Origin of the sequence: Corynebacterium marinum DSM 44953 (assembly GCF_000835165.1) — a bacterium.
GTDB classification, from domain to species: Bacteria; Actinomycetota; Actinomycetes; order Mycobacteriales; family Mycobacteriaceae; genus Corynebacterium; species Corynebacterium marinum.
The window spans coordinates 2,563,070-2,607,268 of sequence record NZ_CP007790.1; the positions used below are offsets into that span (position 1 = coordinate 2,563,070).

At 68.0% G+C, this 44,199-nt stretch carries 42 protein-coding genes, 3 pseudogenes and 1 riboswitch (1 of these 46 running past the window's edge); of the genes and pseudogenes, 23 read left to right on the forward strand and 22 right to left on the reverse strand.

The features are described 5' to 3' along the window. From B840_RS12070 to B840_RS12100, 7 genes and pseudogenes are all read right to left on the reverse strand, one after another. On the reverse strand, positions 1–122 hold the 5' portion of the coding sequence (locus tag B840_RS12070; RefSeq protein WP_042622342.1) for a cupin domain-containing protein. It extends 223 nt beyond the left edge of the window; 122 of the gene's 345 nt are visible here — the first part of the coding sequence; it begins with the start codon at positions 120–122; its stop codon lies beyond the left edge, outside the window. A gap of 81 nt (positions 123–203) precedes the next feature. After that, positions 204–788 (reverse strand): annotated as a pseudogene (locus B840_RS14085) (VanZ family protein). A gap of 177 nt (positions 789–965) precedes the next feature. Continuing rightward, complete coding sequence (locus tag B840_RS12980) at positions 966–1,619, reverse strand: esterase/lipase family protein (protein ID WP_052491198.1); 654 nt, start codon at positions 1,617–1,619, stop codon at positions 966–968. Between the two features lie 45 nt (positions 1,620–1,664). After that, the gene (locus tag B840_RS12085; RefSeq protein WP_244878195.1) at positions 1,665–3,164 is read right to left on the reverse strand and encodes a thiamine pyrophosphate-binding protein; all 1,500 of its coding nucleotides are present in this window, start codon (positions 3,162–3,164) and stop codon (positions 1,665–1,667) included. Positions 3,165–3,180: 16 nt separating this feature from the next. Next, a complete protein-coding gene (leuS, locus tag B840_RS12090; protein WP_042622344.1) occupies positions 3,181–6,027 on the reverse strand; it encodes a leucine--tRNA ligase in 2,847 nt (948 codons plus the stop codon). Between the two features lie 73 nt (positions 6,028–6,100). After that, positions 6,101–6,727, reverse strand: a complete 627-nt coding sequence (locus B840_RS12095; RefSeq protein ID WP_042622345.1) for a DUF998 domain-containing protein — start codon at positions 6,725–6,727, stop codon at positions 6,101–6,103. Between the two features lie 124 nt (positions 6,728–6,851). Next, positions 6,852–7,043, reverse strand: coding sequence for a DUF4177 domain-containing protein (locus B840_RS12100; protein ID WP_042622346.1), 192 nt, complete (start codon positions 7,041–7,043; stop codon positions 6,852–6,854). 23 nt (positions 7,044–7,066) lie between these two features. Here B840_RS12100 and B840_RS12105 point away from each other — a divergent pair, with 23 nt between their 5' ends. Continuing rightward, a complete protein-coding gene (locus B840_RS12105; protein WP_042622347.1) occupies positions 7,067–7,546 on the forward strand; it encodes a YbaN family protein in 480 nt (159 codons plus the stop codon). Here B840_RS12105 and B840_RS14080 read toward each other — a convergent pair. After that, positions 7,530–7,742: pseudogene (locus B840_RS14080) on the reverse strand (Rieske (2Fe-2S) protein); the annotation flags it as partial. The gene B840_RS12105 and the pseudogene B840_RS14080 sit on opposite strands and share 17 nt — an antisense overlap. Positions 7,743–7,768: 26 nt before the next feature. Here B840_RS14080 and B840_RS12115 point away from each other — a divergent pair. Continuing rightward, a complete protein-coding gene (locus B840_RS12115; RefSeq protein ID WP_042622349.1) occupies positions 7,769–9,052 on the forward strand; it encodes an MFS transporter in 1,284 nt (427 codons plus the stop codon). Between the two features lie 35 nt (positions 9,053–9,087). Then, positions 9,088–9,207, forward strand: a riboswitch (SAM riboswitch). Between the two features lie 17 nt (positions 9,208–9,224). Then, on the forward strand, positions 9,225–9,578 hold the full coding sequence (locus tag B840_RS12120; protein WP_042622350.1) for a hypothetical protein: 354 nt from the start codon (positions 9,225–9,227) through the stop codon (positions 9,576–9,578). Here the strand turns inward: B840_RS12120 and B840_RS12125 are convergent. Continuing rightward, positions 9,575–10,786: a dicarboxylate/amino acid:cation symporter gene (locus B840_RS12125; RefSeq protein WP_042622351.1), complete on the reverse strand. Its 1,212-nt coding sequence runs from the start codon at positions 10,784–10,786 to the stop codon at positions 9,575–9,577. The genes B840_RS12120 and B840_RS12125 overlap by 4 nt on opposite strands. A 43-nt stretch (positions 10,787–10,829) precedes the next feature. On the opposite strand from B840_RS12125, the gene B840_RS12130 reads away from it, so the two are divergent. The 11 genes from B840_RS12130 to B840_RS12180 all read left to right on the forward strand — a co-directional run bounded on the left by B840_RS12130 (position 10,830) and on the right by B840_RS12180 (position 22,921). Further along, positions 10,830–11,276 carry an SdpI family protein gene (locus B840_RS12130; protein ID WP_042622352.1) on the forward strand — a complete coding sequence of 149 codons (447 nt, stop codon included), beginning with the start codon at positions 10,830–10,832 and terminating at the stop codon, positions 11,274–11,276. A 249-nt stretch (positions 11,277–11,525) separates the two neighbouring features. Then, positions 11,526–13,079 (forward strand): anthranilate synthase component 1, encoded by a 1,554-nt coding sequence (locus tag B840_RS12135; protein WP_042622353.1) that lies wholly within the window; start codon positions 11,526–11,528, stop codon positions 13,077–13,079. Continuing rightward, positions 13,076–13,720: an anthranilate synthase component II gene (locus tag B840_RS12140; protein WP_042622354.1), complete on the forward strand. Its 645-nt coding sequence runs from the start codon at positions 13,076–13,078 to the stop codon at positions 13,718–13,720. Before B840_RS12135 ends, B840_RS12140 begins: the two co-directional genes overlap by 4 nt. Then, positions 13,717–14,745 (forward strand): anthranilate phosphoribosyltransferase, encoded by a 1,029-nt coding sequence (gene trpD / locus B840_RS12145; protein ID WP_042622355.1) that lies wholly within the window; start codon positions 13,717–13,719, stop codon positions 14,743–14,745. Before B840_RS12140 ends, trpD begins: the two co-directional genes overlap by 4 nt. Beyond that, a complete protein-coding gene (trpCF, locus tag B840_RS12150; protein ID WP_042622356.1) occupies positions 14,735–16,156 on the forward strand; it encodes a bifunctional indole-3-glycerol-phosphate synthase TrpC/phosphoribosylanthranilate isomerase TrpF in 1,422 nt (473 codons plus the stop codon). The genes trpD and trpCF overlap by 11 nt, the downstream gene beginning before the upstream one ends. Positions 16,157–16,167: 11 nt before the next feature. Then, positions 16,168–17,436 (forward strand): tryptophan synthase subunit beta, encoded by a 1,269-nt coding sequence (gene trpB, locus B840_RS12155; RefSeq protein ID WP_042622357.1) that lies wholly within the window; start codon positions 16,168–16,170, stop codon positions 17,434–17,436. Further along, complete coding sequence (gene trpA / locus B840_RS12160; protein WP_042622358.1) at positions 17,433–18,275, forward strand: tryptophan synthase subunit alpha; 843 nt, start codon at positions 17,433–17,435, stop codon at positions 18,273–18,275. The genes trpB and trpA overlap by 4 nt, the downstream gene beginning before the upstream one ends. Before the next feature lie 118 nt (positions 18,276–18,393). After that, the gene (locus B840_RS12165; protein ID WP_042622359.1) at positions 18,394–19,671 is read left to right on the forward strand and encodes an HNH endonuclease signature motif containing protein; all 1,278 of its coding nucleotides are present in this window, start codon (positions 18,394–18,396) and stop codon (positions 19,669–19,671) included. Positions 19,672–19,734: 63 nt separating this feature from the next. Then, complete coding sequence (locus B840_RS12170) at positions 19,735–20,625, forward strand: ABC transporter ATP-binding protein (RefSeq protein WP_042622360.1); 891 nt, start codon at positions 19,735–19,737, stop codon at positions 20,623–20,625. A gap of 164 nt (positions 20,626–20,789) precedes the next feature. Next, complete coding sequence (locus B840_RS12175; RefSeq protein ID WP_156971920.1) at positions 20,790–22,196, forward strand: hypothetical protein; 1,407 nt, start codon at positions 20,790–20,792, stop codon at positions 22,194–22,196. A gap of 377 nt (positions 22,197–22,573) precedes the next feature. After that, complete coding sequence (locus B840_RS12180; RefSeq protein ID WP_425304732.1) at positions 22,574–22,921, forward strand: Rieske (2Fe-2S) protein; 348 nt, start codon at positions 22,574–22,576, stop codon at positions 22,919–22,921. Here B840_RS12180 and B840_RS12185 read toward each other — a convergent pair. Beyond that, a complete protein-coding gene (locus tag B840_RS12185) occupies positions 22,911–24,002 on the reverse strand; it encodes an NADH:flavin oxidoreductase/NADH oxidase (RefSeq protein ID WP_042622363.1) in 1,092 nt (363 codons plus the stop codon). The genes B840_RS12180 and B840_RS12185 overlap by 11 nt on opposite strands. A 36-nt stretch (positions 24,003–24,038) precedes the next feature. On the opposite strand from B840_RS12185, the gene B840_RS12190 reads away from it, so the two are divergent. Continuing rightward, positions 24,039–25,022: a bile acid:sodium symporter family protein gene (locus tag B840_RS12190; protein ID WP_042622364.1), complete on the forward strand. Its 984-nt coding sequence runs from the start codon at positions 24,039–24,041 to the stop codon at positions 25,020–25,022. Positions 25,023–25,049: 27 nt separating this feature from the next. Next, positions 25,050–25,370 (forward strand): hypothetical protein, encoded by a 321-nt coding sequence (locus tag B840_RS12195; protein ID WP_042622365.1) that lies wholly within the window; start codon positions 25,050–25,052, stop codon positions 25,368–25,370. On the opposite strand, the gene B840_RS12200 is transcribed toward B840_RS12195, so the two are convergent. The 4 genes from B840_RS12200 to B840_RS12215 are packed head-to-tail and all read right to left on the reverse strand — an operon-like array spanning position 25,367 to position 28,511. Then, positions 25,367–25,708: a branched-chain amino acid transporter permease gene (locus B840_RS12200; RefSeq protein WP_042622366.1), complete on the reverse strand. Its 342-nt coding sequence runs from the start codon at positions 25,706–25,708 to the stop codon at positions 25,367–25,369. The genes B840_RS12195 and B840_RS12200 overlap by 4 nt on opposite strands. Continuing rightward, positions 25,708–26,394 carry an AzlC family ABC transporter permease gene (locus B840_RS12205; protein WP_042622367.1) on the reverse strand — a complete coding sequence of 229 codons (687 nt, stop codon included), beginning with the start codon at positions 26,392–26,394 and terminating at the stop codon, positions 25,708–25,710. The genes B840_RS12200 and B840_RS12205 overlap by 1 nt, the downstream gene beginning before the upstream one ends. Beyond that, positions 26,391–26,996: a YqgE/AlgH family protein gene (locus B840_RS12210; RefSeq protein WP_042622774.1), complete on the reverse strand. Its 606-nt coding sequence runs from the start codon at positions 26,994–26,996 to the stop codon at positions 26,391–26,393. Before B840_RS12210 ends, B840_RS12205 begins: the two co-directional genes overlap by 4 nt. Before the next feature lie 21 nt (positions 26,997–27,017). Continuing rightward, complete coding sequence (locus B840_RS12215; protein WP_156971921.1) at positions 27,018–28,511, reverse strand: CCA tRNA nucleotidyltransferase; 1,494 nt, start codon at positions 28,509–28,511, stop codon at positions 27,018–27,020. Positions 28,512–28,685: 174 nt separating this feature from the next. Between B840_RS12215 and B840_RS12220 the strand changes: the two are divergent. The 7 genes and pseudogenes from B840_RS12220 to B840_RS12250 form a co-directional block, all read left to right on the forward strand. After that, positions 28,686–29,273: pseudogene (locus B840_RS12220) on the forward strand (NUDIX hydrolase); the annotation flags it as partial. Further along, positions 29,270–31,735: a hypothetical protein gene (locus tag B840_RS12225; RefSeq protein WP_052491199.1), complete on the forward strand. Its 2,466-nt coding sequence runs from the start codon at positions 29,270–29,272 to the stop codon at positions 31,733–31,735. The pseudogene B840_RS12220 and the gene B840_RS12225, both read left to right, overlap by 4 nt. 22 nt (positions 31,736–31,757) lie before the next feature. Then, positions 31,758–34,892 (forward strand): murein biosynthesis integral membrane protein MurJ, encoded by a 3,135-nt coding sequence (locus B840_RS12230; protein WP_042622370.1) that lies wholly within the window; start codon positions 31,758–31,760, stop codon positions 34,890–34,892. A gap of 87 nt (positions 34,893–34,979) precedes the next feature. Next, positions 34,980–35,543 carry an RNA polymerase sigma factor gene (locus B840_RS12235; RefSeq protein ID WP_052491200.1) on the forward strand — a complete coding sequence of 188 codons (564 nt, stop codon included), beginning with the start codon at positions 34,980–34,982 and terminating at the stop codon, positions 35,541–35,543. 71 nt (positions 35,544–35,614) lie between these two features. After that, positions 35,615–36,562, forward strand: a complete 948-nt coding sequence (gene trxB / locus B840_RS12240; protein WP_042622372.1) for a thioredoxin-disulfide reductase — start codon at positions 35,615–35,617, stop codon at positions 36,560–36,562. Between the two features lie 21 nt (positions 36,563–36,583). After that, complete coding sequence (gene trxA, locus B840_RS12245) at positions 36,584–36,907, forward strand: thioredoxin (RefSeq protein WP_042622373.1); 324 nt, start codon at positions 36,584–36,586, stop codon at positions 36,905–36,907. Between the two features lie 89 nt (positions 36,908–36,996). Further along, complete coding sequence (locus B840_RS12250; RefSeq protein ID WP_042622374.1) at positions 36,997–38,166, forward strand: N-acetylmuramoyl-L-alanine amidase; 1,170 nt, start codon at positions 36,997–36,999, stop codon at positions 38,164–38,166. Positions 38,167–38,173: 7 nt separating this feature from the next. Here B840_RS12250 and B840_RS12255 read toward each other — a convergent pair whose 3' ends face one another. The 8 genes from B840_RS12255 to rpmH all read right to left on the reverse strand — a co-directional run bounded on the left by B840_RS12255 (position 38,174) and on the right by rpmH (position 43,325). Further along, on the reverse strand, positions 38,174–38,836 hold the full coding sequence (locus B840_RS12255) for a hypothetical protein (RefSeq protein ID WP_042622375.1): 663 nt from the start codon (positions 38,834–38,836) through the stop codon (positions 38,174–38,176). A gap of 12 nt (positions 38,837–38,848) precedes the next feature. Continuing rightward, positions 38,849–39,895: a ParB/RepB/Spo0J family partition protein gene (locus B840_RS12260; protein WP_042622376.1), complete on the reverse strand. Its 1,047-nt coding sequence runs from the start codon at positions 39,893–39,895 to the stop codon at positions 38,849–38,851. A gap of 5 nt (positions 39,896–39,900) precedes the next feature. Continuing rightward, positions 39,901–40,785: a ParA family protein gene (locus tag B840_RS12265; protein ID WP_084603038.1), complete on the reverse strand. Its 885-nt coding sequence runs from the start codon at positions 40,783–40,785 to the stop codon at positions 39,901–39,903. A 57-nt stretch (positions 40,786–40,842) separates the two neighbouring features. Beyond that, on the reverse strand, positions 40,843–41,496 hold the full coding sequence (gene rsmG / locus B840_RS12270; protein WP_042622378.1) for a 16S rRNA (guanine(527)-N(7))-methyltransferase RsmG: 654 nt from the start codon (positions 41,494–41,496) through the stop codon (positions 40,843–40,845). A gap of 75 nt (positions 41,497–41,571) precedes the next feature. Continuing rightward, the gene (gene yidC / locus B840_RS12275; RefSeq protein ID WP_042622379.1) at positions 41,572–42,534 is read right to left on the reverse strand and encodes a membrane protein insertase YidC; all 963 of its coding nucleotides are present in this window, start codon (positions 42,532–42,534) and stop codon (positions 41,572–41,574) included. A gap of 6 nt (positions 42,535–42,540) precedes the next feature. Next, positions 42,541–42,807, reverse strand: coding sequence for a membrane protein insertion efficiency factor YidD (gene yidD / locus B840_RS13285; RefSeq protein ID WP_229676560.1), 267 nt, complete (start codon positions 42,805–42,807; stop codon positions 42,541–42,543). Then, complete coding sequence (gene rnpA, locus B840_RS12280) at positions 42,800–43,168, reverse strand: ribonuclease P protein component (protein ID WP_042622380.1); 369 nt, start codon at positions 43,166–43,168, stop codon at positions 42,800–42,802. The genes yidD and rnpA overlap by 8 nt, the downstream gene beginning before the upstream one ends. A gap of 13 nt (positions 43,169–43,181) precedes the next feature. Further along, the gene (gene rpmH, locus B840_RS13290; RefSeq protein WP_084603042.1) at positions 43,182–43,325 is read right to left on the reverse strand and encodes a 50S ribosomal protein L34; all 144 of its coding nucleotides are present in this window, start codon (positions 43,323–43,325) and stop codon (positions 43,182–43,184) included. Between the last annotated feature and the right edge of the window lie 874 nt (positions 43,326–44,199).

Consider the following 44,199-nt stretch of genomic DNA (forward strand, 5'->3'; position numbering starts at 1 on the left):
CGCAGGGCGATGACGGTCTGCCGAAGCGGACCGTCGTTGACCAGTATCTTCGCCGCGCGGCCGTTCTCGGCGTCGCGCGCCTTCTCGAGCAACTGGCGTGCCTTGTCATCGACGACGGACATGTGGTTCTCCCTCTGTGGACAGTCGAGTCCAGGGTACCCGGAAAGGCGGTGACCCGGGTCATAGTCACCGGGGCCGTCGTGTCAGTTCCCCATGCTCCCCGCGGAGGCCGCGCCTGCGGCCATCATCACCAGGACCACGATGCTGCCCGCGCAGAAGACTCCCAGGGCGTAACGCCGCAGTTCGGGCCGCAACCGAACCGCGGCCCACCCGCCGAGCGTCGCACCGAGGGTGTTGAGGAGGAGATCATCCACGTCCGTGTACCCGCGGGCGAACACGAACTGGGCCACCTCGATCCCCAGGCTCAGTACGGCTCCCGCGCAGGTCGCCCAGAGCACGCCGCGGCGGCGTCAGGCCGGGCGGGAGGGGTCCGGCCGGGTGAAGGTGCGCCAGAGCAGCACCGCCAGGAAGCCGACGGGCACGAACAGCGCCAGGTTCCCCAGGGTGTTGACCACCGGCCCGTACCAGACCGGCGCGTCCACGAAGCCGTTGAAGGGGACCAGGTCCACGCTGCGCCGGTTGTGCGCCTGCGCGTTCCACAGTCCGCCGACGGAGAAACTGCTCTTGAGCAGGGTCAGGGAAGCCACGGTCGCGGCCACCAGTCCCGCGGCCGCCAGGTAGACCACCCGGGGCCACAGGGAGCGCGGGATATCAGTCCTCGTTTTCATCGGAGCCAGGGTACCTGCGCGTGATCAGAGCTCCCTGTCAGTCTCGGGGAAGGACTGTCCACTTCGGCCCCCCGCAAGATGCGGCTTCCTCCTCCCCGGGACACCTCGGAGGGCACGAAAAAACGCATGACCGATGCTGGCGCACACCCACCATGGCGGACGCCAATTCAAATCCGTTCAGGCCCCGCAGTCCTCCCCGGTCGCGACCACATCCCCCGGCCCGCGGGTCAACCCCCAGTGGATGAGGTGCGCGGCCCCGGGGTCACCGGGCAGGTCGTAGTGGCTGAACGTCCGCCCGCAGGTTGCCTCGACGTCGACGTTCGCCACGTCCGCTCCGCCGACGGCCTCGAGCATGGAGGTGCTGCTGGGGGTCGCGACGGCGTCCGAGGGCGTGTACAGGGTGGTGTAGACGACCCCGGGCGTGGTGTCCGGAACCCCGGAGAGCCAGGCGATGAACTCGGAGTCCTGGCGCTGCTCGAGGGTGGAGGCGCCGAGCATCCGCTGCGAGGAACCGGGGTCGGCGTCGAGCGCGGAGGCGGTCGCGTGCGTCAGGCCCGAGAGGGTGGTCCCGTCGGAGCCGTGGTGGAGGGTCCAGACGCAGAATCCGCGCTCACGCAGGAAACCGGCGGTGCCGGCGAAGCCCGTCGAGTCGCTGCCGGTGCCGTGCAGGTAGACCACCGGGTTCGGGTGGGCGGGGGAGGGGACGCAGGAGGCGTCGTTGAAGACCGGGTCGATCACTGACCCGGAGGACGCCGCGCCCGCGCCCGGCGCACCGGCCACGACGAGGACGACGGCGGCCAGGGTACTGAGGGCGCCGCGGAATCTGCTCACACGTCGAATGTAGAACGTCGCGCGACGCTCCACAGGTGATCGGCGTCACTTTCCGGACAGGAACGGGGCGACCACCCCGCGGGAGACCCGGCAGTCGAGCACCCAGGTGCCCGTTCCCCCCGCCGTCAGCCACTCGGACGCCTCGTCGAGGTCCCGCCACGTGCGGACCACGGTGCCGCGGGCGCCGAACACGCCCAACAGGGAAGCGAAGTCCACCTCGGGGATGAGCATCGGCGTCTGCGTCACGCCCCGGGCCCCGTACTGGTGGACCTCGGCGCCGTACGCGGCGTCGTTGACCACCACGATCACGCACCGCCCGCCGGTGGCGTGGACGCGGCGGATGACGGACTCGGCGTCGGCGAGGGCCATGAGCCCGCCGCCGTCGCCGGTGACCAGCACGGTCAGTCTCTCGCCGGCGGCTTCGACGACGCCGACCGCCGAGCCGAAACCCAGGCCGATCGATTCGAATGCGGTGCCCACGAGCACCAGGTGGTCCGGCCCCGGCACGTCGAGGTACATGCACGGCCACGCGATGAAGTGGCCGCCGTCGGTGACCACCACGCGCTCCTGCGGCAGCACCTCGTTGAGCCGGCCGAACAGGCCCCGCGGGTCCAACCGCCCGTCAGGGGCGAGCTCCTCGCCGGGTGCGTGGCCGGTGCGCAGCGGCGCACTCCGCTCCGCGACGCCCCGGCACGCCAACACCGGGAGCACGTCGGACGCATCGCCGCGCAGGAAGGCGTCCACCCGCGGGGAGGTGGGGGAGTGGCGGTCGATCTGGACGACGCACGCGTCCGGCCCGAAGGCCCGGCCGTGGTCGGCGGTGAAGGGGTTGAGCGAGGCCCCGACGACGAGCACCACGTCCGCGGCACGGATCTCCGCGGCGGCCTCCGGGAACGCGAAACCGCCGCAGATCCCCAGGTCGCGCACTCCCCGGGCGCCGCGGAAGAAGCCCTTGGCGGGGGCGGTGGTGGCCACGTCCGCCCCCAGGGCCTCCGCGAGGGAGACGACCTCCGCCCGCGCGCCCACGGCACCGCGGCCGGCGAGGACGAGGGGACGGCGGGCGTCGGAAAGCAGGCGGGAGACCTCGGCCGGGTCGGCGGGCGGCTCCTCCGGGCCGGAAGGCAGGAACAGCACCACCGGCGCCGACTCCCGCAGGGCGGTCTCCAGGGCGCGGCGGGTCTCCCCGGCCGCGTCCGGGCCCGCGGTGAACACCTGCACGCCGCTGGCCCCGGCCAGGGCCGCCTGGTCGACCGCGTCGTCCGCCCCCGCGACGAGGAGGAGGGGGGAGCGGTTGAGGGCGGCGTCGATGAGCGGGGTGAGCGCGTTGCTGAAACCCGGGCCGTAGGTGGTCGTCGCGACGGCCAGGCGACGCGTCGTCCGGTGGTGGGCGTCCGCGGCGGCGACGGCGGCGGCCTCGTGGCGGACCGGGATGATCTCCACGCCGCGCTCGGCGAGCGCGTGGATGAACCAGGCGTTGCCGTTGCCCATGAGGCCGAAGACGGTGCGGGTGTGCTCGGCGACAACGGCCGCTACACGTTCCGGCACCGTCTTTCCCATGGCTCTACTTCACCACGAGGTTGACCATACGTCCCGGCACGACGATCTGCTTGATCAGGTTCTTGCCCTCGAGGTGGGCGGCCACGTTCGGCTCCTCCAGCGCGCGGGCGATGATCGTGTCCTGGTCCGCGTCGGCAGGCACGTTGACGCGGGCGCGGACCTTGCCGTTGATCTGGACGGGCAGCTCGATCTCGTCGTCGACCAGCCACTTTTCGTCGACGGTGGGGAAGTCGACGAATGTCACGGTGCCGGTGTGGCCGAGCCGCTTCCACAGCTCCTCCGCGATGTGCGGGGCGACGGGGGCGGTCATGACGATCAGGGGCTCGACGGCGGCCGCCGGCACGGCTCCCGGGTACGTCTTGGTCAGGTAGTTGACGTACTCGATGAGCTTGGCCACGACGGTGTTCACGCGCAGGTTGGCGTAGTCTTCGCGCACGCCCTCGACGGTGCGGTGCAGCTGCTTGTTGTCCTCGTCGGTGAGCGGGAGATCCCCGGTGAGCACGTCGCCGGTCTCCTCGTCGACGACCAGGCGCCACAGGCGCTGCAGGAAACGCTGCGCTCCCACGACGTCCTTCGTCGCCCAGGGGCGGGAGGTGTCGAGCGGCCCCATGGACATCTCGTAGACGCGCAGGGTGTCCGCGCCGTAGTTGTCGCAGATGTCGTCGGGGGCGACGGCGTTCTTCAGGGACTTGCCCATCTTGCCGTACTCCTGGTTGACCTCCTCGCCCTGCCAGAAGAACTTCCCGTCCTTCTCCTCGACCTCCTCGGCCGGGACGTAGACGCCGCGGGCGTCGGTGTAGGCGTAGGCCTGGATGTAGCCCTGGTTGTACAGGCGGCGGTAGGGCTCGACGGAGGAGACGTGGCCCAGGTCGAAGAGGACCTTGTGCCAGAAACGTGCGTAGAGCAGGTGCAGCACGGCGTGCTCGACGCCGCCGACATATAGGTCGACGCCGCCGCAGTCGCCGTCGAACCGGGGGCCGGTCCAGTAGCGTTCGTTCTCCAGGTCGACGAACTTCTCGGAGTTGTTCGGGTCGACGTAGCGCAGCTGGTACCAGGAGGAACCCGCCCACTGCGGCATGACGTTGGTGTCGCGGAAGTAGGTCTTCGGGCCGTCGCCCAGGTCGAGTTCGACCTCAACCCATTCCTTCGCCTTGGCGAGCGGGGGCTGCGGTTCGGAGTCCGCGTCCTCCGGGTCGAAGGACACCGGCTGGTAGTCGGCCACCTCGGGCAGCTCGACCGGCAGCATGGAATCCGGCAGGGCGTGGGCCAGGCCCTGCTCGTCGTAGACGACCGGGAAGGGCTCGCCCCAGTAGCGCTGCCGGGCGAACAGCCAGTCGCGCAGCTTGTACTGGATCTTCTCCGTGCCGCGGCCCTCCGCGACGAGCCAGGCGATGGTGCGCTCGATGGCTTCTGCCTTGTTCAGGCCGTTGATGTCCAGACCCTGCGTGTTTGCGGAGTTGACCAGGGTGCCGTCGCCGGTCCAGGCCGCCTCGCCGATGTCGCCGCCGGAGACGACCTCGATGATGGGCAGGCCGAAGACGGTGGCGAATTCGTAGTCGCGCTCATCGTGGGCGGGGACGGCCATGATGGCGCCGGTGCCGTAGCCCGTGAGGACGTAGTCGGCGATGAAGACCGGGATCTGCGCCCCGTTGACCGGGTTCGTGGCGTGCACGCCCAGGAACACGCCGGTCTTCTCCTTGTTCTCCTGGCGCTCGATGTCGGACTTCGCGGCGATCGAGGCGCGGTAGGCCTCGACGGCCTCCGCCGGGGTGGCGGCGCCGTAGGTCCACTGCTTGTCGACGCCCTCGTAGCTCCCCGTGCCGGCCGCCACCAGCTCGTCGACGAGCTCGTGCTCGGGCGCGAGCACCATGTAGGAGGCGCCGAACAGGGTGTCCGGGCGGGTGGTGAACACGCGGATCGTGCGGCCCAGCGCGCTGAAGTCCACCTCGGCGCCGCGGGAACGCCCGATCCAGTTGCGCTGCATGGACTTGACCTTCTCGGGCCAGTCGAGCAGCTCCAGGTCGTCGATGAGGCGGTCCGAGTAGGCGGTGATGCGCATCATCCACTGGGACAGGTTCTTGCGGAAGACCGGGAAGTTGCCGCGCTCCGAACGGCCGTCGGAGGTGACCTCCTCGTTCGCCAGCACGGTACCCAGACCGGGGCACCAGTTGACCATGGAGTTCGACCGGTAGACCAGGCGGAACTCGTCGACGGCCTGCTGCTTCCCGATGTCCGAGAGCTCCCGGTAGTCCGAACCGTCCTTCGTGGTGCGGGTCCCGGCCTCCAACTGTGCGATCAGCTCGTCGATCGGGCGGGCCTTCTGCTGCTCCCCGTCGAACCAGGAGTTGTAGATCTGCAGGAAGATCCACTGGGTCCAGCGGTAGAACTCCGGATCTGTCGTGGCGACGGAGCGGCGGCGGTCATGCCCCAGGCCCAGGGCGTCCAGCTGGCGGCGCATGTTCTCGATGTTCGCCATCGTCGTCGTGCGCGGGTGCGTGCCCGTCTGGATGGCGTACTGCTCGGCCGGCAGGCCGAAGGAGTCGTAGCCCAGGGTGTGCAGGACGTTCCTGCCCAGCATGCGGTTGTAGCGGGCGTAGACGTCCGTGGCGATGTAGCCCAGCGGGTGGCCGACGTGCAGGCCGGCGCCCGAGGGGTAGGGGAACATGTCCTGGACGAAGAGCTTGTCCTCCGGCAGGGGCTGGTCGGTGGCGAGGTCGCCCACCGGGTTCGGGGCGTTGAACGTGCCGTTGTCCACCCAGTACTTCTGCCAACTACGTTCGATCTCGTTGGCCAGCTGCGGGGTGTAACGGAACGCGGGGGTCGATGCGGTGCCGTCGTTCGGAGTGCTCATGGTCGACCAGTCTAATCGGTGGCGGGGAACCGGCCCGGGATGGGGCGCGGGCCGGGGTTCCGTCGCGCCCCCCTCAGGCGTGCGTCAACTTCCGGCGCCGGCCGAGGACCGCCGCGAACACGGCCCACAGGTACGCCGGCCAGAGGATCACCCGCTCCAGCACGCCGGAGTATTCGAGGGCCTGGAAGTCGAAGATCAGCCACAGGCCGGCCACCAGGCCCACCACACCGATGGCCTGGCCGGCGCGGGAAACCACGCCGCGGAACTGCATCGCGCTACTGAAGACGGCCATGGGTACGGCGAAAAGCTGCGGCAGCGAGACGAATGTGTGCTGCTCCATGCTGATGTCCGCGGGGATGAGCGCGCTCGCCAGGGTGCTCGCCCCGGCCGCCACCCACAACAGACCGGCGAAGCGGTCGAAGCCGGCGGTGCGGGCCCGGACGGTCGCCAGCCCGATCATCGCGAGTCCGCTGACGGCCGTGCTGGCGTTGACCCACTGATGGGCGGGGGAGCACACCTGGATGGCGCGGTAGTAGTGGTTGATCGTGGTGCAGGTGGTCACCCCGAGGTCGCTGACGGTGTTGCTGATCCAGTTGTAGGGGGGCGAGAAGTACCGTGCGGCCGCGATCTCCACCGCGATGCCCAGCACGAGGAGGAGGGCGAAACCGGTGAGCGCGAAGCGCCGTGGATCGCCTCTCATCCCAGTCTCCCCTCATCAGTTTTGCCCGCGAATCATTTCATCCACAATAACGTAGCTACCCATTAGGAACACGTTAATTATGGTCCGGTTTTTGTCCGCCGCGGTCGAGCTGTTGCAGAAGGGCTCAGTCCTTCTCGAAGACGATCACCAGGCCGTCCACCCCGCCCGGACCGACCCTGCCCTTCACCTCCACCGAGGTCATGGACTTGTAACGCCAGCCCTTCCGGGCATGCTCGTTGAGGATGTTCTCCAGCTTCTGGCCGGAGAGCTTGCCGCCGATGAGTCCTTCACGGACCTCCACCACTTTGTATTCCATGACCTGATCCTAGGATGGAGCGCATGATCAGGCTGCTGTTTATCGTTGTCGGCGTCATCAGCCTGGCCCTCGGTGTGCTGGGCATCTTCCTGCCGGTGCTGCCGACCACCCCTTTTCTCCTGCTCTCCGCGTTCCTCTTCGCCCGCAGTTCGCAACGCCTGCACGGCTACCTGGTGAACCACAAGGTGCTGGGGGAGTACATCTCGAACTACTACAACAACACGATGACGCGCTCCCACAAGCTGCGCACCGTCGGCATGCTGTGGTTGAGCATCGCGGTGTCGACGGGCCTGCTGGCGTGGTCGGACCGGATGGTCCCGGCGATCATCCTGCCGTTGATCGCGGCGGCGGTGACGGTGCACATCCTCACCCTCCGGCCGAAACCCACACCCCGCCCTCCCGCACTTCGACCCGGCGGATCTTCGCCGGAGTCCGGGCGGGATAGCGCACCGCATCCCCGCTCCGAAGACACCACAGACCGTGATGGAGAGGGCACTCGATGACCGCGTCGGGATGGACCACGCCACGGCCGAAGGAGGCGCCGACGTGCGGGCAGGAGTCCTCGACGGCGTGAAACTCTCCGTTCAGGTCCCGCACCAGTGCCAGCGGAGCACCCAGGCCGGTGTCCTCCCGCGGAAACACCCGGATGGTGCCGGGGGAGAGTTCATCAACTGCGGCGATAAGAACCAGATGCGTCATAGAACCAGAGGGTAACCTCCCGTTACATGGACAGACCGAGAACTGCCGCGGAGAACCGCCGCGTCGTGGCCGCCACCACCATCGGAACCGCCATCGAGTGGTACGACTTCTTCCTCTACGCCGCCGTGGCCGGCCTGGTGTTCAACCAGGTGATGTTCGGCCAGTTGGACGCAGGCCCGGCGACGATCGTCTCCTTCCTCAGCGTCGGCCTGTCCTTCCTCTTCCGTCCGTTGGGCGCCGTGCTGGCGGGGCACTTCTCGGACCGGTCGGGACGCCGCATCGTCCTCATGGTGACGCTGATCGCCATGGGCGGGGCGACCACCGCCATCGGGCTGTTGCCCACCTACGACTCGATCGGGCTCGCCGCGCCCCTGCTGCTCGTCTTCTTCCGGATCATCCAGGGCATCTCCGCGGGAGGGGAGTGGGGCTCGGCGGTGCTGCTGGCGGTGGAGCACGCGCCCGTCGACAAGCGGGGCCTGTTCGGTGCCGGCCCGCAGTCCGGCGCACCCGCCGGGCTGCTGCTGAGTTCGGGGATGCTGGCCCTCATGAACGTCATGGCGCCGGGGGACGCGTTCATCGAGTGGGGTTGGCGTGTGCCCTTCCTGCTGTCCATCGTGCTGATGTTCGTGGGCTGGTGGATCCGCCGCGGGGTCGATGAGTCGCCCGTGTTCGAGAACATGCGGGGCGTGAGCCGCAGCCCGCTGAGGTCGCTGCTGCGGGACCACTGGCGGAAGGTGCTTGTCGCGGCGCTGGTGTTCGCGGGCAACGGCACGGTGGGTTACATGGTCGCCGGCGGATACATCCAGAGCTACGGCTCCACGCAGCTGGGGATGGAGCGCGGGGTCGTACTGTGGGCCGTGACGGGCGCGGCGGTGGCCTGGCTCTTCTCCACCGTCCTCGCCGGCGCACTGTCGGACCGGATCGGCCGGCGCGCGACCTACCTCGGCGGCTTCGTGTTCCAGTTCGGCGCGGCGGCGGCGCTGTTCCCTCTGGTCAATACGGGGGAAGTCGCGTGGCTATGGGCGGCGATGCTCCTGCTGGGCACTGCGCTGGGGCTCACCTACGGTCAGCAGGCGGCGATGTACGCGGAGCTCTTCCCGGCACCTGTCCGCGGCTCCGGCACCTCGCTGACCTACGCCCTCGGCGCCATCCTCGGCGGCGCTTTCGCACCGACCATCGCCGCGGCGCTGGTGCAGTCCACCGGCTCGACGTACAGCGTCACCGTCTACCTCTGCGTCGCGACGGCCGTCGGATTCCTCGCCGCCGCCTCCCTCCAAGACCGCACCGGCGTCCCCCTCGACACCGACTAGACAGCTTGGTCTAAGTTTTGTTATCCTGGCTCCACGATCAAGAAGCTCAGCCACACGGCCCCCCGGCCGGCTGACTGGCAACCGCCACTCGTAGGACGGTGCCCCCGAGGGAAGATCGGCCCCCGCGCGAACACGCGCCGAGGGAAGATACGAGCACGAGGAGACGACTCCCATGACACACGAATGCACCGGTTACAGCCCCGGCCATGCCGTCCACTGGATCCAGGCCGGACTCACACTGAAAATCCCCGGCGAGATCAAGAAGGTCTGCGTGCTGGGCCACGACGGACACTGGCTCACCTTCGAGATGGACGGCGAGGTGCACCGGGTGTGGAACCACGACCCCGGGCAGATCGGACGCTTCCACGACGCCGCCGTCGATCTGCAGACGACTCCCAACACGAGGTGCGCACCGTTGTTCTTCACGTCGGTGAAACTCCTCCGGATCCCGGTGGGAAATAACGTTATGGACCTCTACCCCAGCTGGGACGGCCCCACGGACTGCTCCCGCCGCGAAGAACGCTAGACCGGCTCGGTCTTCTCCACCTCGCGCACATGCGTGATCCGGCCCTTGGCGAAGCGGTCGACGATCAGTGCGATGGCGCCGTCGCCGGTGACGTTGGCGGCGGTGCCGAAGGAGTCGATGGCGATGTAGGCGGCGATCATCAGGGCCACCTGCTCGTCGGTGAATCCGAGCATGGAGGACAGCAGGCCAACGGCCGCCATGATCGCGCCGCCCGGCACACCCGGGGCGGCGATCATGGTGACGCCGAGCATGAGGATGAAGCCGACGGCCAGGGCGGGGGAGACCTCGAGGTCGGACATGTGGACGATGGCGAAGGCGAACAGGACGATCTTCATCATCGAGCCCGCCAGGTGGATCGTCGCGCAGAGCGGGACGACGAAGCCGGCGACGTCCTGGTCGACCCTGTTCTTCAGCGTGGCCTGGTAGGTGACCGGGATGGTCGCGGCCGAGGACGAGGTGCCCAGCGCCGTGGCGTACGCGGGCAGCATGTTCTTGAATGCGACGAAGGGGTTGACCTTCGCGACGGCACCCGCGACGCCGAACTGGAACGCCAGGAAGACGAACGTCATCGCGATGGCCAGAACGATCACCTTGCCGAAGGTCACCAGGGTGTCGGTGAGGTTGCCGTTCATGCCCGTGGTCAGGAACATGCCGAAGATGAACAGGGGCAGCAGCGGGATGACGAAGGCGCTGATGACCTTCATGATCACGCGTTCCAGGTCCCGCGACGCCGACAGGAGGGTGTCCGACTTCACGGCGGTCATGGCCAGGCCGACGCAGAAGGCGAGCAGCAGCGCGGTCATCACCTCGAAGGGCGGGGGCATCTCGATCTGGAAGTACGGGGCGATGGCGCCTTCCCCGATGTCGGAGACGTCCGTGTCCACTGCCTGGCCGCCGAGCAGCCACGGGTAGGCGCCGGCCGCTACCGCGTAGGCGAGCAGGCCCGACAGGACCGTGGAGGCGTACGCGACGCCGGTGGTGGCACCCAACCACTTCCCGGCGCCCCGGCCCAGGCCCGCGATGGCCGGCGTGATCAGGGCGAAGATGAGGACGGGAACGAAAAAGCCGAGGAAGTTGCCGAACAGGCTGTTGAAGGTCGCGAACACCCGCGCCAGCCACTCCGGGAAGAAGAAGCTGGCGATGATGCCGAGGATGACGGCGACCAGCACCCGGAACAACAGAAATTGCGAGAGCCGCTTGAGGTTCATACCCCGGAATTTACCCCAGCACCCACGGACTACACTGCTCCACATGACCGTCATCGGTGTGATCCTGCTTGTCCTCGCCGCGGCACTCCTCGTGTTCGGCGCACTTTCCTGGGCCAAGAAGCTCCCGGGCAACCCGGTTTTCGGCCTTCGGGTGCCGGAGGTCCGTAAATCGAAGGAGGCGTGGGACACCTCGCACGCCGTCGCCGGCCCGATCTGGACCTTCGGCGGGGTGGCGCTGCTCTTCGGCGGACTGCTCGCGCTCATCGCCACCGGTTGGATGTGGCTCCTGCCGGTGGCAGCGGTATTCGTCGCCGTCGCCGCGGTCGGTGCCGGCGCCAACGCCGGCGCCCGGGTGGCCTCGCTTCTCGACACCGAGGAGCACGCCGAAGGCGGCTGCGGCGAGAACTGCAACTGCGGAGCCCCCGCTCCCGCTCCCGAGGTCGACGTCGACGCCCTGCGCCGCGCCGCCTCGCAGGCCGACCAGGAGTAGACGGGGGAATACCCCCTCCCGAGAAGTTGCGCCCCGGCGTGCCGGGGATTAACGTTTGTGACGTGAACAACTCGACTTCCATTCGAAGCACCCAGTGGTGGTGGCGCGCTTAATCGGCGAGCCACACGTGTTTCACTTCAGTTCCAGGCCCGCCGGCTTCCCAGGAAGCGCTGCGGGCCTTGTATCTTTTTCGGGTACACACCTGGCCGGCAGCGGGAAACCACAACCCCAGGAAAGTAGAATTACCCGATGAACAGCAGTTCACCTCCCGTGGTGCTCACCCGCGAGGTCCGCTACCACGCGGACGCCTCCGGCCTCTTCGCCCACCTCGGCGGCACCACCACCCAGGACTCCGTGCTCCTGGAATCAGCCGACATCACCACCAGGTCGGGCATCTCCTCCGTCGCAGTCCTCACCTCCTCGGTCCGGTTGACCTGCACCGGCCACTCGGTGACGGCGGTGCCGCTGACGGCGTCGGGGGAGGCGGTCGTCGAGAAGCTCAACGAGCGGCTGGCCGACTACGGGCACGGTACCTTCAGGTTCCCGCGCACCGACGCCGTCGACGAGCGCGAGCGCCTCACCGCCGTCAGCCCCGTCGAACCGCTGCGCGCCCTGACCCGCGATGCGGGCTACCAGGATCCGACGCACACCCTGCCGATGCTGGCCGGCGGCATCGCCTTCGACTTCCTGGAGACCTTCGAGGACCTTCCCGCGGTGGGGGAGGGGAGCAACACCTACCCGGACTACCAGTTCGTGCTCGCCGAGATCGTGCTCACCATCAACCACGGCTCGCAGACCGCGCACCTGACCGGGGTCTCCCTCGCGGAGGACGACCTGGCGGCGCGGCTCGACGAGCTCGCGTCGCTCATCGACACCGCCGAGCACTCCTACGAGCCGGAGCACCACCCCGAGGACGTCCTCACCGTCACCGCCGACATCCCCGACGAGCAGTTCCGCGGGCAGGTGGAGGCGCTGAAAGAAAACATCTACAACGGCGACATCTACCAGGTGGTCCCGGCGCGCACCTTCACCGCGCCCTGCCCCGACGCCTTCGCCGCGTACCGCCAGCTGCGCGAAACCAACCCCAGCCCCTACATGTTCTACCAGCGGGGCGTCGGCGCCAACGGGCGCCCCTACGAGCTCTTCGGCGCCTCGCCCGAGTCCAACCTCAAGTTCGACTCCGCCTCCCGCGAGGTCCAGCTCTACCCGATCGCCGGCACCCGCCCCCGCGGCCTCAACCCGGACGGCTCCGTCAACGACGAGCTGGACATCCGCATGGAGCTCGAACTGCGCACCGACGCCAAGGAGATCGCCGAGCACACCATGCTCGTCGACCTCGCCCGCAACGATCTCGCCCGCGTCGCAGTGCCCGCCACCCGCCGGGTCGCGGACCTGCTGCAGGTAGACCGGTATTCCCGCGTCATGCATCTCGTCTCCCGCGTCACCGCCACGCTCGACCCCTCGCTCGACGCGCTGGACGCCTACCGCGCCTGCATGAACATGGGCACCCTGTCCGGGGCGCCGAAGATCCGGGCGATGGAGCTGCTGCGCGGCGTCGAGAAGAAGCGCCGCGGATCCTACGGCGGCGCCATCGGCTACCTCCGCGGCAACGGCGACATGGACAACTGCATCGTCATCCGCTCCGCCTTCGTCCAGGACGGGGTCGCCTCCGTCCAGGCGGGGGCGGGCGTGGTCCGCGACTCCAACCCGCAGGCCGAGGCCGACGAGACCCTGCACAAGGCCTACGCCGTGCTCAACGCCATCGCGCTCGCCGCGGATTCCACCCTGGAGGTCATCCGATGACGCACATTGTCCTCATCGACAACCACGACAGCTTCGTCTACAACCTCGTCGACGCGTTCGCCGAGGCCGGCTACCGCTGCACTGTCTTCCGCAACACGGTCAGCGTGGACGACGTGCTCGCCGCGCAGCCCGACCTCATCTGCCTCTCGCCCGGCCCCGGTTACCCCGCGGACGCCGGCAACATGATGGCCATCCTCGACAGGGTGCTCGGCCGGATCCCGGTCCTGGGGATCTGCCTCGGATTCCAGGCGCTGCTCGAGCACCACGGCGGCACCGTCGAACCCTGCGGCCCCGTCCACGGCGTCTCCGTGCCGATGACGCTCACCGACGCCGGCGTCGGCCATCCCGTCTTCGCCGGACTGGCGATCGACGCCGACCTGCCCGGTGCCGTCGGCCATCTCGTGCCCGTCGCCCGCTACCACTCTCTCGGCTGCCTCCAGGCTCCGGCGGGGCTGCGCTCGCTCGCGACGACGGAAACCCGGATCGGCTATGTCGTCATGGCGGCCGAGACCGAGGACGGCATGGCGGTCGGGCTGCAGTTCCACCCCGAGAGCGTGCTCAGCCCTACGGGCCCGATCATCCTGACGCGCTGCGTCGAACAATTACTCGCTGTCTCCCAGAAGGAAGGTTCCCGCCGATGACCCACCCCGACAAGCTGCAGGTGCTGATCAGGTACCTCGACAAGAAGGCGCCCACCCTGGAGGAGGCCGTCGAGGTCTTCACCCCGATGACCATCGGCGAGTACGACGACGTCCACATCGCCGCGCTGCTGGCGACCATCCGCACCCGCGGGGAAACCTTCGCCGACATCGCCGGGGCCGCCAAGGCCTTCCTCAACGCCGGCCGCCCCTTCCCCGTCCCCGGCAAGGGGGTGCTGGACACCGCCGGCACGGGCGGCGACGGCGCCAACACCATCAACATCACCACCGGCGCCTCCCTGGTCGCAGCAGCCGGGGGACTGAAGGTGATCAAGCACGGCAACCGCTCCGTGTCCTCCAAGTCCGGTTCCGCCGACGTACTCGAGGCCCTCAACATTCCGCTGGACCTCGACCCGGACCGCGCGGTCCGCCAGTTTGAGGCGTCCAACTTCACCTTCCTCTTCGCCCCCGCCTACAACCCGGCCATCGCCCACGCGCAGCCGGTGCGCAAGGCGCTGAAGATCCCCACCATCTTCAATGTCCTCGGCCCGCTGCTCTCCCCGGTGCGCCCCGAATTCCAGATCATGGGCGTGGCCAACCCGGCGCAGGGGCAGATGATCGCCGAGGTCTTCCGCGAGCTCGGCCGCTCCCGCGCCCTGGTCGTCCACGGCTCCGGGACCGACGAGATCGCCGTCCACGGCACCACCACCGTGTGGGAGCTGAAGGCGAACGGCGAGATCGTCTCCTATGAGGTGACGCCGGAGGAACTGGGCGTCGAGAAGCACGAGCTCGCCGACCTCGTCGGCGGCGACGGCGAGGAGAACGCCCGCCACATGCGCGCGCTCTTCGACGGCACCGGCCCGGCCGCGCACCGCGACGCCGTGGCCGTCAACGCCGGCGCGATGTTCTACCTCAACTCACGCGTCGATTCGCTCCGCGAGGGCACCGAGCTCGCGCAGAAGCTCATCGCGGACGGCACGGTCCGCAACTGGCTCGCCAAGCACGAAGGGACCGATTATGGCGTCTGACAACCTCCCCACCGTCCTCGAGGGCATCGTCGAGGGCCGCCGCGGCCACCTCGAGGAGATCCGGGCTCGCATCGCCCACGTGGACCCCGCCACGCTGACCAGGTCGACGCGCTCGCTGCACGACAACCTGCGTGCCGACGGCCGCGGCGGCAACCGCTTCATCATGGAGTGCAAGTCCTCGTCCCCCTCGCTCGGCATGATCCGCGAGCACTACGAGCCGGGCGCGATCGCCCGCGTCTACTCCCGTTACGCCAGCGGCATCTCCGTACTCTGCGAGCCGGACCGTTTCGGCGGCGATTACGACCATCTGGCCACCGTCGCATCCTCCACCCACCTGCCGGTGCTGTGCAAAGACTTCATCATCGACGAGGTCCAGATCCACGCCGCCCGCTACTTCGGCGCGGACGCGATCCTGCTCATGCTCTCCGTCCTGTCTGACGAGGAGTACGCCGCGCTCGCCGACGTCGCCGCCCGCTACGACCTCGACATCCTCACCGAGGTCATCGACGAGGAGGAGGTGGAGCGTGCCGTGCGGCTCGGCGCGAACATCTTCGGCATCAACCACCGCAACCTCCACGACCTCTCCATCGACCTTGACCGCTCCGCCAGGCTGGCGGCCCTGCTACCTGACGACGCCGTCGTGGTCTCCGAATCCGGCATCCGCGACGCGGAAACCGTCCGGCGCCTGGGCGGCCACTCCAACGGTTTCCTCGTCGGCTCCCAGCTGACCTCCCAGCCGGACGTCGACCTGGCCGCACGCGAGCTCGTGTACGGCCCCAACAAGGTGTGCGGCCTGACCTCACCGACGGCCGCCCAGGCCGCCGCAGCAGCGGGCGCGGTCTACGGCGGGCTCATCTTCGACGAGTCCTCCCCGCGCAATGTTTCACGTGAAACAGCCGAGCAGATCATCGCCGCGGAGCGGGGCCTGAAGTACGTCGCGGTCTCCCGCCGGGCCTCCGGTTTCGCCGAACTACTTCTCGACGGCGTCGTAGCGGTGCAGATCCACGCCCCTTACCAGGGATCCGTCGAAGCGGAACGCAACCTCATCGCCGCCGTCCGGGCCGAGGTGGGCTGCGAAGTCTGGCGGGCGGTCTCCATGACCTCCGTCGACGGAGAGGTCGCCATGGCGATCGCCGGCGACGTCGACAAGCTCGTCCTCGATTCCGGCGAAGGCGGCACCGGCACCACCTTCGACTGGGCCAACGTCCCCGCCGAAGCGAAGCAGCGAAGCCTGCTCGCCGGCGGACTCTCACCCGACAACATCGCCGACGCACTCACGGTCGGATGCCTCGGTCTCGACCTCAACTCCGGCGTGGAGTACCCCGCCGGGGCGGGGGAGTGGGCCGGACGCAAGGACGCCGGCGCCATCCGCCGCGCATTCGCCACCATCCGCAGCTTCAGCTACCAATAGGATCGACAGACATGACAACAAGCACCTCACAAAGCGACGGCGGGGCGACCATCCTGCCCGCCTACTTCGGTGAATTCGGCGGACAGTTCGTCCCCGAGTCACTCATCCCGGCACTCGACCAGCTCGAGCAGGCCTTCGTCGACGCGCAGAACGACCCCTCCTTCCGCGAGGAGCTGGCCACCTACCTCCGCGACTACCTCGGCCGCCCCACCCCCCTGACCGAGTGCTCCAACCTGCCGCTGGCCGGACAGGGCAAGGGTCACGCGCGGATCTTCCTCAAGCGCGAGGATCTCGTCCACGGCGGCGCCCACAAGACCAACCAGGTCATCGGCCAAGCGCTGCTGGCCAAGCGTATGGGCAAAACCCGCATCATCGCCGAGACGGGCGCCGGCCAGCACGGCACCGCCACGGCGCTGGCCTGCTCGCTGCTCGGCCTCGAATGCGTCGTGTACATGGGCGCCAAGGACGTCGAACGCCAGCAGCCCAACGTTTTCCGCATGAAGCTCATGGGCGCGAAGGTCATCCCCGTCGACGCCGGTTCCGGCACCCTCAAAGACGCCGTCAACGAAGCGCTGCGCGACTGGACCGCCACCTTCCACGAGTCCCACTACCTCCTGGGCACCGCCGCCGGCCCCCACCCCTTCCCGACGATCGTGCGCGAATTCCACCGCGTCATCTCCGAGGAAGCCAAGGCGCAGATGATCGAGCGCACCGGCGGGCTGCCGGACCTCGTCGTCGCCTGCGTCGGCGGCGGTTCGAACGCCATCGGCATGTTCGCCGACTTCATCGACGAAGAGGGCGTGGAGCTCGTCGGAGCCGAACCCGGCGGCCTGGGCCTCGAATCCGGCAAGCACGGCGCCACCATCAACAACGGCCAGATCGGCATCCTCCACGGCGCCCGCAGCTACCTCATGCGGAACTCCGACGGTCAGGTGGAGGAGTCCTACTCCATCTCCGCCGGTCTCGACTACCCGGGCGTGGGGCCGCAGCACGCGTACCTCCACGACTCCGGCCGCGCCACCTACGTCGGCATCACCGACGCCGAGGCACTGGAGGCCTTCCAGCTGCTCTCCCTCTACGAGGGCATCATCCCCGCCCTCGAGTCGTCCCACGCCATGGCCTACGCCCTCAAGCGCGCGAAGCTGGCGGAGGAGAACGACGAGAACACAACCATCCTCGTCTCCCTGTCCGGCCGCGGCGACAAGGACGTCGACCACGTCCGCCGCACCCTCGAGGAAAACCCCGAGCTCGTCCTGGCCAAGGAGGTCCAGCAGTCATGACCCGTTACGACAAGCTCTTCTCCGCACTCGCCGAGAAGAACGAGGGCGCATTCGTCCCGTTCCTCATGTTGGGCGACCCCACCCCGGCCGACGCCCTGGAGATCGTCCGCACCGTCGTCGGCGCGGGTGCCGACGCCCTCGAGCTCGGCGTCCCCTTCTCCGATCCCGTCGCTGACGGACCCACGATCCAGAAGTCGCACATCCGCGCCCTCGACGGTGGCGCCACCGTGGACGGTGCGCTGGAGCAGATCCGCACCATCCGGAACGAGTTCCCGGATCTGCCGATCGGCCTGCTGATCTACGGCAACGTGCCCTTCACCCGCGGCGTCGAGAAATTCTACCGTGAATTCGCCGAGGCCGGAGCCGACTCCATCCTGCTTCCCGACGTCCCCGTGCGCGAAGGCGAGCCCTTCGCCGCCGCCGCCGAGACCGCCGGCATCGACCCGATCTTCATCGCTCCGGCCCAGGCCGCCGAGAAGACCCTCGCGGGCGTGGCCGCCCACTCCAAGGGCTACATCTACGCCGTCTCCCGCCACGGCGTTACCGGCACGGAACGCGAGTCGGAGACCACCGGATTGAAGGAGGTCGTGGAGAACGTGAAGCGTTTCGGCGGCGCTCCGATCCTTTTGGGCTTCGGCATCTCCACCCCGCAGCACGTCGCCGACGCCATCGAAGCGGGCGCCGCCGGAGCGATCTCCGGGTCAGCCATCACGAAAATCATCGACCGGCATGTCGAAGGCGTCCACCCCGACCCGGGCCGCGTCACCGACCCGGCCGCCCTCGCAGCCGAACTCGGCGAGTTTGTCTCTGCGATGAAAGCCGCGACCGTACGACGCTAGGTTCCCCCGGTGCCCGCCCACTTTCCGTGGGCGGGCATTGTGCTGCCTACCCCTTGCGCAGATAGGACAGATGTTCTAACGTGTTAATCGAACATACAGCCTAAGGGGAAGGCACGTCATGGGGGAGTCGGTCGTCGACCGCGCAATCAGAGAACTTCTGTACCCGTCCAACTTCTACTCGGTCTGCTCGACCACCGATCGCACCGCCATCCAGGGCGCGCGGATACGTCGCGCCGACTACGAGATGTGGCAATCCATTCTTCCTGACGATCTGGAGGACATCGAACTTGTCCTCGCCTCAATTCGTAGTTCCACTGGATTCGGGGAACGCCACATCCAGAGCGCCCTCTTCGCACATCAACGCCTCCGCGACCTGCCCGAGCTCAAGGCGCTCCAGGAACGCCTCTTCCATCTCGATCTGAACCGGTTGAAGGCCATCGACGCGGTGCTCTGCAAAGTGGACGCCGCCAACGCGGAACATATGCGCATCATCGACGAAGGCCTCACCACCTTCCTCACCCCCACCCGGCCGAACCAGAACCTTCCTTCCGCCGGAGCGATCCGCAGGAAACTCAACGCGATCATCCTCACGCTCGACAACACTGTTTCACCCGACGACGCACCTCCGAAAGCGGGGGAGGGGTTCTCCGTCGGGATCGACGGCAACCAAGGCTACGTGGACGTCGTGACCGACTCAGTGTCCGCCCACGAAATCGATGAGCGGGTACGTAAACACGCTGCCGCCCGGGAGATCAGTCTGGTGGAGGCGTTCAAGGAACTCATCCGCGGGGAGGGCTCGACCGACGTGGTCCTCAATGTCTACCGGGCCAATGACGTCGACGACGCCCCGGGCTGGATCTCGGGCGTTGGCTGGATCAGCCCGGAGGCAGCCGATGAACTCACCGAACAGGCCGGCAAAGTTCAGGACATGGATGCCCTTCGCGACAAGGTTTCCTCGTCCTACGCCACGCCCGAAGACATCCGGGCGGTGGTTGTCGGGATGGACGGAGGGTGCGGATACCCCGACTGCGCATGCCACGGAATCCGCTCCCAGATGGATCATCGGATCGACTTCAAAGACGGCGGCCTCACCACCCCGGCTAATCTCACCGCCATCTGCCAACACCACCACAACATCAAGACTGATGGCCGAGTCCGCTACATCATCGACCCGCAGACCCGGGAGAAAGTCTGGCTGTTCGAGAATGGACGATGGGCTACTTCGGAGCCATCCGGCCCGCTGGCCCCCAAGGAGCGCAGATGGCTGCAGACCGTCAGTCAGCGAAGCAGAAAGCGGCGGGAAAGGATCCGCGCCGAATCCCAAGCCAGGCGCCAGGGGGAGTCCGTTCCCCTGACCGGAGAAATAGGAGAAACCGAGGATCGGCCACCATTCTGAAAGGGACTTGGCAAGCTGGGGACATCAAGAAGTTTCACGTGAAACCTAGCGAGAGGAAACGCGATGACGCCCGTCATCGAAATTCATGACCTGGTGAAGAACTTTGGCACCTTCCGCGCCCTAGACGGGCTGAACCTGACAGTGGAAGCTGGGACGATCCACGGATTCCTGGGCCCCAATGGCTCAGGCAAATCCACCGCGATCCGCATCCTGCTCGGGGTCCTCCATGCGACTTCCGGCACGGCCGCCGTCCTGGGGAAGAACCCACGACGGTCGCCGGATGTTCTGAAGCGGGTCGGATACGTCCCGGGAGATGTGTCCCTGTGGCCGAGCCTAACGGGAAGGGAAGTCTTTCGGGCGCTGGAAAGTCTCCGGGGCCGGCCCGTCAATCTACGCAGGGAAGAAGAACTCATAGAAGCATTCAAGTTGAATCCGGACAAGAAGTGCCGCGAATACTCCACCGGAAACCGACGAAAAGTCAGCCTGATTGCCGCAATGTCATCCGGGGCTGAAGCTTTCATTCTCGATGAACCCACCGCCGGCCTCGACCCTCTGATGGAGCAGGAGTTTGTGGAGCAGATCCGCAGAGAAAGAGACGGCGGAGCGACGGTCCTCCTGTCCAGCCACATCATGAGCGAGGTGGAGAAACTATGCGACTACGTGACCATTATCCGAGACGGAAGAACCGTGGAGTCGGGCAGTATGGCGGATTTGAAGCATTTGTCCACCCACGATATTGCCGCGCGGGTTTCACGTGAAACGCCGGCGCTGAAAGCGCTCGCCGACGCCACCATCAAAGGGGGCCAGGTCCACATCACCGCCGCCCGTCAGGACGTGCCCCGAATCCTCCGGATCATCCTCGAAGCCGGGGGAGAGGACATCACCGCGACACCAGCCAGCCTGGAAGAAATGTTCCTCTCACATTACGGCGGCGGAAAGCGGGCGAAAGGATGATACGGCTCAATCTCCGCTTGAGAAGAAGCTACCTGCTGATCTGGTCCTTCGCGCTGTGGACCTTTCTCGCAGTTTTCCCGCCCGCCTACGAAAACTATTACCCGACCCCCGCCGACCGGGCGTCGTTCGTAGCAGGCATGAAGCAAAACTCAGGAATGACCGCCATGTGGGGCCCTCTTGAGGAACCGGGGGATCTGGGGCAGATCGTCATGTGGGAGGCGGGCTCGATGATGATCATCCTCGGATCAGTCATGTCAGTACTGCTGATCGTCGGACTTCACCGGAAGGAGGAGCACCAGGGGAACATGGAATTGAGGCGGTCGACGGGCATCAGGGCGACCGCTCCCGCCGCCGCCGCGATCATCACGACCGCAATCGCCTCACTGATCATGGGTGCCGGAAGCGCCCTCGTACTGTGGACGTCCGGGATGTACGTCGATGAGATGCCCCCTGAGGGTGCAGCAACCTCGGGCGCCGTCATCGCGTTGACAATGATGGGTTCCGCCGTCTTGGCGCAGCTGGTCCTGTTGTTCGTCCGGAACCCTGCTTCCATCACCCGCGTCGCACTGGTCACCGTCGCCTCTTCTTTCCTACTCAGGGCCCTGGCGGATTCCGAGGACATCGGCTGGCTGAACTGGTTTTCGCCCCTCGGGTGGAAGACGATAGTTCAGCCGTATGTAGCCGACAACTGGGGGGCCCTGGGGATCCTCGCTGGGATCTGCCTCGCGGGAGCGACCGTCGCGACGGCCGCAGAACGGTTCCGCGAATACGGGCGACCGCTTGCCGCCCTGCCCGCGTTGCCGCAATCCCGGAACAAACGGATACGAGGGCCGGTGCATCTGGCGATCGTGCTCAACAGGGGCACCGTGATCACCTGGACCCTCGTAATCGCCGGTCTCACCGCATACTTCATCGCACTCACCGGATCGCTGAGTGAATGGATGGAAACACAGGCGAACGTGGGCCAGGTATTCAAGGAGATGTTCGGGGCGGGCGATATGAAGACCGAGTTCATCGCGTACGTGGCCAAGCTCTGCGGCATCCTCGTGGCGACCATGGGTGTTCAGACGATTGTCACCTACCGGGGCGGCGAGCTCGACAGGACCGTCGATCTCCAGCGTTCTGCCGGAATTCGAGGCTGGGTCCCTCTGGGCGTTTCCGGACTAGTGGCCGGGGCCGCCGTACTGCTCGGAACATTGGCGGTGTTTCTGGGCGGCCGGGTCGGGCTCTGGACGCAGGAGTCAACCACCTCAGGTGACTACGCCAACCTTCTTCCCGCCGCCTGGTCACAGCTGGCACCGGCTCTGCTCCTCACCGCGGTCGCGGTCGCGGTCGTAGGGTGGCTCCCGGCGCTGACCCACGTCGCCTGGGTTCCGGTTGTTTCCGCCGCCATGCTCACTCTGTTCGGCCCGGTTCTCGACGCACCCGAATGGCTCATCGACCTTTCACCTTTCGAGTACGTAGTGAAAGTGGATGACGGTTCCTGGGGCATCCACTTCCGCATGGCGCTGTCGGGACTCAGCCTCGCCGTGCTCGGGCTGTGGGGCGCCAACCGCCGGGAGATCAGGTGAGCCCGTACCCACGTCGGATAGCGGAGTAGCCTTGAGGCGCTCAGCTCCGGGGGAGTGGCGGCAGGAACCGCTGACTTCCCTGGGAGATCGCGGTCCGGCGAAAAATATTGGCGCCGGGAACGCCCATCGGGTTAAGTCACAGTGACTTTACACAGGTAAGCATTGATCCCGGTGACTTGAGTAGAGTTTCATCACTAGGATAATAATTCAACAATAGGGAAACCAATTCGTTGATTAAACCTAATATTTCTATCCCCCATACTCAACCTAAAATATTATCGGGGCGGGAAATCTTTTCCCACAACCATCTCACCAACACTGCAGATCAGGGGCATAATGAGGTCATGTCTGAATCTCATTCACTTTGCAACCGACGCATGTTCCTGCTCGGAACGGCCACCACTTTCGCGGGCGCGTTTCTGGCGGCCTGCGGCAGCGAACCGAGCGTGGAGGTTGCGGCCGCGGACGTGCCGGTGGGCAGCGCGGCCATCTTCGATGGTTTCATCATTGCACAGCCCACCGTGGGCACATACGTAGCCTACTCCCAAGCGTGCCCGCACCAGCGTAACCCCATCACCGAGGTGGAGGGGGACACCGTCCGATGCACCGCTCACAACTCGGTGTTCAACATCACCGACGGTTCGGTCGTCTCGGGGGTGGCGCGGGACCCGCTAATTCCGGCGAAGCTGGAGCAGGCGGGCGGCAGGCTGAACGTCAGAAACTAGCGCGGGCGTAGGAGCCCGGGTAAGGGATCTCCTCCCGCCTCAGCCCGAGTTCGTGAGCAGCCCGCAGCGGCCAAGCGGCGTCGAGGAGGGCTGCGCGGCCGATGAGGACGGCGTCGGCAAGCGACTCGTCGAGGATCTCCTGCGCCTGCTGCGGCTCGGTAATCAAACCGACGGCAGCGGTGGGGATGCCTGCGCCCCGTCGGATCTCGGCGGCGAAAGGGACCTGGTAGCCGGGGCCGACCGGGATGTCGGCGCGCGAGGCGCCGCCCGTGGTGACGTCGATCAGGTCGACCCCTTCATCTCTGAGGAGGCCGGCCAGGCTCACCGTCTGCGCGAGATCCCATGCGCCGTCAATCCAGTCGGTGGCGGAGAGCCGGACGATCAGGGGCATGCCCTCGGGGATGGCCGCGCGCACGGCGGCGGCGACCCGACGGATGAGACGGGTGCGGTTGTTGAAGGAGCCGCCCCATTCATCGGTGCGGTGGTTGGCCAGGGGAGTGAGGAACTGGTGCAGGAGGTAACCGTGGGCGCCGTGGATCTCGACGGTGTCGAAACCCGCGCGGACGGCGCGCTCCGCGGAGGCGGCGAATTGCCCGGGGACGGCTTGGATTTCGGCGGGCGTCATTTCCCGCGGGACGGCGAGGCCGTCGTTGGCCACCGCGGAGGGGCCCAGAGCCACCCAGCCGCCGTGGCTGACGGGGATGGTGCCGGTGTCATCGACGGGCTTCTGGCCGGGGCGGGCCGGTACGGTGGAGGCCTTGCGTCCTGCGTGGTTGAGTTGGATGCCCATTTTCGCCCCCTGGGAATGGGCGAAGCGCACGATGCGGGCCCAGGCCTCTTCCTGCCGGTCGTTCCAGAGTCCGGTGCACAGGGGGGAAATACGGCCCTCCGGGACGACGCCGGTGGACTCCGCGATGATGAGGCCGAAACCGCCGGCGGCGCGGGCGCCGTAATGCACGGTGTGCCAGTCCTCGGGCGTTCCGTCGGCGTCGAAGGCGTGGTACTGGCACATGGGTGGCAGCCAGACACGGTTGCGGATTTCCAGGTTGCGGAGACGGAGGGGGGAGAAGAGTGACGTCATATGACCTACCTTAGGTCGGGTCGTACACTTCAAGGCATGTTGTCCCGACTCAAGCGGACTGACCCGCTCATCGTCCTGATTATCCTTGCGGTGGTGGCGGCGATCATCGCCCCGGCGCGCGGTAGCTTCGCGGAGTGGTTCGCCACAGCGACGAACATCGCGATTGCGCTGCTCTTCTTCCTCTACGGCGCACGCCTGTCCACCAGAGAGGCAATCAAGGGCCTCATGCACTGGCGTCTGCATCTCCTCATTCTGGCGTTCACGTTCCTGGTGTTCCCGTTGATCGGGCTGGCCCTCAAACCCCTGACACTGGTCATCTCCGAGGATCTGTACATGGGCATCCTCTTCATGACGCTCGTCCCCTCCACCGTCCAGTCGTCCGTGGCCTTCACGTCGATCGCGCGGGGCAACTTCGCGGGCGCCATCGTGGCGGCGAGTGCCTCGAACCTGGCGGGCGTGTTCCTCACGCCGATACTGGTGATGCTGCTGCTGTCCCGGGGCGACGGGATCAACGTCGACGCGCAGGTCTTCCTCGACATCGCCGTGCTGCTGCTCCTGCCGTTCGTTCTCGGCCAGATTCTGCGCAAGTGGGTGAAGGGGATCGCGGCGAACAAGGCGACGAAGATCGTCGACCGCGGCTCCATCACCATGGTCGTCTATTCGGCGTTCTCGGCGGGCATGGTCGCGGGCGTGTGGTCCCAGGTGTCGGCGGGGGAGATCGCCTTCCTCATTGTCTTCTCCATCGTTCTGGTGGCCATCATGCTCTGGCTCACCCGGTTCACCGCGCTCCGCCTGGGATTCAACCAGAAGGACATGAAGGCGATCCAGTTCTGTGGCACGAAGAAGTCGCTGGCGACCGGTTTGCCGATGGCGTCCGTCATCTTCGGCGGCGCCAGCATCGGCCTCCTCATCCTGCCGTTGATGATCTTCCACCAGGTCCAGCTGATGATGTGCTCCTGGCTCGCGGCCCGTTACGCCCGCCAGGCGCCGCCCCGCAAGCCGGTCACTCTCAGTTCCTGATTGCTTTTCGACGCCCCACGACGCACGATGTTTCACGTGAAACCGAACATCCACGTCCGCATTGAACTGTCCGTCCCCGGCGCCGGCTCCATCATCCACGTTGCCGAGCTCGTCGAGATGGACCCCCACACCTGCGCCATGATCCGCATTATCGAGCTGGACCCCTCGGAAATCATCCGGGGCGCGGCCACCCAGGAGAAGTCGGCGGGCATGGCCAATGCGCCCAGCCCGGTGGTGCCCCACCCCGACACCTATGCCGAGTTCCCCGACATCGAGCACCGCTTCCTCAGCGCGGAGGAATTCGAAGGACTGTGGGCGGAGGCCGCCGCGGCTTTCCCCGAGCTCTAGAAGACGAAGTTCACCAGGCCCATGTAGGCCAGGGTTCCGCCGAGGATGGAGAGCCCGGAGTCCCGCCGCCAGGCGTGCAATCCGAGGGTCACCGCCACCCCGAGCAACGCCGCCGGTACTCCGCCGGGCGCTCCCACCTGGCCGAAGAGCGTGTACACGACGAGCACCGTCATCACACCCACCGGCATCATCCTGCCGAGCAGGGCGAAGAACTGGTTCCCCCGCAGCGCCGAGACGAACGTGAAGGGGAGCCAGCGCAGGGCGAGCGTGATCACGCCGATAGGGATGAGAACGGCGAAGACCTCGGTGAGGGTCACGCCCTCGGGAAGCCCGTACATCAGACCCGCCACTCCAGGGCCTTGTCCAGGCCGGGGGAGACGTGGCGCCCGATGAGCACGAGGAAGTAGGCGCTCAGCGCGACCATGAGCAGCTGGCCCGGCGCCGCCAGGCCCGCCAGGATAGCCAGGCCGCCGGCGAGCAGGATGAGGGAGAGGTCGCGGTTGTTGCGGAACGTCTCCCATGCAAGGACGACGAACAGGGCGACGAGCGCGAACTCCATGCCCTTGATCCCCGGTGGGATGATCAGGCCGGCCAGCGCCCCCACGATGCCGGGGAGGACCCACATCAGCTGGCAGAAGATCTGGACCGTGAGGACGTGCACTCCGCTGGCGGGTCGGCGGGCGGAGGCGATGGCGTAGGACTCGTCGGTGAGCGCGTAGGTGGAGTAGGCGCGCCCCGCGCGGCTGTCAACAAGGTGGCGGGGGAAGGTCAACCCGTAGAAGATGTGCCGGAAATTGACCATGAAACCGGTGATTGCGGCCGAGACGGGGCCGACGCCCGCGGTGATGAGGTTGATCGCCAGGTACTCCATGGAGCCGGCGTAGATGAGCACCGAGAAAATCGGCGTCCACCACCAGGCGAAGCCGACCTGGGTCATCAGCAGTCCGAAAGCCAGCCCCAGGGGAATGAGTCCGAGTGCGACTGCCCAGCTGTCCCGGATTCCCCCGCGGATCTGGTCGATCAATTGTCCGCCAGGTCCGCCGGGAACGTGGAGAACAGCGGGAGGGGCATCTGCTGCCGGCGCATGACGTCGCCCCACAGGTCGGTGCGTCCGGGGACGACGACATCGGTGGGCAGGGCGGGGGTGACGTACCAGTCGCCGCGTTCGATCTCCCCGTCGAGCTGGCCGGGGGCCCACTCTGCGTACCCGGCGAACAGGCGCATGCCTTCGACGAATTCGGCGATGGAGCCGGGGTCGGCGCGCAGGTCGACGTGGGCGAGGCGGTTGGCCAGGCGGTTGAGGTGCGGGACCTCGTCCATGTCCACCCCCGCCTTGGTCATGGCCAGGCCGACGACGGACTGCTGGTTGAGGGGGCCGCCGATGTAGAGGGCCTGGGGCTTGGCGACGGCGGGCAGCCACTCCGGCATGACGTTGAACACCGCCAGGTCGCTCCGCGACGCGAGGTTGACGCCGAAGGTCAACTGCTCGTTGTGCTCGATGATGAGCACCACGGATCGGTTGAACTCCTCGGACAGCATGCCGGGGGCTGCCACCAGCAGCATGCCCGGGGCGGGATCGTTGCGCTCGAGGGCGTTGAAGAGACGGTCGGCGTAGAAATCTGACATGGACACAGCGACTACCTCCTGTTAGCTCTTGCCCTGTGACTGTTCAGCTTCCCACCACGTGCGCAGTTCCGCAATTGCATCGTCGCGTTCGAGCGGGCCGCGTTCCAGCCGCAGCTCCTTGAGGAACTGCCAGGCGCGGCCTACGGCGGGCCCGGCGGGGAGGTCGAGGATGGTCATGATCTCGTTGCCGTCGAGGTCGGGGCGCACGCGGTCGAGGTCCTCCCGGGCGGCGATGTCGGCGATCCGCTCCTCCAGGTGGTCGTAGGTGCGCTGGAGGCGGGCGGCCTTGCGCTGGTTGCGGGTGGTGGAATCCGCCCGGACGAGCTTGTGCAGGCGGGGGAGCAGCTGACCGGCGTCGGTGACGTAGCGGCGGACGGCGGAATCGGTCCACTGGCCTTCCCCGAAGCCGTAGAAGCGCATGTGCAGGTACACCAGCTGGCTGATGTCCGCGACCATCTGTTTCGGGTACTTCAGTCCGCGGAGCCGCCGCCGGACGAGCTTGGCGCCCACGACCTCGTGGTGGTGGAAGGTGACGCGGCCGTCGTCGTTGAAGGCGCGGGTCTGCGGTTTGCCGCAGTCGTGGAGCAGCGCCGCCCAGCGCAGGACGAGGTCGGGTCCGTCCTCCTCCTGCTCCATGGCCTGGCGCAGCACCTGCATGGAGTGCGCGTAGACGTCCTTGTGCTGGTGGTGCTCGTCTTTCATGTCGCGCATGGCGGGGATCTCGGGGAAGATGTGCGCGGCGATGCCGGTGTTGACCAGGAGGTTGAGGCCGGTCCACGGGGCGGCGCCCGTCATCAGCTTGTTCAGCTCCAGCTGGATGCGTTCGACGGTGATGCGGTTGATCTGCCCGGACATGTCGGTCATGGCCTTCTTCACCCGGTCGGCCACGTTGAATCCGAGGTGGGAGACGAAGCGGGCGGCGCGGAGCATGCGCAGCGGATCGTCGTGGAAGGAGATCTCCGGGGTGTCGGGGGTGTCGAGCCGCTTGTTCACCAGGTCGTCGAGGCCGCCGACGGGGTCGTGGAAACGGCCGGTGAGGGAACCGCGGTCGTCGAGAAGCAGCTCGACGGCCATGGCGTTGATGCGGAAGTCGCGGCGGACGAGGTCGCCCTCGAGCGTGTCGCCGAAGACGACCTCGGGGTTGCGGCTCTGGCCGTCGTAGGTGTCGGCGCGGAAGGTGGTGATCTCGACCTGCTGGCCGCGGTGCTGGGCAGAGACGGTGCCGAAGTCGATGCCGGTGTCCCACACGGTGCCGGCCCAGGACTCGAGGATCTCCTTGAGCACGTCGGGGCGGGCGGGGGTGGTGAAATCGAGGTCGTCGCCGAGGCGGCCGAGGATGGCGTCGCGGACGGAACCTCCGACGAGGTAGAGCGGCAGGTCTCGGGCGGTGAACTCGGCGACGAGGTCGGCGAGCACATCCTCCAGGGACGAGATCGCCTGCTCGGCCTTCGCCAGGAGTGCCAGGGGAGTCAGAGATTCGTCGGGATTCACACCTGTGGAGTCTACCGGGGACACGCGGTACCCAGGGAATTCGGAATGGTCGTCGCAGCGGATACGATCATGGGGATGACTGAGAATGATCCCCAGGGCCCCAAGCGCCGGCGACGCCGCCGGTCGCGTCGTCGTGGTTCCGGAAATCAGTCGGGCGCGGCCCAGCAGAAGCCGGCCCAGAGCCCTTCCGAGCAGAAGGAGACGAAGGGCCGCCGACGCCGCCCGCAGCGCAACCAGCAGCGGAACCCGCAGCGCAACCAGCACAAGGCCCAGCAGAACCGCATGGTCACCCGGGACGAGACGTCCGCGGGCGGGCTCGTGGTCTCGGGTCTCGCGGAGGCCGTCAACGACGCCGGCGAGGTCGATCTGGGCCGTATCTATGTGGCGCTCATCGGGCGCCTGGACCGCCGGGGCCGGCTGCTGTGGTCGATGCCCAAGGGCCACGTGGAGCCGGACGAGGAGCTCGGCGCCACCGCGGAGCGCGAGGTCTGGGAGGAGACGGGCGTCTACGGGGAGACGTTCGCCGATCTGGGCGTGATCGACTACTGGTTCGTCTCGGAGGGGGTGCGCATCCACAAGACAGTGCACCACCACCTGCTGCGTTTCGTCGACGGGGATCTCAACGACGAGGACCCGGAGGTGACCGAGGTGGCGTGGATCCCGGTGTCGGAGCTCATCGAGCACCTGGCGTACGCGGATGAACGCAAGCTCGCGCGCACCGCGCACGATCTTCTGCCTGAGCTGGCGCGGGAGGAGAAGGCCGCAGGAAGGGCGACCCCGAGGTGATCCGGGCCCGGGGCCTGGCGGCCGCCGCGGCGCTGTTGTGCTTGTCGACGCCCGCGTACGCCCTCCCCGCCCCCGTCTCCCCCTCGGATCCCGCTGTCGCCGACCAGTGGGCCAACCCTTCCGTCCGCCCCGACGAGCACGGCGGCATCGGCGCGGACGTCCTTGAGGCGGACGCCCGGCGGGTGGTCCTGACCGTGTTCAACGACTCCGACGAGGTGGTCTCCGGCCTGACGGTGACCCCCCGGCACGCGGACGCGGTGCCCACGGTGGGGGAGGCCCGCCGCATCCTCTCCCTCAGCGGGGAGGCGTACCCGTACTACGGCACCTCCCGGGAGGTGGGGGACCTGGCGCCGGGCGAGCGCCGGGAAGTGGCGCTGAACCTGGCGCCGCTCGACCTGCCGCCGGGCACGACGCCGCTGATGTTCGCGCTCACGGGCGCGGTGGGGGAGTCGGGCGTCGATTACCTGGGCAGCGAGCGGATGCTCCACACCGTCGACGGCGACCCGCTCGAGGACGCGCAGACGCCGGGTGTGAGCCTGGTGGTGCCGGTGACCGCGCTGGTGGACATCGTGCCCGGGGAGACGGGCCAGGCTCCGGCGGATCCGCCGCTGATCCTGGAGTCGGAGCAGCTCGCGGGGCAGCTCGCCCCCGGGGGTCGGCTGACGGAGCTTCTCGACGCCTACGCCACCGCCACCACCACCGGCCCCAACGCAGCGGAGCTGCGCCAGGGCTCGTGCCTGGCGATCGACCCGGCGCTGGTGGACACGGTCTCCCGGATGACGGAGGGGTACACCGTCGCGGAGGAGCGGCCCTCCCTGACGAAGAAGGCGCAGCGCCTGCGCGACAGCTGGGGCTCGGACGAGGAGTCCGACGCGGGCGAGCCCGGCCGGGGCGCGGCGGACGCGCAGGAGTGGTTGAGCCGGCTGAGCGCGACCGCGGCCGCCGGGTGCACGGTCGCGCTGCCGTGGGCGAACGGTGACGTCAACGCGGTGGCCGCCACGGAGGACGAGTGGCTGTTCCGGGAGCTGGTGCAACGCGGCCCGGCGACGCTGCAGTCCGAGTTGGGCGCCGCGCCCGCCGGCAACGTGGTCATCCCGGCCTCCGGCTACGTCACCGAACAAGCCGCCACCGCCCTGGGCTGGGCGGACCAGACGGGCTCAACCGTGCTGGAGCAGGGGATGCGGGCGGCGTGGGAGGCCTCGGCGGCCGCCCGGGCCCCGCAGCCGGCGGCCGAGGAAGGCACCGCCCTGGAGTCGACCGACCTGCCGGACATCTCGGGCGCGCCGGCGCCGCAGAACCCGGTGCAGGTGCTCGTCGCCGACAACACGGTGTGGGGGGTGCCCGGTTCGGGCAACTTCGCGCGCCTTTCCCCCGGCATCACGGCGGTGACCTACCCCGGCGCGCTGGGGGCCCTGCTGGCCGCGACCGGACCGAGCCCGCAGACCACGGGGTACTCCAACCCGGACTCGCGCTTCGACTACCGCCTCGACTCCGCCGCCGCCCGCGCCTCCACCGCCGGTTCGGCGCTGCGCCTCGCGGTTGCGGAGCAGACGCTGCCCGGTGACTGGGCGCAGGCCCCGGAACCCGTGCTCGCCCTCCCGGCCTCGCTTGTCGACGCCCGCACCGCCGCCGCCCTCCTGTCCGCCGCCGCAGAGCTCTTCGCGGCGGACGCCGCTACCCCGGTGCCCCTGGACCGGGCAGTGACCCCGGAGCCGGAGCAGGCGGAGGAGCTCGACTCGCAGCCGCTGTCCCCGCAGACGCTCGGGGTCACACGCTTCGGTTCGCCCTACGCGGACCCGGCCGCGGTGAGCGACACCGAGGTGCTGCGCGCAGGCCAGCAGGCCCGCTACACCGACGACCTCACCCGCATGACGGTCAACGACCCCGGCATCAACCTCTCCCGCTACGGTTTCACGCTGCCGCTGCGGCGGGATGTGCTGACGAGTCTGACGGCGACGTCGAGGAGCAGCATCGGCGGGTACGGGGACGTGGTGGCCGCGGCGGACCGGCGGCTGGACGCCAACCGGCGGACGCTGCAGGATCTGCGGGGTTCGGTGGCGCTGATTCCGCCGGGCAACGTGTACACGCGGGCGTCGGAGAGCTCTCCGCTGCTCATCGTCGCCGAGAACGGCCTGCCGCTGCCCGTGGACGCCGAACTGGTGTACTCGGGGCCGGAGGGCGCGACGGTCGACGTGCCCGGGCGGGTGCACATTCCGGCGTACGGATCGATTACGGTGCAGATGACCGCCGACCTGCCCGCCGAGCAGGACCAGACGCAGCTGACGCTGTGGCTGGCCACCCGTGACGGCTCCCCGATCTCGACCCCGGTGGATATCACGGTGCAGACGCGGGCCGGTATCGTCGGCACCTACGGCATCGCCCTGCTCTTCGTGGTGGGGCTGTCCCTGTTGCTGCTCTTCCGCGTCGGCCGGCACCGCCGGCGTCAACGACAGCGCCCCTAGAACCTCAAGAACGGCTTTGTGAGTGAACTCCACCGACAACCTCTCATCCGGCCAGCGCTCCCGCTTCGTCGCACCGACCCCTCCGGCCCCGGTGCCGGAGCGGCGGGCGCCGGCACCGGAGCCTGCGCCCGACCGCTCCCGGCTGACGGCCGTGCCGACGGAGGTGCCCGCCGTCTCCGGCGTGGCCTCCGACTCTGACGTGGTGCGCGCCGGCGGCTCGATGGCCCTGGCGACGCTGATCTCGCGCATCACCGGTTTCCTGCGCAACCTCCTCATCGGCGCGACCCTGGGCCCGGCCGTCGGCTCCGCCTTCAACACGGCGAACACGCTGCCGAACCTCATCACGGAGATCGTGCTCGGCGCGGTCCTCACCTCCCTGGTGGTGCCGGTGCTCGTGCGCGCGGAGAGGGAGGACCCCGACCGGGGCGAGGCCTTCTTCCGCCGCCTGTTCACCCTGTCGGCGACGCTGCTGGTCGTGGTGACGCTGCTGGCGGTGATCGGCGCGCCGCTGCTCACGCGGATGCTGCTCAACGCCGAGGGCCAGGTCAACATCGTCCAGTCGACGTCGTTCGCCTATATGCTGCTGCCGCAGATCCTCTTCTACGGACTGTTCGCCCTGTTCATGGCGGTGCTCAACACCCGGGGCATCTTCAAACCGGGCGCCTGGGCGCCGGTGGCCAACAACGTCGTCTCCATCACGGTGCTGCTGGCGTACATGACGCTGCCGGGCTCCCTGCTCGACGACGCCCCCTCCGGTATCACCGACCCCCACGTCCTCCTGCTGGGCCTGGGCACCACGCTGGGCGTGGTGGTGCAGGCGCTGATCATGGTGCCGTACCTGAAGAAGGCGGGCATCAACATGCGCCCCCTGTGGGGCCTGGACGCCCGCCTGAAACAGTTCGGCGGCATGGCCGTCGCCATCATCGTCTACGTGGCGGTCTCCCAGGTCGGCTACGCGGTGACCACCCAGATCGCCTCCCTCTCGGACAAGGCGGCCCCGCTGATCTACCAGCAGGCGTGGCTGCTGCTGCAGGTGCCCTACGGCATCATCGGCGTCACCCTGCTCACGGCGATCATGCCGCGGCTGTCGCGCAACGCCGCCGACGGCGACGACCGCGCGGTGGTCGCCGACCTCAATCTGGGCACCAAGCTCACCTTCATCGCGCTGATCCCGATCGTGGTGTTCTTCACCGCGTTCGGCCCCGAGATCGGCGTGGCCCTGTTCTCCTACCGCAACTTCGACACCGAGTCGGGCACCCTGCTGGGCCTGACGCTGAGCTTCTCCGCCTTCACCCTCCTGCCCTACGCGCTGGTGCTGCTGCACCTGCGGGTCTTCTACGCGCGGGAGGAGGCATGGACCCCCACCTTCATCATCGCCGGCATCACCGCCACGAAGATCGTCCTGTCCCTGCTGGCCCCGTTGGTGGCCACCTCGCCGTCGCGGGTGGTCATCCTGCTGGGCGCCGCCAACGGCTTCGGCTTCGTCGCCGGCGCCGTGATCGGCGCGCTGCTGCTGCGCCGCAAACTCGGCCACCTGGGCACCCGTTCCCAGATCCGCACGACGATGTGGGCGACCGCGGCGTCGCTCATCGGCGTGGCGGTGGCGCTGTTCGTGGACTTCCTCCTGCGCACCTTCGCCGGCGGCCTGCTGGGCGGGTTCGGCTCCTTCGGCGTGCTCGTGCGCGTGGGCGTCGACGGCGTGGTCTTCCTCATCGCCACCGGCATCGCCCTGAGCTTCTCCGGGCTGCCGGAGGTGCAGAACCTGGGCCGCGCCTTCGCCCGCATCCCGGGCATCTCCCGCTTCGTCCGCCCGGACGCAAGCAAGGAGATCCGGGTGGAGGAGCCGGACGCGCAGGAGGTCTCCGCCCAGCTGCTGGCGCTGGACCCCTTCAACTCCTCTCCGCCGCCCGCCCCGATGTCGGCGGGCGTGGTCCGCGGGCCGCGCCTGGTGCCGGGGGCCCCGGTCTCCGACGGCCGGTTCCGCCTCCTCGTCGACCACGGTTCGGTCCCCGGGGCGCGCTTCTGGCACGCGAAGGAACTGGCCACAGGCCGCGAGGTGGCCCTGACTTTCGTGGACACCTCCGGCAACGCGCCCCTGGCCCCGGCCTCCCCGGCCGCGGCCGCCGGCGCCGCCGCCGAGGTCGTGCGCCGCACCCGCAACATCGCGGGACTGCCGGGTGTGGCGCAGAACATCGAGGTGCTGGCCTACCGCAACGGCTGCCTCGTCGTCGCCGACTGGGTCCCGGGTTCCTCCCTGCGGGCGGTCGCCGCCGAAGGACCCCTCGATCCGACCGCCGTCGCCGCCGCCGTCGCCCCGCTCGCCGCCGCGGCCTCCGGCACCCGCCCCCTCGGGCTGGACAACCACGCACGCATCCGCATCTCCTCCGACGGTGAGGCGTTCCTCGCCTTCCCCGCCGTGCTCGCCAACGCCACCGTCGAACGCGACCGGGCCGCCGTCACTTCCGCGCTGAAGCTTCTGGCGTCCGCCAGCGAGGGTCTGGCCGGGTTCGTCGAGGAGACCGACATGAAGACCCTCGCCGGCCGTCTGCGCGCCTTCGCGGGGCTGGAGGCCCTCGTCGTGGAGGTCGACGACGAGCAGCAGCCCGACGAACGGGCCGGCTTCGGCGCAAAGTCCTACTCGGGCCGGTCGACCGCGCTCATCGGCGTGTCCGCCATCGGCGCGGTCGTCCTCGTCGCAGCCCTGACCGTCTACCTGGTCAGCGCCATCAGCGGGGACCGGGAAGAGTCCCCGGTGGACTCCGAGTCCATCCAGGGCTCCGCCACCGAGACCGCCCCCCGCCCGCTGGGCCGGGTGCAGGAGGTCTCGTCCACCGTCCCCGCCGTCGTCGACGGGGACCCGGCCACCGCCTGGTCGACTCCGGCCGTTCCCTCCGGCGTGGTCCTCACCCTCGGCGGGCCGGTGGAACTGCAGCACGTCGTTCTCGAGGTTGCCGCGGGCGACGTGGACGTCGAGGTCTACGGCGTGCCGGAGGGCTCGGACGCGCAGGATCCCGCGGGCCTGCCGCTGCTCGCCGACGCCACGCTCCACGAAGGCCGCAACAGCCTCGAGCTCGACCGCCTGACCGGCGGGGGAGTGCTGGTGTGGTTCACCGACCCGGCCGAGGTGGCGGAGATCCAGGTGGTGGGCCTGGACTAGCGCCCACTGAGGTGGGCGCCCTTGCGCTGCCGGACCTGGGGGAATGGGGTCCAATGAGTGTGTCAGCGAAATTTTCTGGGGGGAAAATTGGCACACACAGACGGTCGACTCGTCGAAAATTACATCGGCGGGGATCTCCGCGCATTCACCGAGATCGTGGAGAGACACCGGGCGCGCCTGTTGTGGGTCGCCCGGAAATACGGCCACAACGAGGACGACGCCCAGGACATTCTCCAGGAGGCGCTGTTCAAGGCGAGCTGCAACCTGCACACGTGGCGCCACGAGTCCTCGCTGAGCACCTGGCTGCACCGCTTGGTGATGAATTCGGGCTGGGACTTCCGCAACCACCGCCGGCAGTTCGAGGTGCCCACCCTCGACGACGACTCCCTGCCGCACGACATCAACCCGCACCTGGCCGTCGACCCCATCGGGGAGCGCGACCGGATGCTGCAGCTGGAGGAGACCCTGGCGTGCCTGCGCCCCGACCAGCGGACTGCGTTGTGGCTCATCGACGTCGAGGGTTACAGCGTCAGCCACGTCGCCGAGCAGGAGGGGGTGCAGCCCGGAACGATCAAATCGCGGCGCTCCCGGGCGCGTGAGGCGCTGCGCGAGCAGCTGCTGGCGGAATATCCGCCGGTGGCCGGTGGTTGACCCTCAAGTGAGCCCCCGGAGCGGGGAACTAGACTTGGTGTGACCGCACCCAGAACATCGCAGGAGAATTCATGACAGCCCAGGACACCATCCACGACGTCGTCATCATCGGTTCCGGCCCGGCCGGTTACACCGCAGCCGTCTACGCCGCCCGCGCGGAGCTCAAGCCGCTGGTTTTCGAAGGCTACGAGTACGGCGGCGCCCTGATGAACACCACCGAGGTGGAGAACTTCCCGGGCTTCCAGGACGGGATCATGGGCCCCGACCTCATGATGGAGATGCGCTCCCAGGCCGAGCGTTTCGGCGCCGACCTGCGCATGGAGATGGTGGACTCCGTCGAACTCGAGGGCGACGTGAAGAAGATCCACGTGGGCGACGAGGTCTACTCCGCCCGCACCGTCATCCTGGCCACCGGCGCAGCGGCACGCCTGCTCGGCGTCCCCGGCGAGGACAAGCTCATGGGCCGCGGCGTCTCCACCTGCGCGACCTGCGACGGATTCTTCTTCAAGGGCGCCGAGATCGCCGTGGTCGGCGGCGGCGACTCCGCCATGGAGGAGGCCACCTTCCTGACCAAGTTCGCCGACAAGGTCACCCTCATCCACCGCCGCGAGGGCTTCAGCGCCTCCGCCATCATGCTCGAGCGGGCCCGCTCCAACGACAAGATCGAGTTCGCGCTGAACAAGGTCGTCGACCACGTCGTCGAGGGCACCGGTGAGGGCCAGGGCAAGGTCGCCGGGCTCGTGCTGCGCGACACCGTCACCGGCGAGCTGACCGATCTCCCTGTCGCCGCCATGTTCGTCGCCATCGGCCACGACCCGCGCTCCGGGTTCCTCGGCGGGCAGGTGGAGCTCAAGGACGGCGGCTACGTCAAGGTCGACGAGCCCTCCACCGCCACCTCCGTCGCCGGCGTCTTCGCCTGCGGCGATCTGGTCGACGACCACTACCAGCAGGCCATCACCGCAGCCGGCTCCGGATGCCGCGCCGCGACCGACGCAGAGCACTTCCTCGCCGCCCTTTAAACCACACGTAAGGAGAATCACATGAGTAACGTCATCGAGGTCACCCAGGACAACTTCCGCGAGATCGTGGTGGAATCCGACAAGCCCGTCATCGTCGATTTCTGGGCCGAGTGGTGCGGGCCGTGCAAGAAGCTCAGCCCGGTACTTGAGGAGGTCGCGGAGGAATTGGGCGACCAGATCACCGTGGCCAAGGTCAACGTCGACGAGCAGCGCACCCTCGGCGCGATGTTCCAGATCATGTCCATCCCCTCGGTCCTGTTCTTCAAGGGCGGGGAAAAGGTGGACGAGTTCGTGGGCGTCCGACCGCGTTCCCACATCATGGCGAAGCTGGAACCCCTGATGTAGGTGGTACCGTTGGGTCGCGACAAGCAGCACCGGCCGACTCTCTACGGCTCGGATAGGATCTGTATATCTGACCCTCGAAGGGAGCCTCCTTGACCAAGAGCTTTGGTGTCGGTGACCGCAGCCCACGGGTGGCGGAGGCACGCTCCACCCTGGCCCGGCTGGGGTTGCTCCCCGGTTACGAGGCCGCCCTCTCCGACAAGTACAGCGAAGAGGACAAGCTTTTCGACGCCTCCCTCACCGAAGTTCTCAAGGCCTTCCAGCAGTCGCGCGGCATCGTCCCGTCGGGCACCATCGACGAGATCACGCTGCGGGAGCTGCGCCACGCCTCCTACCAGCTCGGCGCCCGCGTGCTTTCGTACCAGCCCAACAGTGAGCTCATCGGCGACGACGTCTCCCAGCTGCAGGACCAGCTCCAGGAGCTGGGTTTCTACGCCCACCGCATAGACGGCCACTTCGGCGAGAGCACCCACGCGGCACTCGCCGCCTTCCAGCTCAACTCTGGGCTGCAGGACGACGGGGTCTGCGGCCCGGACACCATCCGCGCGCTCAAACTCCTCGGGCGGCGCATCACCGGCGGCAGCCCGCTGGCCATCCGCGAGCGGGAGAAGGTCCGCAACGCGGGGCCGAAACTGGCGGGCAAGCGCGTGGTCATCGACCCGGCGCTCGGCGGCGCCAACAAGGGCCGCTCCGTGCGGGGCCTGCACGGCGACATCACCGAGGAGGAGATTCTCTGGGACCTCGCCTCACGCATCGAGGGCCGCATGATCGCGGCGGGCATGGAGACCATCAAGTCCCGCCCCCGGATGGACGACCCCTCCGCCACCGCGCGCTCGGAGATCGCCAACGCCTTCGGCGCCGACCTCGTGATCTCCCTGCAGACGGACAGCTACCCCAACGAGAAGGCGCACGGCGTCGCCACGTTCTACTTCGGCTCCGAGACGGGCAACAGCTCGCTGACCGGGGAGACCCTCTCGGGGTACATCCAGCGCGAGATCGCCGCCCGCACCGATTTCCAGAACTGCGGCACCCACGCCCGCACCTGGGATCTGCTGCGCCTGACCCAGGCGCCGACGGTGGAACTCGTCGCCGGCTACCTCTCCAACCCGGGGGACGTCTCCCGGCTGACTGACCCGGCCGTGCGCGACGCCGTCGCCGAGGCGGTGGTCGTGGCCGTGAAGCGCCTCTACCTGCTCGACCGGGACGACCAGCCCACCGGCACCTACAAGTTCTCGGAGCTCCTGCGGGCCGAACTGGGCTGACCGTAGCTCAGGAGACCGGCATCCGGTCTTCGAGGAACTCCAGCGCCGCGGCGCTGATGAGGTCATGCTGGGGCGGCAGATCCAGCCGCAGGCGGGGGAGCACCGGGTGGTCGGCGACGACCTTGAAGCCGGCGGATTCGAGCACCGAGACAGACATCAGCCCGATCTCGGAGGCCGAGCGCAGGACAGCGCCGACGGGGCCCTCCAGCAGCTCGTCGACGTCGGCGCGGGCGAAGAAGTCGGTGCGCCAGCCGAAGGCCTCGACGGCCGGCACGTCGCGCTCGACGAGGGACATGATGGCGGCGTCGAGAAGCAGGGACTCCAGCCCGATGCCGGCGAAACCGGGTTCGATGAACAGGGAGGTCAACACCTCCGCATCCTCGGAGACCGGGGCCGTGGGGAGCGCGACGACGCCGGGGGCGCCGTCGCGGGGGCAGAACAAGATGGTGGCGACGGCGCGTTCCTGGCTGCTGCGTTCGAGGGAGAAGCCGCAGCAGCCGTACTCGAGGAGTGTCGTGGTCAACCACGCCTCCTTCTCGAAGCCGGGGTCGCCGGAGGCCTGCACGACGGCGGCGGTGTCCGGGTCGAGTTCCCAGAAGATGCTGCGGCCGGCCTGAGGGTGGATACGGCCGATCTCCTCCGGACTCAGGGGGCTCACTCTGGCGAACACGGCCGCGGGTTCCTAGTCGCGGCCTTCGATGAGGGCGAGGATACGCTCGAAATCCTCGGGGTCGCCGAATTCGACGACCATGCGGCCCTTGCGCTTGCCCATGGTGACGGTGACCTTGGTCTCCCACGCGTCCCCGAGCCGGTCGGCGGCGCGGATGAGCGCCTCGGGCTGCTCCGGGGGCTCAGGTTTGGTGCGTTTCTCCTCTTCCCCGCCGCGGTTGAGCAGGGTGACGGCCTCCTCCGTGGCGCGGACGGACATGCCCTCCGCGATGATGCGGGCGGCCAGCTCCTCCTGCGCGACGGTGGTCGCCTCCCCGAGTTTGAGGCCGAGCAGGGCGCGCGCGTGGCCCGCGGAGAGCACTCCGGCGGCGACCCGGCGCTGCACGGGCAGCGGCAGGGCCAGCAGGCGGATGGTGTTGGTGATCACCGGGCGGGAGCGGCCGATGCGCTCGGCCAGCTCTGCCTGGGTGACGTCGAACTCCTCGAGGAGCTGCTGGTAGGCGGCGGCCTCCTCCAGCGGGTTGAGCTGGACCCTGTGGATGTTCTCCAGGAGGGCGTCGCGCAGCATGACGCCGTCGCCGGTGTCGCGGACGATGGCGGGGATGGTCTGCAACCCGGCCCGCCCGGCGGCGCGCCAGCGGCGCTCGCCCATGATGAGTTCGTAGCCCTCGCCCGCCGGGCGCACCACGATCGGCTGCATGAGCCCGAATTCCCGGATCGAGTGGACGAGTTCGGCGAGTGCCTCCTCGTCGAAGACCTGCCGCGGCTGCTGCGGGTTGGGCACGATCTGCCCGATGGGGATCTCGCGGTAGGTGGCGCCGACCTCCGCCGGCTGCTTCTCGACGCCCGTGCCTGTGCCGGTGGCCGGGGTGGGAGTGGGAATGGGAGTGGGAGTGGAGGAGGTGGTCTTATCCGTGCTCCGGCCCCGCGCCCCCTTGCTGCCGCCCAGGATGACGTCCGCGGCCCCTTCGCCGAGCTTGGGGGAGCCGTTGGAGGGTCCGGCGGGGATCAGGGCGGCCAGGCCTCGACCGAGGCCGCCCTTACGCGTTTCCTGGTTCATGACACTTAACTTTCTGATTCTGCGGCGAGCCGCCGGGCGGTCTCCGGGCTGACGCCGATGGGTCCGGTGGAGTCGACGGGCAGGTAGTCGCCGCGGGTGGCGAACTCCGTGACGGCGTCGAGGTAGGCGCCGGCGCCGCGGGAGTGGGGGTCGTAGCTCAGGACGGTCTGGCCGAAGCCGGGGGCCTCGGAGACCTTCACCGAGCGGGGGATGATGTTGCCCAGGACCACGTCGCCGAAGTGCGCGCGGACCTCGGTGGCGACCTGCTCGGAGAGCTTGGTGCGGGCGTCGTACATCGTCAGCAGGATGGCGGAGATGTGCAGGTTGGTGTTCAGGTGCTGGCGGATCATGGAGATGTTGTTCAGCAGCTGGCCCACCCCCTCGAGGGCGTAGTACTCGCACTGGATGGGGATGAGCACCTCGTCGACGGCGGTCATCGCGTTGATGGTGAGCAGGCCCAGCGACGGCGGGCAGTCGATGAGCACGTAGTCGAAGTTGTTGTCGGCGAGGAAACCGGAGCCGCGGAGGGCGTCGTAGAGCCGGTACTCGCGGCGCACGAGACTGACCAGTTCGATTTCCGCGCCGGCCAGGTCGATGGTGGCGGGGATGCAGAACAGGTTCTCGCTGGCGGTGGAGGGCTGGACGGCGTCCTCCGCCGTCGCTTCGCCGATGAGCAGTTCGTAGCTGGACGTGGTGCCGGCGCGGTGTTCCGCCCCCAGCGCGGTGGAGGCGTTGCCCTGGGGGTCGAGGTCGATGACGAGGACCTTCGCCCCGGCCATCGCCAGACCGGCGGCCAAGTTGACGGAACTCGTGGTCTTGCCGACGCCGCCCTTCTGGTTGGCGACCGTGATCAGACGCGGCGCTTCCGGCTTCGGCAGTTGGTCAACCATTGCTGCGACCTGACCTCTTCCTGGTTCAAATGTTGTAGTCACGGGCTTTTCCCAACCTTAGTGCACCCGCGGGATGCGGATGACCGTCGTCGGTTCGCTGAGGTGTGTCGTGCCGACGCTGAGGATCTCCGCGCGGCCTCCGCCCGCGCGGCGGATGTCCGCGGCGTCGCGTCCGAGTTCCTCGGTGACCGAGGATCCCTTCATCGCCACCATCATGCCCCCGATCTTCGCCAGCGGCAGGGACCAGCCGACGAGTTTACCCAGCGGGGCGACCGCGCGGGAGGTCACGACGTCGACGCCCTTGCCCAGCGCCCTGCGGACCGGCTTCTCCTCCGCCCGGCCGCGGATGACGGTGACGTTGTCCAGGCCGAGCAGTTCCACCACCTCGGCCAGGTAGACGGAGCGTTTGAGCAGCGGCTCGATGAGCGTGATGTGCAGGTCGGGGCGGGCGATGGCCAGGGGGATGCCCGGCAGGCCCGCACCGGAGCCGACATCGGCGACGGTGGCGCCGGGCTCCATCACCTCGCCGATGACGGCGCAGTTGAGGATGTGCCGGTCCCACAGCCGGGGAACCTCCCGGGGACCGATGAAGCCGCGGGTGGAGCCGTCGGTGGCCAGCGACCGGTGGTAGGCCTCGGCCAGGGGGAGGCGCGCGCCGAAGATGTCGGCGGCTGCCGAGGGGGCAGGTGCCAGCTCAGGGGTCTCGCTCATGTCACACAACGATACAGCCACCGTGTTCCCGGGAGGGGAACACGGTGGCTGGACGGGCGCCGTGGGGAGGAGCGGCTACTTCTTCTTGCGCTTCTTCTGCACGGTCCGTGCGCCCGGCGCCGGGGCGGTGGTGCGCTTGAGGGCCTTGCGGGCCTCCTCCTCGGCCTCCTCTTCCTGGTCCATCTTGTGGAAGAGGTAGCGCTGCTGGAAGAAGGTCCAGATGTTGTTGGACACCATGTAGAACAGCAGGCCGATGTGCCACAGGAAGCCGGTGAACAGGATGGTCAGCGGCATGAACCACAGCATCATCTTGTTCATCATGCCCATCTGCATGGCCATCATCTCGGCGTTGTCGCCGGTCGGGGCCGCCTGCTTGCCGGAGGCGATGCGCTCCTTCTGGCGGTCGATCGACATGCGGGCGTTGAAGTGGGTGGCCACCGCGATGGTGAGAACCAGCGGCACGGCCACCAGGATGGTGTCCATGCGGGTGAATTCGACGTTGGGGAACGCCGCGTACATGTCCGAGGGCATGGAGATATAGGCGGAGAGCGGGACCCCGAAGAACGTGGCGTCCATGAAGGACTGCACGTCGTCGACGTTGAAGATGTAGTTCGAGGTGTTGTAGTTCTCCTCGATCGACAGACCGAGTTGGCCGACGCCCTCGCCGGTGCGGTTGAAGGACCGGAGGACGTGGAACAGACCGATGAAGACGGGGATCTGGACGAGCATCGGCAGGCAGCCGAGGACCGGGTTGACGCCCATCTCCTTCTGGAGCTTGCGCGTCTCCTCCATCATCTTCGTCTGGTCGTTCTTGTACTTGCTGCGGATCTCGGCCATCTTGGGCTGCATGTCCTGCATCTTGCGGCCGGAGCGCAGCTGGTTCATGGTCGGCTTGAACATGATCGCCTTGACCGTGAAGGTCAGGAAGATGATGGACAGCACCCACGTGATGCCGAGGTCTGGATCGAGCACAAAGCTGAAGACCTTGTGCCAGAACCACAGGACGGCCGAAATCGGCCAGTAGATGAAGTTGAGCACTGTGTGTCAGGACTCCTTGGTGTCAGTTGGTGTCGGGCCCGGGCCCTGCACAGGGTCGTAACCGCCCGGATGCCAGGGGCCGCACTTGCTCAGCCGAGCCAACGCCATGGCAGTGCCCTTGACCGCCCCGTGGCCGCGGACGGCATCGAGTGCGTAGGCGCTGCACGTCGGTTCGAAACGGCAGGTCGAACCCATCTTAAGGGGCGACAGGTACTTTTGGTAGAACGTGACCGACGCGGCCAGGCCGCGTGCGGCGGGTGAGAGTTCACGCACCGGCGACTCCCAGCTTGCGCAGCGCCTTCCGGATGTCGCGTTCCAGATCGGCTGTCGACGCCGCACCCGCGGGCGGCAGCGCCCGCACCACCAGGTCGGTGGTGGCGGGCATGAGGCCGAAGAGGCCGGCGCAGACATGCCGAAGCCGCCGGGAGGTGCGGTGACGTATCACAGCGTTCCCGACGGCTTTGGAGACGATGAGCCCGACGCGGGGGCCGCCCTGATGGGCGATCTCCGCGTCGGGCCCGGTGCTGCGGTCCACGAGATGGACCACGACGGTGCGAGTCCCGGCACGGCGTCCACGCTTGATCGTCCGACTGAACTCAGCCGGAGACGTGAACTTGTGCTGCTTCGGTAGCACCGCTGAAACCGCTTTAAGCGGTCAGCTTGTCGCGGCCCTTGCGACGACGGGCCGAGACGATTGCGCGACCCGCACGGGTGCGCATACGGGTACGGAAGCCGTGCACGCGTGCGCGACGACGGTTGTTCGGCTGGAACGTCCGCTTGCCCTTTGCCACGGTGTTCTCCTCTGTGTGAGGCGGCGGGCCGGTCGGGACCGGTCAGCCGCTGTTTAAGTTTCTTGACGGTTTGAGATGCCTCTACGGACGGGACCCGCTGTCGGGGCCCTGACTGTGGTGGCGTGCAGGTCCGCACAGACTCGCGGTTGGATACCGCGGCCCGAAAATCCGGTGCCGACGCTGCTCTCACAACACATCCGCCGGAGCGGACCCTTCGAGAGGGTGCATCCGGCGGTGTGACAGACCATCACAGACTACGCGATCCGACTCTGCCCGAACAAATTGGCGCGCGGCCCGGTCTGCGAGGCAGAGATGGGGGCACCTGAAATGACAAGAATGGGATTTACCCGCACCCGACCGGCGGGTTTGCCGATCCGTCCTGCGGAGCACCCCGCGGCGCGGGGCCCGGCCGGGCCGGTTCCACGAAATCCCAGGTTCAGGCAATGGACACGGGCGGTCCGACTTGGGTAACAATAAAGGAACTCACACAGAATCACAGAGCACCACCAACACCCTGTGGATAACCATCTTTTTCACGAGGGCTATCCCCTGGGGCGGCGACATTTATGCAGGTGGGAGAACTTTCGGCGGCGAATCGATTTATCCACAGGTCATGAGATAGGCTGTGGAAAGATTTTTCGCACGGAGTTGTCCACACCTGTGGATAACTCTGTGGATAGCGAGGTTGCGGCCATATTCCCCATGGGGATAAGGCCTGTGAATAGACGCGGTGCGCGACCTCCCCGGCCAACCGGCCGGCTGACCACCGACGCCGCGTCACCCGCAAGTCCCCGGCAGGCACCGATACCTGATCTCCGATCAGGTCCGGCCGCGCCCGAGCGAACCGGACCGAACATGTAAGGAGACACACCAG

Coding starts and splice junctions, on each gene's coding strand:
- trpA (WP_042622358.1), top strand. CDS start 17,433: ATGACCCGTTACGACAAGCTCTTCTCCGCACTCGCCGAGAAGAACGAG.
- trxA (WP_042622373.1), top strand. CDS start 36,584: ATGAGTAACGTCATCGAGGTCACCCAGGACAACTTCCGCGAGATCGTG.
- B840_RS12195 (WP_042622365.1), top strand. CDS start 25,050: ATGTTTCACGTGAAACCGAACATCCACGTCCGCATTGAACTGTCCGTC.
- B840_RS12210 (WP_042622774.1), bottom strand. CDS start 26,996: ATGTCAGATTTCTACGCCGACCGTCTCTTCAACGCCCTCGAGCGCAAC.
- leuS (WP_042622344.1), bottom strand. CDS start 6,027: ATGAGCACTCCGAACGACGGCACCGCATCGACCCCCGCGTTCCGTTAC.
- B840_RS12165 (WP_042622359.1), top strand. CDS start 18,394: ATGGGGGAGTCGGTCGTCGACCGCGCAATCAGAGAACTTCTGTACCCG.
- trxB (WP_042622372.1), top strand. CDS start 35,615: ATGACAGCCCAGGACACCATCCACGACGTCGTCATCATCGGTTCCGGC.
- B840_RS12135 (WP_042622353.1), top strand. CDS start 11,526: ATGAACAGCAGTTCACCTCCCGTGGTGCTCACCCGCGAGGTCCGCTAC.
- B840_RS12185 (WP_042622363.1), bottom strand. CDS start 24,002: ATGACGTCACTCTTCTCCCCCCTCCGTCTCCGCAACCTGGAAATCCGC.
- B840_RS12100 (WP_042622346.1), bottom strand. CDS start 7,043: ATGGAATACAAAGTGGTGGAGGTCCGTGAAGGACTCATCGGCGGCAAG.
- B840_RS12170 (WP_042622360.1), top strand. CDS start 19,735: ATGACGCCCGTCATCGAAATTCATGACCTGGTGAAGAACTTTGGCACC.
- B840_RS12105 (WP_042622347.1), top strand. CDS start 7,067: ATGATCAGGCTGCTGTTTATCGTTGTCGGCGTCATCAGCCTGGCCCTC.
- B840_RS12095 (WP_042622345.1), bottom strand. CDS start 6,727: ATGAGAGGCGATCCACGGCGCTTCGCGCTCACCGGTTTCGCCCTCCTC.
- B840_RS12115 (WP_042622349.1), top strand. CDS start 7,769: ATGGACAGACCGAGAACTGCCGCGGAGAACCGCCGCGTCGTGGCCGCC.
- B840_RS12125 (WP_042622351.1), bottom strand. CDS start 10,786: ATGAACCTCAAGCGGCTCTCGCAATTTCTGTTGTTCCGGGTGCTGGTC.
- B840_RS12260 (WP_042622376.1), bottom strand. CDS start 39,895: ATGAACCAGGAAACGCGTAAGGGCGGCCTCGGTCGAGGCCTGGCCGCC.
- B840_RS12190 (WP_042622364.1), top strand. CDS start 24,039: ATGTTGTCCCGACTCAAGCGGACTGACCCGCTCATCGTCCTGATTATC.
- B840_RS12120 (WP_042622350.1), top strand. CDS start 9,225: ATGACACACGAATGCACCGGTTACAGCCCCGGCCATGCCGTCCACTGG.
- B840_RS12180 (WP_425304732.1), top strand. CDS start 22,574: ATGTTCCTGCTCGGAACGGCCACCACTTTCGCGGGCGCGTTTCTGGCG.
- B840_RS12200 (WP_042622366.1), bottom strand. CDS start 25,708: ATGTACGGGCTTCCCGAGGGCGTGACCCTCACCGAGGTCTTCGCCGTT.
- B840_RS12265 (WP_084603038.1), bottom strand. CDS start 40,785: ATGGTTGACCAACTGCCGAAGCCGGAAGCGCCGCGTCTGATCACGGTC.
- trpB (WP_042622357.1), top strand. CDS start 16,168: ATGACAACAAGCACCTCACAAAGCGACGGCGGGGCGACCATCCTGCCC.
- B840_RS12130 (WP_042622352.1), top strand. CDS start 10,830: ATGACCGTCATCGGTGTGATCCTGCTTGTCCTCGCCGCGGCACTCCTC.
- B840_RS12140 (WP_042622354.1), top strand. CDS start 13,076: ATGACGCACATTGTCCTCATCGACAACCACGACAGCTTCGTCTACAAC.
- trpD (WP_042622355.1), top strand. CDS start 13,717: ATGACCCACCCCGACAAGCTGCAGGTGCTGATCAGGTACCTCGACAAG.
- rsmG (WP_042622378.1), bottom strand. CDS start 41,496: ATGAGCGAGACCCCTGAGCTGGCACCTGCCCCCTCGGCAGCCGCCGAC.
- trpCF (WP_042622356.1), top strand. CDS start 14,735: ATGGCGTCTGACAACCTCCCCACCGTCCTCGAGGGCATCGTCGAGGGC.
- B840_RS12175 (WP_156971920.1), top strand. CDS start 20,790: ATGTGGGGCCCTCTTGAGGAACCGGGGGATCTGGGGCAGATCGTCATG.